This is a genomic window from Pollutimonas nitritireducens (genome assembly GCF_002849615.1).
Lineage (GTDB): Bacteria > Pseudomonadota > Gammaproteobacteria > Burkholderiales > Burkholderiaceae_B > Pollutimonas > Pollutimonas nitritireducens.
In genome coordinates this window covers 56,320-112,603 of record NZ_PDNV01000014.1, presented here as the reverse complement: position 1 = coordinate 112,603, position 56,284 = coordinate 56,320, and the positions used below count along the sequence as shown (strand labels likewise).

58 protein-coding genes, 1 other RNA gene and 2 pseudogenes (2 of these 61 running past the window's edge) are annotated in these 56,284 nt (G+C 57.5%); 29 read left to right on the top strand and 32 right to left on the bottom strand.

Annotated elements, in window-relative coordinates:
• On the top strand, positions 1–622 hold the 3' portion of the coding sequence (gene hppD, locus CR155_RS19115) for a 4-hydroxyphenylpyruvate dioxygenase (protein ID WP_102071629.1). The gene continues 491 nt to the left of window position 1, outside the view; the window shows 622 of its 1,113 coding nt (coding positions 492–1,113); the start codon falls outside the window, past its left edge; it ends in the stop codon at positions 620–622.
• Positions 623–700: 78 nt separating this feature from the next.
• Positions 701–1,666 (top strand): nucleoside recognition domain-containing protein, encoded by a 966-nt coding sequence (locus CR155_RS19110; RefSeq protein ID WP_102071642.1) that lies wholly within the window; start codon positions 701–703, stop codon positions 1,664–1,666.
• A 40-nt stretch (positions 1,667–1,706) separates the two neighbouring features.
• Here CR155_RS19110 and CR155_RS19105 read toward each other — a convergent pair whose 3' ends face one another.
• Complete coding sequence (locus CR155_RS19105) at positions 1,707–2,054, bottom strand: c-type cytochrome (RefSeq protein ID WP_102071628.1); 348 nt, start codon at positions 2,052–2,054, stop codon at positions 1,707–1,709.
• A 102-nt stretch (positions 2,055–2,156) separates the two neighbouring features.
• Between CR155_RS19105 and lgt the strand changes: the two genes are divergently transcribed.
• Entirely contained in the window at positions 2,157–2,954 is a 798-nt protein-coding gene (lgt, locus tag CR155_RS19100; protein WP_102071627.1) for a prolipoprotein diacylglyceryl transferase, read from the top strand.
• On the opposite strand, the gene CR155_RS19095 is transcribed toward lgt, so the two are convergent.
• From CR155_RS19095 to CR155_RS19080, 4 genes are all read right to left on the bottom strand, one after another.
• Entirely contained in the window at positions 2,905–3,639 is a 735-nt protein-coding gene (locus CR155_RS19095; protein ID WP_102071626.1) for an SIMPL domain-containing protein, read from the bottom strand. The genes lgt and CR155_RS19095 overlap by 50 nt on opposite strands.
• Positions 3,640–3,686: 47 nt before the next feature.
• A non-coding RNA gene (ssrS, locus tag CR155_RS19090) (6S RNA) lies at positions 3,687–3,870 on the bottom strand.
• Positions 3,871–3,916: 46 nt separating this feature from the next.
• The gene (locus CR155_RS19085; RefSeq protein ID WP_102071625.1) at positions 3,917–4,231 is read right to left on the bottom strand and encodes a cell division protein ZapA; all 315 of its coding nucleotides are present in this window, start codon (positions 4,229–4,231) and stop codon (positions 3,917–3,919) included.
• A gap of 6 nt (positions 4,232–4,237) precedes the next feature.
• A complete protein-coding gene (locus CR155_RS19080) occupies positions 4,238–4,642 on the bottom strand; it encodes a hypothetical protein (RefSeq protein ID WP_143705219.1) in 405 nt (134 codons plus the stop codon).
• Positions 4,643–4,977: 335 nt separating this feature from the next.
• Here CR155_RS19080 and CR155_RS19075 point away from each other — a divergent pair, with 335 nt between their 5' ends.
• The 3 genes from CR155_RS19075 to CR155_RS19065 all read left to right on the top strand — a co-directional run bounded on the left by CR155_RS19075 (position 4,978) and on the right by CR155_RS19065 (position 8,066).
• Positions 4,978–5,439 (top strand): tripartite tricarboxylate transporter TctB family protein, encoded by a 462-nt coding sequence (locus CR155_RS19075; RefSeq protein WP_102071623.1) that lies wholly within the window; start codon positions 4,978–4,980, stop codon positions 5,437–5,439.
• A gap of 15 nt (positions 5,440–5,454) precedes the next feature.
• Positions 5,455–6,960 carry a tripartite tricarboxylate transporter permease gene (locus tag CR155_RS19070; protein ID WP_102071622.1) on the top strand — a complete coding sequence of 502 codons (1,506 nt, stop codon included), beginning with the start codon at positions 5,455–5,457 and terminating at the stop codon, positions 6,958–6,960.
• A gap of 197 nt (positions 6,961–7,157) precedes the next feature.
• On the top strand, positions 7,158–8,066 hold the full coding sequence (locus CR155_RS19065) for an NAD(P)-dependent oxidoreductase (RefSeq protein WP_102071621.1): 909 nt from the start codon (positions 7,158–7,160) through the stop codon (positions 8,064–8,066).
• A gap of 11 nt (positions 8,067–8,077) precedes the next feature.
• Here CR155_RS19065 and CR155_RS19060 read toward each other — a convergent pair whose 3' ends face one another.
• From CR155_RS19060 to CR155_RS19050, 3 genes are read right to left on the bottom strand one after another with little or no spacing between them, the layout of a single operon-like run.
• Complete coding sequence (locus CR155_RS19060; protein WP_233214421.1) at positions 8,078–9,565, bottom strand: sensor histidine kinase; 1,488 nt, start codon at positions 9,563–9,565, stop codon at positions 8,078–8,080.
• Between the two features lie 9 nt (positions 9,566–9,574).
• Positions 9,575–10,252, bottom strand: a complete 678-nt coding sequence (locus CR155_RS19055) for a response regulator (protein WP_102071620.1) — start codon at positions 10,250–10,252, stop codon at positions 9,575–9,577.
• Positions 10,233–10,799 carry an RNA pyrophosphohydrolase gene (locus CR155_RS19050; protein WP_102071619.1) on the bottom strand — a complete coding sequence of 189 codons (567 nt, stop codon included), beginning with the start codon at positions 10,797–10,799 and terminating at the stop codon, positions 10,233–10,235. The genes CR155_RS19055 and CR155_RS19050 overlap by 20 nt, the downstream gene beginning before the upstream one ends.
• 65 nt (positions 10,800–10,864) lie before the next feature.
• Between CR155_RS19050 and CR155_RS19045 the strand changes: the two genes are divergently transcribed.
• The 11 genes from CR155_RS19045 to CR155_RS18995 all read left to right on the top strand — a co-directional run bounded on the left by CR155_RS19045 (position 10,865) and on the right by CR155_RS18995 (position 20,869).
• Positions 10,865–12,598: a proline--tRNA ligase gene (locus tag CR155_RS19045; RefSeq protein ID WP_102071618.1), complete on the top strand. Its 1,734-nt coding sequence runs from the start codon at positions 10,865–10,867 to the stop codon at positions 12,596–12,598.
• A 57-nt stretch (positions 12,599–12,655) separates the two neighbouring features.
• Positions 12,656–13,105: a tol-pal system-associated acyl-CoA thioesterase gene (gene ybgC, locus CR155_RS19040; RefSeq protein ID WP_439650464.1), complete on the top strand. Its 450-nt coding sequence runs from the start codon at positions 12,656–12,658 to the stop codon at positions 13,103–13,105.
• A gap of 2 nt (positions 13,106–13,107) precedes the next feature.
• On the top strand, positions 13,108–13,782 hold the full coding sequence (gene tolQ / locus CR155_RS19035) for a protein TolQ (RefSeq protein ID WP_102071616.1): 675 nt from the start codon (positions 13,108–13,110) through the stop codon (positions 13,780–13,782).
• The gene (gene tolR, locus CR155_RS19030) at positions 13,782–14,225 is read left to right on the top strand and encodes a protein TolR (protein ID WP_102071615.1); all 444 of its coding nucleotides are present in this window, start codon (positions 13,782–13,784) and stop codon (positions 14,223–14,225) included. Before tolQ ends, tolR begins: the two co-directional genes overlap by 1 nt.
• A gap of 48 nt (positions 14,226–14,273) precedes the next feature.
• Positions 14,274–15,569 carry a cell envelope integrity protein TolA gene (gene tolA, locus CR155_RS19025; protein ID WP_102071614.1) on the top strand — a complete coding sequence of 432 codons (1,296 nt, stop codon included), beginning with the start codon at positions 14,274–14,276 and terminating at the stop codon, positions 15,567–15,569.
• 15 nt (positions 15,570–15,584) lie between these two features.
• Positions 15,585–16,895 (top strand): Tol-Pal system beta propeller repeat protein TolB, encoded by a 1,311-nt coding sequence (gene tolB, locus CR155_RS19020; protein WP_102071613.1) that lies wholly within the window; start codon positions 15,585–15,587, stop codon positions 16,893–16,895.
• A gap of 31 nt (positions 16,896–16,926) precedes the next feature.
• On the top strand, positions 16,927–17,427 hold the full coding sequence (gene pal / locus CR155_RS19015; protein ID WP_102071612.1) for a peptidoglycan-associated lipoprotein Pal: 501 nt from the start codon (positions 16,927–16,929) through the stop codon (positions 17,425–17,427).
• A gap of 73 nt (positions 17,428–17,500) precedes the next feature.
• Complete coding sequence (gene ybgF / locus CR155_RS19010) at positions 17,501–18,193, top strand: tol-pal system protein YbgF (protein WP_102071611.1); 693 nt, start codon at positions 17,501–17,503, stop codon at positions 18,191–18,193.
• Positions 18,193–19,239, top strand: a complete 1,047-nt coding sequence (locus CR155_RS19005) for a FecCD family ABC transporter permease (protein ID WP_102071610.1) — start codon at positions 18,193–18,195, stop codon at positions 19,237–19,239. The genes ybgF and CR155_RS19005 overlap by 1 nt, the downstream gene beginning before the upstream one ends.
• 2 nt (positions 19,240–19,241) lie before the next feature.
• Positions 19,242–20,039: an ABC transporter ATP-binding protein gene (locus CR155_RS19000; protein WP_102071609.1), complete on the top strand. Its 798-nt coding sequence runs from the start codon at positions 19,242–19,244 to the stop codon at positions 20,037–20,039.
• An 8-nt stretch (positions 20,040–20,047) separates the two neighbouring features.
• A complete protein-coding gene (locus CR155_RS18995) occupies positions 20,048–20,869 on the top strand; it encodes an alpha/beta fold hydrolase (protein WP_233214420.1) in 822 nt (273 codons plus the stop codon).
• A 68-nt stretch (positions 20,870–20,937) separates the two neighbouring features.
• Here the strand turns inward: CR155_RS18995 and CR155_RS18990 are convergent, their stop codons facing one another.
• Both CR155_RS18990 and CR155_RS18985 read right to left on the bottom strand, forming a co-directional pair.
• Positions 20,938–21,546 carry a copper chaperone PCu(A)C gene (locus tag CR155_RS18990; protein WP_102071608.1) on the bottom strand — a complete coding sequence of 203 codons (609 nt, stop codon included), beginning with the start codon at positions 21,544–21,546 and terminating at the stop codon, positions 20,938–20,940.
• Between the two features lie 41 nt (positions 21,547–21,587).
• Positions 21,588–21,983 (bottom strand): hypothetical protein, encoded by a 396-nt coding sequence (locus CR155_RS18985; protein WP_102071607.1) that lies wholly within the window; start codon positions 21,981–21,983, stop codon positions 21,588–21,590.
• Between the two features lie 126 nt (positions 21,984–22,109).
• On the opposite strand from CR155_RS18985, the gene CR155_RS18980 reads away from it, so the two are divergent.
• A complete protein-coding gene (locus CR155_RS18980) occupies positions 22,110–22,547 on the top strand; it encodes a PaaI family thioesterase (protein WP_102071639.1) in 438 nt (145 codons plus the stop codon).
• A gap of 112 nt (positions 22,548–22,659) precedes the next feature.
• On the top strand, positions 22,660–23,667 hold the full coding sequence (locus CR155_RS18975; protein ID WP_102071606.1) for an aldo/keto reductase: 1,008 nt from the start codon (positions 22,660–22,662) through the stop codon (positions 23,665–23,667).
• Between the two features lie 33 nt (positions 23,668–23,700).
• Here the strand turns inward: CR155_RS18975 and CR155_RS18970 are convergent, their stop codons facing one another.
• Genes CR155_RS18970 through CR155_RS18950 form a run of 5 tightly spaced genes read right to left on the bottom strand, consistent with a single transcriptional unit; the run spans position 23,701 to position 28,517 of the window.
• Positions 23,701–24,792: a BMP family ABC transporter substrate-binding protein gene (locus CR155_RS18970; protein ID WP_102071605.1), complete on the bottom strand. Its 1,092-nt coding sequence runs from the start codon at positions 24,790–24,792 to the stop codon at positions 23,701–23,703.
• 8 nt (positions 24,793–24,800) lie between these two features.
• The gene (locus CR155_RS18965; RefSeq protein WP_102071604.1) at positions 24,801–25,718 is read right to left on the bottom strand and encodes an ABC transporter permease; all 918 of its coding nucleotides are present in this window, start codon (positions 25,716–25,718) and stop codon (positions 24,801–24,803) included.
• On the bottom strand, positions 25,718–26,779 hold the full coding sequence (locus tag CR155_RS18960) for an ABC transporter permease (protein WP_102071603.1): 1,062 nt from the start codon (positions 26,777–26,779) through the stop codon (positions 25,718–25,720). Before CR155_RS18960 ends, CR155_RS18965 begins: the two co-directional genes overlap by 1 nt.
• Positions 26,773–28,320, bottom strand: coding sequence for an ABC transporter ATP-binding protein (locus tag CR155_RS18955; RefSeq protein ID WP_102071602.1), 1,548 nt, complete (start codon positions 28,318–28,320; stop codon positions 26,773–26,775). Before CR155_RS18955 ends, CR155_RS18960 begins: the two co-directional genes overlap by 7 nt.
• Before the next feature lie 5 nt (positions 28,321–28,325).
• Positions 28,326–28,517, bottom strand: a complete 192-nt coding sequence (locus tag CR155_RS18950; RefSeq protein WP_102071601.1) for a YqaE/Pmp3 family membrane protein — start codon at positions 28,515–28,517, stop codon at positions 28,326–28,328.
• A 76-nt stretch (positions 28,518–28,593) separates the two neighbouring features.
• Between CR155_RS18950 and CR155_RS18945 the strand changes: the two genes are divergently transcribed.
• Entirely contained in the window at positions 28,594–29,085 is a 492-nt protein-coding gene (locus CR155_RS18945; RefSeq protein WP_102071600.1) for an MgtC/SapB family protein, read from the top strand.
• Positions 29,086–29,106: 21 nt separating this feature from the next.
• Here the strand turns inward: CR155_RS18945 and CR155_RS18940 are convergent, their stop codons facing one another.
• Both CR155_RS18940 and scpC read right to left on the bottom strand, forming a co-directional pair.
• On the bottom strand, positions 29,107–31,170 hold the full coding sequence (locus CR155_RS18940) for an AsmA family protein (protein WP_102071599.1): 2,064 nt from the start codon (positions 31,168–31,170) through the stop codon (positions 29,107–29,109).
• Between the two features lie 135 nt (positions 31,171–31,305).
• Entirely contained in the window at positions 31,306–32,796 is a 1,491-nt protein-coding gene (scpC, locus tag CR155_RS18935; protein WP_102071638.1) for a succinyl-CoA:acetate CoA-transferase ScpC, read from the bottom strand.
• Positions 32,797–32,909: 113 nt separating this feature from the next.
• On the opposite strand from scpC, the gene CR155_RS18930 reads away from it, so the two are divergent.
• Entirely contained in the window at positions 32,910–33,854 is a 945-nt protein-coding gene (locus CR155_RS18930) for a LysR family transcriptional regulator (protein WP_102071598.1), read from the top strand.
• Here the strand turns inward: CR155_RS18930 and ahpF are convergent.
• The 4 genes from ahpF to CR155_RS18910 all read right to left on the bottom strand — a co-directional run bounded on the left by ahpF (position 33,826) and on the right by CR155_RS18910 (position 38,511).
• Positions 33,826–35,424, bottom strand: coding sequence for an alkyl hydroperoxide reductase subunit F (ahpF, locus tag CR155_RS18925; RefSeq protein WP_102071597.1), 1,599 nt, complete (start codon positions 35,422–35,424; stop codon positions 33,826–33,828). The genes CR155_RS18930 and ahpF overlap by 29 nt on opposite strands.
• 109 nt (positions 35,425–35,533) lie before the next feature.
• Complete coding sequence (ahpC, locus tag CR155_RS18920) at positions 35,534–36,097, bottom strand: alkyl hydroperoxide reductase subunit C (RefSeq protein WP_102071596.1); 564 nt, start codon at positions 36,095–36,097, stop codon at positions 35,534–35,536.
• A gap of 174 nt (positions 36,098–36,271) precedes the next feature.
• Positions 36,272–37,042, bottom strand: a complete 771-nt coding sequence (locus CR155_RS18915) for a TorF family putative porin (RefSeq protein ID WP_102071637.1) — start codon at positions 37,040–37,042, stop codon at positions 36,272–36,274.
• Between the two features lie 317 nt (positions 37,043–37,359).
• A complete protein-coding gene (locus CR155_RS18910; RefSeq protein WP_102071595.1) occupies positions 37,360–38,511 on the bottom strand; it encodes an extracellular catalytic domain type 1 short-chain-length polyhydroxyalkanoate depolymerase in 1,152 nt (383 codons plus the stop codon).
• A 108-nt stretch (positions 38,512–38,619) separates the two neighbouring features.
• Here CR155_RS18910 and CR155_RS18905 point away from each other — a divergent pair, with 108 nt between their 5' ends.
• Positions 38,620–39,069, top strand: a complete 450-nt coding sequence (locus tag CR155_RS18905) for a DUF2214 family protein (protein ID WP_102071636.1) — start codon at positions 38,620–38,622, stop codon at positions 39,067–39,069.
• A gap of 18 nt (positions 39,070–39,087) precedes the next feature.
• Here CR155_RS18905 and curA read toward each other — a convergent pair whose 3' ends face one another.
• Together curA and CR155_RS18895 are read right to left on the bottom strand one after the other, a co-directional pair.
• Complete coding sequence (curA, locus tag CR155_RS18900) at positions 39,088–40,125, bottom strand: NADPH-dependent curcumin/dihydrocurcumin reductase (protein ID WP_102071594.1); 1,038 nt, start codon at positions 40,123–40,125, stop codon at positions 39,088–39,090.
• Between the two features lie 30 nt (positions 40,126–40,155).
• The gene (locus CR155_RS18895) at positions 40,156–41,538 is read right to left on the bottom strand and encodes a CynX/NimT family MFS transporter (RefSeq protein WP_233214419.1); all 1,383 of its coding nucleotides are present in this window, start codon (positions 41,536–41,538) and stop codon (positions 40,156–40,158) included.
• A gap of 19 nt (positions 41,539–41,557) precedes the next feature.
• On the opposite strand from CR155_RS18895, the gene purT reads away from it, so the two are divergent.
• Positions 41,558–42,763, top strand: coding sequence for a formate-dependent phosphoribosylglycinamide formyltransferase (gene purT, locus CR155_RS18890; protein ID WP_102071593.1), 1,206 nt, complete (start codon positions 41,558–41,560; stop codon positions 42,761–42,763).
• A gap of 44 nt (positions 42,764–42,807) precedes the next feature.
• On the opposite strand, the gene queD is transcribed toward purT, so the two are convergent.
• From queD to CR155_RS18870, 4 genes are all read right to left on the bottom strand, one after another.
• Positions 42,808–43,266, bottom strand: coding sequence for a 6-carboxytetrahydropterin synthase QueD (gene queD / locus CR155_RS18885; RefSeq protein ID WP_102071592.1), 459 nt, complete (start codon positions 43,264–43,266; stop codon positions 42,808–42,810).
• Entirely contained in the window at positions 43,259–43,969 is a 711-nt protein-coding gene (gene queC / locus CR155_RS18880; protein ID WP_102071591.1) for a 7-cyano-7-deazaguanine synthase QueC, read from the bottom strand. The genes queD and queC overlap by 8 nt, the downstream gene beginning before the upstream one ends.
• 1 nt (position 43,970) lies before the next feature.
• Positions 43,971–44,603, bottom strand: a complete 633-nt coding sequence (queE, locus tag CR155_RS18875) for a 7-carboxy-7-deazaguanine synthase (protein ID WP_102071590.1) — start codon at positions 44,601–44,603, stop codon at positions 43,971–43,973.
• 124 nt (positions 44,604–44,727) lie between these two features.
• Complete coding sequence (locus CR155_RS18870) at positions 44,728–45,630, bottom strand: ChaN family lipoprotein (RefSeq protein ID WP_102071589.1); 903 nt, start codon at positions 45,628–45,630, stop codon at positions 44,728–44,730.
• Positions 45,631–45,762: 132 nt separating this feature from the next.
• Between CR155_RS18870 and CR155_RS18865 the strand changes: the two genes are divergently transcribed.
• Positions 45,763–46,719, top strand: a complete 957-nt coding sequence (locus CR155_RS18865) for a DMT family transporter (protein WP_199171827.1) — start codon at positions 45,763–45,765, stop codon at positions 46,717–46,719.
• On the opposite strand, the pseudogene CR155_RS21180 reads toward CR155_RS18865, so the two are convergent.
• The 3 genes and pseudogenes from CR155_RS21180 to CR155_RS18855 form a co-directional block, all read right to left on the bottom strand.
• Positions 46,707–46,796 (bottom strand): annotated as a pseudogene (locus CR155_RS21180) (RidA family protein); the annotation flags it as partial. The gene CR155_RS18865 and the pseudogene CR155_RS21180 overlap by 13 nt on opposite strands.
• Before the next feature lie 26 nt (positions 46,797–46,822).
• Positions 46,823–46,999, bottom strand: a pseudogene (locus CR155_RS18860) (VOC family protein); the annotation flags it as partial.
• A 109-nt stretch (positions 47,000–47,108) separates the two neighbouring features.
• A complete protein-coding gene (locus tag CR155_RS18855; protein ID WP_102071588.1) occupies positions 47,109–49,274 on the bottom strand; it encodes a TonB-dependent receptor in 2,166 nt (721 codons plus the stop codon).
• A gap of 256 nt (positions 49,275–49,530) precedes the next feature.
• On the opposite strand from CR155_RS18855, the gene CR155_RS18850 reads away from it, so the two are divergent.
• Positions 49,531–50,862 (top strand): PepSY-associated TM helix domain-containing protein, encoded by a 1,332-nt coding sequence (locus CR155_RS18850; RefSeq protein ID WP_102071587.1) that lies wholly within the window; start codon positions 49,531–49,533, stop codon positions 50,860–50,862.
• Positions 50,863–50,873: 11 nt separating this feature from the next.
• Here the strand turns inward: CR155_RS18850 and CR155_RS18845 are convergent, their stop codons facing one another.
• Complete coding sequence (locus tag CR155_RS18845) at positions 50,874–52,082, bottom strand: MFS transporter (protein ID WP_102071586.1); 1,209 nt, start codon at positions 52,080–52,082, stop codon at positions 50,874–50,876.
• Between the two features lie 256 nt (positions 52,083–52,338).
• Between CR155_RS18845 and catA the strand changes: the two genes are divergently transcribed.
• Both catA and CR155_RS18835 read left to right on the top strand, forming a co-directional pair.
• Positions 52,339–53,250, top strand: coding sequence for a catechol 1,2-dioxygenase (gene catA / locus CR155_RS18840; protein ID WP_102071585.1), 912 nt, complete (start codon positions 52,339–52,341; stop codon positions 53,248–53,250).
• Positions 53,251–53,283: 33 nt separating this feature from the next.
• A complete protein-coding gene (locus CR155_RS18835; protein WP_102071584.1) occupies positions 53,284–53,676 on the top strand; it encodes a YkvA family protein in 393 nt (130 codons plus the stop codon).
• Between the two features lie 76 nt (positions 53,677–53,752).
• Here CR155_RS18835 and CR155_RS18830 read toward each other — a convergent pair whose 3' ends face one another.
• The gene (locus CR155_RS18830; RefSeq protein WP_102071633.1) at positions 53,753–54,454 is read right to left on the bottom strand and encodes a FadR/GntR family transcriptional regulator; all 702 of its coding nucleotides are present in this window, start codon (positions 54,452–54,454) and stop codon (positions 53,753–53,755) included.
• 140 nt (positions 54,455–54,594) lie between these two features.
• Here CR155_RS18830 and CR155_RS18825 point away from each other — a divergent pair, with 140 nt between their 5' ends.
• Positions 54,595–55,464: a fumarylacetoacetate hydrolase family protein gene (locus tag CR155_RS18825; RefSeq protein ID WP_102071632.1), complete on the top strand. Its 870-nt coding sequence runs from the start codon at positions 54,595–54,597 to the stop codon at positions 55,462–55,464.
• 43 nt (positions 55,465–55,507) lie between these two features.
• Positions 55,508–56,284 carry the 5' portion of a tripartite tricarboxylate transporter substrate binding protein gene (locus CR155_RS18820; RefSeq protein ID WP_102071583.1) on the top strand. 219 nt of this gene lie beyond the right edge of the window, so only the first 777 of its 996 coding nucleotides appear in the window; it begins with the start codon at positions 55,508–55,510; its stop codon lies off the right edge, out of view.

Below are 56,284 nucleotides of genomic sequence, written 5' to 3'. Positions count from 1 at the left end.
CCTCAATCACGCGGGCGCCGGCCTCACGATCGTGGATCATCTGACCCACAATGTGCACAAAGGTCGAATGGACGAGTGGGCCGAGTTCTATGAGCGGCTGTTCAACTTCCGCGAAGTTCGTTACTTTGACATTGAAGGCAAGGTGACAGGCGTGAAGTCCAAGGCCATGACCTCACCTTGCGGAAACATCCGCATTCCGATCAATGAAGAAGGCACCGAGGAAAAAGGCCAGATTCAGGAGTATCTGGATCTCTACCGTGGCGAGGGTATACAGCACATCGCCCTGGCGACTGACAATATCTATGCCACAGTAGAACAATTGCGAAATGCCGGCCTCCAGTTCCTGGATACGCCAGACACGTATTACGAGCTGCTCGACCGTCGCCTGCCCAGCCACGGCGAGGATGTCGCTCGCCTGCAGGCGAACAAGATCCTCCTGGACGGTGCTGCAGAGGGCGGGCTATTGCTGCAAATATTTACTGAAAATCAAATCGGCCCCATCTTTTTTGAAATCATCCAGCGCAAGGGCAATGAAGGTTTTGGCGAGGGCAACTTCAAGGCACTGTTCGAATCGATCGAACTTGACCAAATGCGCAGAGGCGTGCTGAAAAACATCGAATAAAATCGGGTTTGGGGAAAGGGGTAACCCCCTTGCCTGAAAACCGATAAAATCGCTGCACTCAATATGCTGGGAAGCGTGATGCTCTCGTATCCAAAGACCATGCTGTGGCGCAGCTGGCACATGTTTATTGCTGTCAGCAAAGTGATGCTTCCCGTCATGGTGATCGTGCAGATCGCGCAGAACTTCGGCCTGGTGGATCTCGCGGGACGCCTCATTGCACCGGCCATGTCCCTCTTGAACCTTCCCCCCGAAGCCGGCATCATCTGGGCCACTACGCTGCTGATCGGAATATACGGCGGTATCGCCTCGCTGAGCGGCCTGGCAGGCACTATAGATATGACGGCCGGACAGCTCAGCGCCCTGTGCGCCATGATGCTCTTCGCGCATGGTCTACCCGTAGAGCAGGCCATTGTTAGGCGGGCAGGAGCGGGATTCTGGCTCACCGGCGCGCTGCGCGTCGGGACCGCTCTGGTCTACGGTGCCGCTGTGGCATGGGCGTGTCATTTCACTGGATACCTGTCCGACCCTGTCTCGTTCGAATGGCTCAGAGGGTCGGATGCCGCGGTCGTCACCGCATCGAACGGCTACCTGGAGTGGATACGAGCCACCGCATTCTCACTGGCCCTGACCTTCGTAATCATTGTGGTCCTCGTCGTCATACTGGACGTGCTGGAGCAGCTGGGCATTACGCGGCGTATCACGGCCGCCATCATGCCCTTGCTTCGCGTTTCCGGTCTGAACGCGCAGGTCGCGCCGGTCACCACCGTTGGGGTGTTGCTTGGGCTCACCTACGGCGGCGCCCTAATCATCGAAGAAGCGGAAAAGCAAGACTTCTCACCGCGAACACGGCTGCTGGCCTTGTCGTGGCTATCGCTGTCTCATTCCCTGATTGAAGACACCCTCCTGCTAATGGCTTTGGGTGCAGACCTATGGGTAATACTCGTCGGCCGCGTCCTGGTGACCCTGGCCATTGTGGCGGTATTGGCGAGATTGACAACCAAAGACAACCGTAGCGCTGTCCACGTAAGCGTCCAGCGCCCCTGACTTACTCATGTCGCTATGACATCAACTATGACTCCGAACGCTACTTGATTTCTGGCAAACCCTGGTCGGCCAGCGACAGTATCCACGCAGCAATCAACCGGGCATCCCCCGGGCTTACATGCGGCTGGGCAGGCATGGGTACGGCGCCCCACCGACCGCGCCCGCCATGCCGTATGGCTTGGGCCAGGTATTCCAACGCGCCTTCCTGATAGGCGAATCGCTGTGCAACCAGTGAAAATGAAGGGCCAACTCTTTTCTTGTCGACCTGATGGCATGCCAGGCAATTGTTGGATTTGGCCAGATCAATGCCGGTGGTCTGAGCAGCCACATTTGAGCTCGAACCGAAGCTGGCACAGCACAATAAAGCGATGAGTGAACGTGAATACATAAACAACCTGACTACGTTATAAGGAGATGCCGGATTCGAACCAGGCCAGCTCGGCCTGGTTCGCGGTATTATCGGCCATATTTCAACAAGACAATCAAAGCCATGCTTCACTATCCGCAAATTGATCCCATTGCCCTGCAAATCGGGCCGGTGGCCATACATTGGTATGGTCTCATGTATCTCGTAGGCTTTGCATTGGTATGGGTGCTGGGGCGATGGCGTATAAACAGGGGATATACCGACCTTAGCCTGCGCGACCTTGAAGACGTCATCTTCTATTGCGTACTCGGTGTAGTCATCGGCGGCCGCCTGGGCTATGTCTTGTTCTACAAGCCCGCCGAGTATCTGGCCCACCCGCTTGAAATCTTTTATTTATGGCAAGGTGGCATGTCGTTCCATGGCGGGCTGGTGGGCGTTATCATCGTATTGCTACTCTTCGCGCGCAAGCGAAACAAATCACTGTTGGAAGTCGGAGATTTTGTTGCGCCACTGATCCCATTGGGCTTGGCGGCCGGGCGCTTGGGCAATTTCATCAATGGCGAGCTATGGGGTCGACCGACTACATTGCCGTGGGGCATGGTGTTCCCTCATACCGGTGACGGCATTGCACGGCATCCTTCGCAGTTATACGAAATGGGCCTGGAAGGATTCGCCTTATTTGCGCTGGTCTGGCTGTTCGCCCGCAAGAAACGGCCTGTTGGCCAGGTGAGTGCCGTATTTCTCATGGGCTACGGCACTTTCAGATTCCTGGCCGAATTTACGCGAGAGCCCGACAACTACTTGGGCCTGTTGGCGGGCGGCCTGTCGATGGGCCAGCTATTGTCGCTGCCCATGGTCCTGGCCGGTGCCATTATTTTTGCATGGTCTGTAAAAAAATCGAGCCGTGAATTGACACGGTGACAGTCTCCGTGCCGCCTTCCAGAGGAACGCTGGATTTGTCCGCGGCCATCCCGACCATGCGCTGAGCCGATTGATATTGGGCTCCCGCAGCGCTCAGGTCGATGTTGCGTATGGAATAGCTGGCAAAGCCAAGCGCGTCAGTCAATGCCTGAGCCCGTTGACCAAAAGCCTTGACTGCTTGCGCCAGCAAGGCTTCCTCCTGTTTCGCCCGCACTTTTGGCGACACCGAGAAGTCCAGATTGGCAATGGGCATGCGATCGCTTAGTTGTGCGGCCAGTTCGGATGCCGCTGCAAAATCAGTAGATTTAAGAAAAATTTCGCCGCGTCCGCGCCAATTGGATATTTTTCCCTTCTCATCATTCATGGGCCAAACATGGTAGTTGCCGCTGGTAACCTCCACCTTGGCGTCCCCCTTGGCGTCGGTCATTACGCTTTGCAGTGTCTTGCTGAGCGCTTTGGCGACGGCCGACTGCGTAGTGTCGCTGACTTCGGATGCAAGTGTGATTCTCACGGTGTCCTGCGCGATCTGCTCGGAGGCTTCAGCGCGTAGACTTGCTTGCGGCCACTTCCCGCCTTTGGTTTCTTCGCCCTCTTGCTGCGCCAGCACAGGCAGCGTCGTGGTGCTTGCACTAACGCACAACGCCAGTCCACATAGCCATTTCCAGTTCTGCCTTGATCGATACATAGTGTCATCCCATAAAAGAAAAGCTCGTCCGAAGACGAGCTTTGAAAAATTGCCCCGCCTGTGCCGTCTAGGCCGGCATCCTGGAACCGAGGGTTCAAGGTGGTCGCCTTCAGTCAAGCTTCGGGTTCGCCATAAATGGAGAGCACGCCCACTTGTCAATCCAGCAACCTGTATGCCAAAAGCATTGGTTCAAGGAATGTATGGCCAAGGTCACGAGCACGGCAGGGACTAACTGGTGGATATTGAATTGCAATATCCGAAAACTGTGATGTTGCTTCTACCTTTGAGCTTGATTTGCTGGCCCGACGACTTGGTCGAGCATGTTGTTCATGTCGTCAATTTTACGCTTGAAATCGCCCAGTGCAAGATTGCTTAACGGACCGTCGGGTGCGCGCATGGCTAAAAGTTCGACCGCGATCTGAATTGCAGCCATGACGGCAATGCGTTCATTGCTAGCAACCTTGCCCGAACCTTTTACACCAAGCATGCGTTGATCAACGTGACGCACCGCTGCCAGGAGGGCGTCTTTTTCGGCGGGCATGCAGGCTAAAGAGTAATCCCGGCCAAGAATGGATACGTCTATGCGTTCCATAATACTCTACTCCTGCGGTGCGCCGGGCAGGCGCATTAAAATTAAATCGATATGTTCGCGGGCCTTGTCGGCAACGAGGCACAAACGCGAGGTATCGGACTGGCTGGCGGCAAGCTTATGCTTGAGTGCTTCGCACTCGGTCTTGAACTGAGTAACCTCTATTTGCAGCGTGGCCTGCGCGGTATCGGCAGCGGAACGAAGCGTGTTCATCTCGGCTTCGTGCACACTGACGCGCTGCGCCATGGACGCGTATTCGGCTTCGCGCCGCAATAGTTGGTCGCGCAAGGCGGAGCGCTCGTCCTCGAGATTTTTAAGGCGAGCCTGCAAGGCAGCACGTTCGCTTTGAAGCTGACGAGCGAACTGTACCATTTGCCCGATACGGGCAGCGAGAGAATCTAGATCTTGCAACATGGGCGTTATCGTAAACCATCCCAGACCGATGTGGATAGGGAAAAATAAAAACCAATCATAACCTTTCACCCCTCTTTCCAAAACCTTTCAGTTTTCTTTCATGACGCGCTTGAAACTGCCGGATAAGGGGCGCGAAGGCAGAAAAACGCGCTTTTCTGGGGTAAACCCTAGACCAACTAAACCCCATCTGGCTTCTCAGCCCTCCCCCTCTCTATTACCATTCCTCACCTTTCGATATCCAGGGCTGTCTGAATGTTCTCGCGAAGCGCAGAAACTCGTGCAGATACACCTGGGAATATCTTGTCCCACCTCGCTGTCAGGGAGTTTTCGTCAACATGCAGCTCAGAAATAAACAGGACTTCTGGTCCGGTGTTATGTTCGTCACCATAGGCGTCGGCTTTGCTTTAGTCGCGACCAATTATTCCATGGGCACCGCTGCCCGTATGGGCCCCGGGTATTTTCCATTCTGGCTGGGCGTATGCCTGGCCGTGTTGGGCGCAACCGTCACGCTCGGTTCACTATCCAGCAAAGCAGAAGAAACCGAAGTCGAAAAATTCGACTGGAAAATCGTTTTCGTCGTGATCGGTTCGGTCGCGCTGTGCGGCAGCGTGCTGGACTTTCTGGGTGTCTATATCTCGGTTTTCCTGCTGGTGTTTCTCAGCAGCATGGCAAGCCACATCTTTAACTGGAAGGTCGCCGCGATCAACGCGATATTCATCGTCCTGTTCGTATGGCTGGCATTCATCAAGGGTCTTGGTTTGATCTTCCCCTTGTGGCCCAGCTTTCTCGGCAACTAAACGGAAATCTGAAAAATGGAACTCATTGAACATTTATCGTTGGGCTTTTCCGTCGCGCTCTCGTTCGAGAACCTGGCGTACTGCCTGCTGGGCTGCCTGTTGGGTACATTGATCGGCGTATTGCCGGGCATCGGCCCGGTACCGACCATCGCGATGCTGCTGCCCATCACCTATGTCCTGCCGCCCGTGGCCGGCCTGATCATGCTGGCCGGTATTTATTACGGCGCCGCCTATGGCGGATCAACCACAGCAATTTTGGTCGCGCTGCCGGGAGAAACGGCCGCAGTGGTAACCGTGCTGGATGGCCACCAGATGGCGCGCAACGGGCGTGCCGGAGCGGCCCTGGCCATTGCCGCATTGGGCTCTTTCTTTGCCGGGTGCGTGGCGACACTCATGATTGCGGCCTTCGCGCCGCCCCTGGCTGAAGTCGCGTTCAAGTTCGGTCCGGCCGAATACTTCTCACTGATGGTATTGGGCCTGATCGGTGCAGTCGTGCTGGCGTCGGGTTCGCTGCCCAAGGCCATCTGCATGATATTGCTGGGCCTGTTGCTGGGTATGGTCGGCACCGACGTGAACTCGGGCGTTGCCCGCTACGACTTCGGCATCCCTGAACTGCAGGATGGCATCGACTTTGCCGTGGTCGCCATGGGTGTGTTCGGTTTCTCCGAAATCATGAACAACCTCGAGCTCAAGGACCAGCGGGTAGACCTGACCGGTAAAGTCGGCAGCCTTTATCCCAACAAGCAGGAGTTCAAGGAGTCCTGGCCCGCTGCCGTTCGCGGTACGGCCGTCGGTTGCGCACTGGGCATCCTGCCCGGCGGCGGCGCGGTGCTTTCGTCCTTTGCCTCCTACACCCTGGAAAAGAAGATCTCGAAGAATCCCGAGCGCTTCGGCAAAGGGCATCCGGCCGGTCTGGCCGGCCCGGAATCGGCCAATAACGCCGGCTCGCAAGCCTCCTTCATTCCGTTGCTGACCCTGGGCATTCCAGGTAATGCGGTCACGGCGCTGATGATCGGTGCAATGACCATCCACAACATCCAGCCCGGTCCTCAGGTCATGACCAGCCATCCAGACCTGTTCTGGGGTTTGATCGTGTCGATGTGGATAGGCAACCTGATGCTGGTGATTCTGAACCTGCCCCTGGTCGGGTTGTGGGTCAAGTTGCTCAACGTACCGTACCGCATCCTGTTCCCGGCGATTCTGGTGTTCTGCACGATCGGTGTGTATTCGTTGAACTACAACGTCTTCGACATCTGGATGACTGCGGCCTTCGGCTTCATTGGCTACGTCTGGAGCAAGCTCAAATGCGAGGGCGCGCCTTTGCTGCTGGGGCTGGTGCTGGGACCCATGATGGAGGAGAACTTCCGGCGGGCATTGCTGCTGGCCCGGGGCGACTACACCACCTTCGTGACCCGCCCATTATCGATGTCCTTGCTGGCCGCCGCCGCTGTCCTGGTGGTGCTGGTGGCCCTTCCTTCCATACGGAAAAAGCGGGAACAGGCATTCGTCGAAGAAGGCTAAGTCCTCGATCTCGATAGCCGAAGTGAGCGGTCCTCTAGGCCGAGTCCTGTAACGTACAGGACTCGGCCTTTCATTTTTTCCTGACATGAAGGCAACAGGCCAATGTCGCGTGCCATTTCTTGAATCCTCTCCTCGCCTTATGAGGTAATCTTACGGATAGAACAACACAGAACTTTCACTACACGGAGAACAACGTTATGTCGTCTATCAAAGCCAGGTCTTACGATTCCGTCCCTCAGACCCAGGTGGCCTACCTGGGTCTGGGCGTAATGGGCTATCCCATGGCGGGGCATCTGGCAGCGTCGGGCCATCAGGTCACGGTCTATAACCGAACATTCGAAAAAGCAGAAGCATGGGCCCGGGAGTTCGGGGGCAAGGCCGCCCGGACGCCGAAAGACGCCGTGCAGGGCGCGAACGTGGTGTTCTGCTGCGTTGGCAACGACGACGACCTTCGCAGCGTCGTATTGGGTGAGAACGGCGCACTGGCCGGCATGGCGCCAGGCAGCATCTTCGTCGATCACACCACCGCTTCTGCCGAGGTCGCACGCGAACTGTATGAAGTGGCCAGGCAGCAGGGCATCGGCTTTGTCGATGCACCGGTCTCGGGCGGCCAGGCCGGCGCCATCAACGGAGCACTGACCGTCATGTGCGGCGGCGACCAGGCGCATTTCGAGACAGTAAAACCGTTGATCAATGCATGCGCGCAGGCCGTCACCTTGCTGGGAGAAACCGGGGCAGGCCAACTATGCAAAATGGTCAACCAGATCTGCATCGCGGGTCTGGTCCAGGGTCTTTCTGAAGGCATTGCGTTCGGCCAAGCAGCCAAGCTGGACATGAAGCAAGTGCTGGCCGTCATCAGCAAAGGTGCGGCACAAAGCTGGCAAATGGAAAATCGCGGCTCGACCATGGTCGATGACAAGTTCGACTTTGGCTTTGCCGTCGACTGGATGCGCAAAGATCTGGGGCTGGTGCTTGACGAGGCCAAGCGCAATGGCGCACGCGTACCCGTAACGGCCCTGGTCGATCAATTTTACGCAGACGTGCAGCACATGGGCGGAAACCGCTGGGATACCTCAAGCCTGATCAAGCGCCTGCAAAACAAATAGGGAACACAGATTCAAGCCGAATGTTTCGGCAGCATCAGTACTGCGCACAAGCCGACGCCTCCGTCAGCGGTGGCGTCGCCGTCTTTCAGTAGAATGGTGCCGCGATTGCGCTGCGCATAGGCAAGTGCAATTGCAAGCCCAAGCCCGGAGCCGCTACCGCGGTTCGCCTTGCGCGCAGTGCCGCCGCGATCAAAACGGATGAACACGCTTTCGCGCAATGATGGATCCAGGCCGACGCCATTGTCGCAGACGCTGACCCATGCATCGTTTCCGTCGATACCGGCTGAAACCGTTATGGTGCTGCCATCGCCGGCATGGTTGATGGCGTTGTGCACAAGGTTGGAGATCGACTCGTGAATCTCGGCGTCGCTACCCAGTACCCATACGTGAGCCCCATCCTGCTCATGATCCGTCTCTCCGCCGGCAACCCACCCAAGATCCTGATGCTTTTCCCGCGCCAGCGGCAAATATAGAAGCACCACTTCGCGAGCGAGAGCGTTCAGATCCACTTTCGCATGAGGTGACGCAACATTGCGGCTGGCGTGCGCCAGTGACAAGAGCTGCTCGGTCAAACGCGAGGTCTGGCCAAGTTGGCGAATAATCGCGGCCAACGTCTCGCGCATGCGGTCGATGTCCGGCTCGCGTTTGGCGTATTGCGCCTGCGTGCGCATGATCGCCAACGGGGTGCGCAACTGATGCGACGCATCCGCCAGAAACCTGGCCTGTCGATCCAGCACCTGCCGATACAGGTCGATATGATGATTCACTGCCTTGACCAGCGGCACCACCTCCGGCGGTACATGGCTGTCGTCCAGAGGCATGAGATTGTCGACATCGCGTGACTTGATTTCGCGGCGCAACTCGTTGAGCGGCCGCAATGCCCACAACACGCTCAGCCACACCAATAATATCGCCAGGAACAGCATGCGACCATCGCGAAACAGCCCCTCGCGCCAAGCTTGCTGCTGAGTACGCAGTCGCATGTCCATACTTTCGCCCACCAATATCACCACCTGCCGATGAAGGCCGTCGTAATGCAGGTCACGCCAAAGCGCCACCATGCGAACCTCATCGTTGCGGTACATCGTGTTATAGAAAACCGGCATCCCTTCGTTATCGGCCAGGTTTTCAGGTCTAGGCAACCCCTGCATGCCCAACAATGTGCGTCCGCCGATTTGCTTGCCCGATGAGCCTGCCAGGCTCAATACCCGGGGCAGGACCTCTTCCACGTGGAAATACTTGCGATTCCCCGCGCGAGACTCCAACATCACCTGGGCATAGAAAGGGGGGTCGATGCGCAGGGATCCGTCCGCGTTGAATTCGACACTGTTCTCGAGTATCTTTGCTGGTTCGAGTAGTGCGCTGTCATACACGTCCTGGGTGACGATATTCAGGGCTTGATAATCGCTGCGGCTATCGACGAGCAATAAGGTAACCACGCCCGGAATAAGAAGAACCAGCAGCCAGAACCGAATACCGCCGCGCCAAATAGATTTCAAAATGAGGCCTCAGGCATCATCAAGGATTTCCTCGAGCATATAGCCGAGACCGCGTACGGTAACGATGTGAACATCGCTACCGGCAAGCTTCTTGCGAAGACGGTGCAGGACGACCTCGATGGCGTCTGTACTGGATTCGCTGTCGTGCTCGAACACCCGACTGAACAACTGATTTTTTTCGACTGGCATGCCGCTACGTGTAATAAGAACGGCCAGCGCCGCGTGCTCACGCGGCGTCAGATGCAGAATGGTTCCATCCAGCGAAAACGCCCTGCTCTCACTGTCGTACAGTAGCGAACCGCAAGCCATTCGAGGCGCCTTGCGTCCGCGACTACGCCTGACCAGCGCGGCAAGCCGGGCTTCGAGTTCTTCCAGCGCAAAAGGCTTGGTCAGGAAATCGTCGGCGCCCAGGTTCAGGCCGCGCACGCGATCCTGCAATGCGCCTTGAGCAGTAAGTATCAGTACGGGCGTGACATCGCCGCGATTTCGCATTTCACGAAGCAACACCAAGCCGTGCTTATCGGGCAAGCGGAGATCCATGACAACGGCATCATAGCCTGCGCTTTCCAACATCTGCTCTGCCGTTTGCGCATCCGGTGCGTGCTCTGGTAAAAAACCGCTTTGAGCCAATGCCCGCTCCAACCACGCCGCCATTTCCCGCTCATCTTCAACCAACAATATGCGCATGACCCTCGTTTTCCGATGACGGCAAAGCGCGATGATCCTGGATACGTTGACGCAAGTAACGGGTTTCTTGCCCCCGCTTGAACAGGATCAGGGCCAGCTCGTTAAGTGCCTGTGTATAGACGTCGCGCTTGAACTCGATGACGGCATCGAGCGGAACCCAATATTGGCTCCAGCGCCAGGCGTCGAATTCCGGATTACGCGTCGCGCGCAAACATACGTCGCTGTCCCGGCCAACCATTCTCAACAGAAACCAGATCTGTTTTTGACCTTTATAGTGGCTACGCGAATCCCGCCGAACGAAACTGTTCGGGACGTTGTAACGCAGCCAATCACGTGTCCGACCTAATATGCGAACGTGCTCGGGTCGCAAACCCACCTCTTCGTGGAGTTCGCGGAACATGGCCTGCACGGGACTTTCCCCGAATTTGATGCCACCCTGCGGGAATTGCCATGCATGCTCCCGAATACGTTTACCCCAGAAAACCTCGTTTTTCTGATTTACGAGGATAATGCCGACATTAGGACGGTAGCCTTCACGGTCTAACATGGGCCACCCCAAAGCTAATTCAATACAATTACCATTGATTATACGTATCTGTCGAGATCACCACCATGCATGCAAGCAAGTATCACATTAATACACTGAAAGAAGCACCTGCCGAAGCCGAGATCAAGAGCCATCAACTCATGACGAGGGCCGGCATGATACGCAAGGCGGCCGGGGGCATCTACACCTATATGCCCATGGGCCTCAAGGTACTGCGTAAAATCGAAGCGATCGTTCGCGACGAGATGAACAAGGCGCAAGCCATCGAATTACTGATGCCAGTCGTGCAGCCGGCAGAACTCTGGGTCGAGTCCGGTCGCTGGGAACAGTACGGCGCCGAACTCCTGCGGATCAAGGACAGACATAATCGCGACTTCGTATTGCAACCTACGTCTGAAGAGGTCATCACGGATATTGCGCGCAATGAAATCCATAGCTGGCGCCAATTGCCACTGAATTTCTACCATATACAAACCAAGTTCCGCGATGAGCGGCGCCCACGCTTCGGCCTGATGCGGGGACGCGAATTCACGATGAAAGATGCGTACTCGTTCGATAGGGACGAGGCGTCCGCCCAGGCCAGTTACGACACCATGTTCGACGCCTACATGCGTATCTTCGCGCGCCTGGGACTGGAGTTTCGCGCCGTTGCCGCGGACACGGGTTCTATCGGGGGATCACGCAGCCATGAATTCCAGGTCATCGCCGACACGGGCGAGGATCTCATTGTGTACAACCCGGCATCCCCTTATGCCGCCAATCTGGAATTGGCCGAGGCACCATGCCTCCTGGCCGAAAGAGGATCCGCCACCGAACCCCTTACGAAAACCGCGACACCTGACGCACCGAAGTGCGAAATCGTTGCTGAGCAGTTGAAACGGCCGCTGACCGATACGGTGAAATCGATCGTCCTTGCCACGGGGTTCGAGGGCAAGCCAGAAGAAACCCGAATCTGGCTTTTGCTCTTGCGCGGTGATCACGAGCTGAATGAGGTCAAGACGGGCAAGCTGGCCGGCTTCGAAAATGGCTATCGATTTGCCACCGAAGACGAAATCCTCGCAACTTTCGGCTGCGTACCCGGCTACCTGGGACCCATCAACCCCGTCAAGCCTATTACTGTCATTGCCGACCGTACCGTCGCACACATGAGCAACTTCATTTGCGGCGCCAACGAACTGGGCTTCCACTACACCGGCGCCAATTGGGGCCGCGACTTGCCTGAACCCCAGGTCTGCGATCTGCGCAATGTAGTCTCGGGAGATCCCGATCCACAAGGCGGACACTTGGCGTTGCAACGCGGTATCGAAGTCGGGCATGTGTTCTTCCTGGGTGATAAATACTCCAAAGCTCTCGGAGCCACCTTCCTGGAAAAAGACGGCAAGCCCGCCATGCTGCAAATGGGCTGCTATGGAATAGGCATCAGCCGCATTGCGGCCGCTGCCATCGAACAAAACCACGATGACAGGGGAATCATCTGGCCGCTGGCCATCGCGCCTTTCGACGTGGTCATATGTCCGATGGGCCTGCAAAAAAGTGAAACAGTGCGCAACGCATCGGAATTGCTCTATCAACAGTTGCGGGCTGAAGGCATTGACGTCATACTCGATGACCGCGATACACGCCCGGGAATCATGTTTGCAGATTGGGAGCTCATCGGAGTTCCATTGCGCATCACCATAGGCGACCGCGGGCTTAACGAAAATATCGTCGAGATCCAGGCCCGGCGCGACGAATCTGCTGCCAAGGTACCGGTCGAGCAGGCCCTGGACTTCATACTCGAGCGGATCAAAACGCTTTAAGCCGGCGTACGCCGCGCGTGCATCCAAGTCACCTGGCATTTCCGGCGACAGCCGGGAATGTCACACCACCTCACTAAACACATGGCAACTGAAACACCCGCCGCATTTTCCACATTCGATATTCGCGTATATTACGAGGACACCGACGCCGGCGGTGTTATGTATTACGCCAATTACCTGAAATTTTTTGAACGAGCCCGAACAGAATGGCTACGATGCCTGGGTGTGAACCAATCGGAACTGGCCTCCAAAGAACATCGGATATTCGTTGTCAAGAAGGTTGAAATACAATATCGCAAGCCGGCAAGACTCGACGACCTGCTTGTCGTACACAGTCAAATCATCCGCCTCGGGCGAGCCTCGATCATCTTTGGCCAATCGGCCTTGCGGGATGGAGAACTGCTGTGTGAAAGCGGGACCCAAGTCGGTTGCGTCGACGCGAATACTTTCCGTCCGGCCGGGCTTACTCATGAACTTAGAAACCTACTGGAAAAGGCTCAGAACTAACCATGCAAGCTTCTAGCGAGCTATCGCTGCTTACTTTATTGCTGGATGCCAGCATCCCCGTTCAACTGGTCATGCTTGTACTACTTGGCATTTCCGTTCTATCCTGGACTTACATTTTCAGCAAGCGCTCCGCGCTCAAACGCGCCAATGAGCAGACGCGGCGTTTCGAAGACGACTTCTGGGCAGGCGGCGACCTGTCCGTTCTTCAACAGGCGGTGGCGACACGGCGTGCTGAACATGGCGCCCTGGCCCGTATTTTCGATGCCGGAATGACCGAGTTCGTTAAAGCGCGGCGCAACAGTGCCGGCGGCGAAGCCATGCTCGACGGTCCACGCCGAGCCATGCGAGCCACCTATCAGCGTGAAATGGATAGCCTGGAATCACACTTGAACTTCCTTGCGTCCGCCGGTTCAGTAAGCCCTTATATCGGCTTGCTGGGTACTGTCTGGGGCATCATGCATGCCTTTATCGGATTGTCTTCCATGCAGCAAGCCACTTTGTCGGCCGTCGCGCCCGGCATCGCCGAAGCATTGATCGCCACGGCAATTGGTCTCTTCGCAGCGATTCCGGCTGTCGTTGCCTACAATCGGTACACCAATGAAATCGACCGTTTGTCCATACGCTTCGATAGCTTTATTGACGAGTTCCTGAACATCCTGCAACGGCAGGTGCGCTAATGCCGTCCGCCCGCGGCAGCAGCCGCTCCCGCCGTCTCAAGAACGAAATCAATGTAGTGCCGTACATCGACGTGATGCTGGTGCTGCTGGTCATCTTCATGGTCACGGCGCCCATGATCACGCCAGGACTGATAGAACTCCCGTCCGTAGGAAGCGCGGCACAGGTTCCGGTCAAGCCAGTGGAAGTCGAGATCAGCGAAGACGGCACGATCGCGTTGCGTGTACGCGATGCAGGTGCCAACTTCGAAAAGATCAACAGCCAGAACCTGGTTTCAGAAGTGAAATCCAGAATTTCCGCCGACACTCCAGTGGTTATTGCTGCTGACGGACGAGTTCCGTACGATACGGTCATGAAGGTCATGGACCAACTACGAACCAGTGGCGTGACCCGATTAGGGCTGCTCGTGGACCAGAAATCCAGTTCGGAACCGATAACGAATTAGGTGTTACCGCCGCCTCGCTGCAGGCGGACGACGACCTCAAGCAACTTGATGAAGCAAACACGAAACAACACCGGCAAGGCCCCTGAACGCACCCCCGAGCAGCGCGACGAACGGCGGGCGCTTACCTATGCGGTCGCCATACATGTCCTGTTGATACTGTTCATGTTGTACGGCTTCATAGCGACGCCTTCCACACCCAACCCCGTCCAGGTGGAGCTCTGGACTGATGGCACAACGCCTACGGCAGGCGAGCCCGAAGCTGAGCCTGAAGCCGCCGATGAAGCGCAAGATGAACCACAGCCGCAGCCCGAGCCCGAGCCAGAGCCCGCCCCAAAGCCGGAGCCGGAGCCGGAGCCTGAGCCCGATGTGGAACCACCACCTCCTCCACCGCCGCCGCCCCCTCCGCCACCAGCGCCCCCGGTCGTCGAGCCCGAGCCCACGGTAGACCCTGAAATCGCCATCGAAGAGGCACGCAAGAAACGCGAGCAGGAAGAAAAGGTCGAGAAAGCAGCTCAGCTGGCCGCTGAAAAAGCAGCGGCCGAAAAGAAAGCGGCTGCTGATAAAGCCGCGGCAGAGAAGGCGGCAGCTGCCAAAGCCGCGGAAGAAAAAGCACGGGCAGAGAAGCAAGCCAGGGAAGCAGCGGCCGAGAAAGCGAAGGCTGAAAAGGCTGCCGCAGAGCAACAAGCCCGGGAACTCGCTGCAGAAAAGGCTGCAGCGGAGCAGGTTGCAAAAGAACAGGCGGCCAAAAAGGCCGCGGCTGAAAAAGCTGCAGCCGCAAAGGCCGCTGCAGAAAAAGCGGCAGCGGAAAAAGCCAAGGCAGAAAAACAGGCAGAGGCAGAGAAGCAAGCCGCCGAGCAAAAGGCCGCAGCCGAAAAGAAAGCCGCGGCCGAAAAGAAAGCGGCCGCCGAAAAGAAGGCGAAGGAAGACGCGGCCAAGAAGGCCGCCGCCGACAAGGCAGCGGCCAGCAAGCGTGACGCCCTCAGGGCAGCCATGCGTGGCGACGCGCTGGGTGCCGCCGGCATACCGGGCGGAACGGCTGACCGGAATCAGGCAGGCGGCGCAGGCGGCGATAGCGGTTACGCATCAAAAGTCCGCTCCTGCATACGGCCACGGGTAATTTTCAATGTCCCGCCGCGTCAGGGTCGTTCAAACCCGACAGTACAATACCGGGTAGACCTGAGCTCAAATGGTATCGTTGATAACGTGCAAATCAAGGGCTCCTCTGGCGACTCCCGCTTCGATGCGGCGGTCAAGAAGGGGATAGAAGCATGTTCGCCTTTCCCTAAACCGCCTAGCGGCAAATACCCGTCCTATATCGACGGCGATTACCGAATGTACGACTAACAGGAGATCATAAATATGACAGCCGCCACTCCAGCAAGAATCGCTGCGCCCAGTTGCTGGCGCGTATGGACTTTCGGAGCACTCGTGCTGGCGGTCGGCCTTGTGGCTGCCCGTCCGTCACACGCTCAGCTACGCGTCGATATATCCGGCGTGGGTGCCACACAGTACCCGATTGCAACTGCCGACTTTGCGGGCGATGCCCAGGGCCAGGCCGTGGCCGAAATCATCCGGGCCGATCTGACCCGCTCAGGCCAGTTCCGACTGGTGAATGCCACCGGTGCCAACCTCAATGCCGAAAGCCCGATTGCCTACGACGAATGGCGAAATCGTGGTGCCGACTATCTGGCGTATGGCTCAATTTCCCAAACAGGGGGCCAATACAGCATCAACTACCGCCTGGTCGACTCGGTCCGCAAGACGCAACTGGATGGCGTCGCCTTCGCCGGCAGCGAGAAAGAGTTGCGTCGCATTTCTCATCAAATTGCCGACCGCATCTACGAAAAAATTACCGGGGTGCGCGGCGTTTTCTCCACCCGCATTGCCTATGTGTTGCAAACTGGCAACAACTATGAGTTACAAATTGCAGATGCCGACGGGCAAAATCCCCAGGTAATGCTGCGTTCCAAACAGTCGATTATCTCGCCCGCATGGTCGCCTGACGGCAAGCGTCTGGCCTACGTAAGCTTCGAGGCCAACAAGCCGGTCGTCTACGTTCAGACGCTGGCGACCGGTCAACGCGTACCTATTGCCAACTTCAAAGGTAACAACAGCGCCCCCGCCTGGTCACCTAACGGTCAGCAATTGGCCATCGTCCTATCCCGTGACAGCATCTCCCAGATATACACCATCAATGCAGACGGATCGGGCCTGCGCCGAGTGATGCGGTCGCCTTTGATCGACACAGAACCCACTTATACACCCGATGGCGGATCACTGATATTCACCAGCGACCGTGGCGGCAATCCTCACATATACAAGGTTCCGGTTTCGGGTGGCGATGCGCAGCGGATTACCTTTTCGGGCAGTTACAATATCTCACCGGCACTGTCGCCAGACGCAAACAACCTGGTGTACGTTACACGAAGAGATGGTGCTTTCCGGATTGCAATCCAAAATATGGGGTCGGGATCTGAGCAATTATTAACCGCCGGCCCCGATGACGAGTCACCAAGTTTTGCACCGAATGGAATGCAAATCCTATATAGTTCTGTACAAGGTGGCCGCAGCGTTCTGGCCGTTATTTCGGTCGATGGCCGCGTTCGCCAAACGCTTTCGGCACTTAACGGCAAGGTACGTGAACCAACCTGGGGACCATTTACTAATTAATCAGTGTGACTCTTTTTCAAAGGAACTTTAAATGAGCTCGCGCATCGCAAGACGCCTCTCAATCGCCGCTGTTGTTGCTACCTTGGCAGCATGTAGCTCTGTACCCCTGGACCAGTCCGCAAGCGGCACTGGCACGGGTGGCGCAGATTCGGCCAGCTCGGGGCAAATCATGGACCCGTTTAATCCGCAAAGCCCGCTCGCCCAACAGCGTTCGGTCTATTTCGATTTCAACAGCTACACAGTCCCTGACCAATACCGCAGCGTGGTCGAAATGCACTCGTCGTACCTGACCAGCCACGGTCAACAGAAAATCCGCATCGAAGGCAACGCCGATGCACGTGGTGGATCTGAGTACAACCTGGCACTTGGCCAGCGCCGCTCCGATGCGGTTGCGCGTATGATGACCCTGCTGGGCGTCAACAGCAATCAAATCGAAGCGATCAGTTTCGGCAAGGAAAAGCCCAAAGCATTGGGCAATACCGAAGCCGACTTCGCTGAGAACCGTCGTGCAGATATTGTGTACCAACAGTAATATCTGAACACTGTGACTGTTAACGCCGTGGCGGCATTCCGCCGCGGCGTTTTTTATTTCAACGGAACCCGAAATGAGCGTTTATTCCCTGCCCCTGCGTAATGCCGTGCTGACCGCGACACTATCGTTTTCCGCCCTGTTTGCATCGCCCGCCCTGGCTTTCTCCGACGATGAAGCGCGTCGTGCCATTCTGGAGCTGCGCGGACAAATCAAGCAGCTGACCGAGCAGAATCAACAAGCCCGCATCCAGCTTGCCGACCAAATGGAAACCATCCGGCAGGAAATGGCCGCCATGCGTGGCCAGATGGAAACACTGAACTGGAAGCAAGAGCTCGAGAAGCGCTCCAGCGAAGATCAATCAGGCGGCACCAGCTCTACGCAGGCATCCGACCCGCAAGAACAGGCTGCCTACGATGCCTCCATGGGGTTGTTTCGTAGCGGCAAATATAAAGAGGCGGCAAGCTCTCTGGCGACATTCATACAGACCTATCCTGAAAGTGCTCTCGTGCCAGAAGCCCGTTTCTATCGCGGCAGCAGCATGTACGCCAGCAAGGATTTCAAGGGGTCGATCCAGGGCTTGCAAGGCATGATTAAATCTTCTCCCGACGACCCTCGTGCACCAGATGCCCTGCTTGTCATTGCCGCTAGCCAGATCGAACTTAATGACCTGGCAGGTGCCAAGGCCAGCCTGCAAAGAATCGTGAAAGATTACCCACAGGCCTCTGCCGCTGAAACGGCTAAGAGCCGACTCAAACTGCTGCAATAATGCCCGCCAGTGCCTCGGCCGGCAATCTGGCCTACCAGCGCACATGGCATAGCAGGAAGCGCCTGCTGGCGCTGCTGCTGGTCGCCATCCTCGCGTTGGCGTGCATCGACTTGCTGGTGGGGCCCTCCGATCTGGCGTGGACCTCATTGCTGAAGACACTGCTTGGCTCCGGCTCTGCCGATCCGACACTCGACATCATCGTGTGGCAGATCCGGATGCCTCAGACCCTGATGGCATTGATGGTAGGCGCTGCGCTGGGTCTGGCTGGCGCGGAAATGCAAACGGTACTGAACAACCCTCTGGCCAGTCCCTTTACGCTGGGAGTATCGTCCGCCGCAGCACTGGGTGCCGCCCTGACGTTGGTATTTGACTGGCGACTTCCGATGGTTCAGCAGCAGTACGTTTTGGTGCTGAATGCTTTTATCCTGGCCCTTTCCTGCTCCCTTCTACTTGATGCCGTGGCGCGCCGCGCACGCATAGGGACCGCCGGCATCGTGCTGTTTGGCATCGCCCTGGTCTTCAGCTTCAACGCCCTGCTTTCGCTCGTACAACTGACGGCCACTGCCGCAGCCTTGCAAGATCTCGTGTTCTGGATGATGGGCAGTCTGGAACGCAGCAATTGGCCCAAGGTGCTTATGATGGCCGGTGTGCTGGTAGCGGTGCTACCCTTCTCCCTGCGTAGGGTCTGGCAGCTTACAGCACTGCGCTTTGGTGATGACCGCGCCGCCAGCCTGGGCGTGGATGCGCAAGGGGTACGGCGTGGCGCGCTGCTACGTATCAGCCTGCTGGCTTCGCTAGCCGTTGCGCTGGTGGGCGTGATCGGCTTCATTGGCCTGGTGGCTCCTCACATTGCCAGACGCCTCTGGGGCGAGGACCATCGGTGGTACCTGCCCGCTAGCGCCTGCATCGGCAGCGCCATCCTCATCGGCGCCTCCGTGGCGGCAAAATTGATCAGTACCCATACTGTCATTCCTGTCGGCATAGTCACCACCCTGGTCGGCATCCCTTTCTTTATCATTGCCCTGATGCGGCGGATTGTTCACTAGGCATGGTTCCAATTTTCCCCCCGGTCGAGTTGCGTATTGCCGACCTGTCCTGCACGCTGGGCAGCAACCGGGTCTTGCACAAACTGACCTTGCCTTCACTGCAGGGCAGCCAGCTCGTGGCATTGCTGGGTCGAAATGGCAGTGGTAAATCGACGCTGTTGCGCAGCATTGCCGGTCTTGCTCCAGCTCACGCGGAAACCGTGGCGCTCAATGATCTGGACCTCTTGCCGCTTGCACCGCAAGTACGCGCGGAGAAAGTCCGCTACCTTCCACAAAGCCTGCCTGAGTTCGTCCACCTTACAGTGATCGAAGCCATTCTGGTCGCGCTCAAAGCTCGCGGTCCGATAGGCACTCCGATCGCCATGCAAAAGGTCGAGGCCATCCTGGAAGATCTCGATATCAGCCGCCTCGGTTCCTGTTACCTCGATGAGCTATCAGGAGGGCAGAGGCAACTGGTTGGGCTGGCGCAAGCGTTGGTCCATGAGCCCACGGTGCTCTTACTGGACGAGCCCCTAGCCTCGCTCGACTTGAATTACCAGCATCATGTCATGCAAATGCTGGTCGAACTCGCGAGAACCCGCGGACTGCTGATTGTGATTGTGCTGCATGACCTGAATATCGCCTTGCGCTATGCGAACCTGGCGCTCCTCCTGCATAAGGGTGCATTGCTGGCCAGCGGCGAGCCCCTCGCTGTGATAACGCCAGCCCATCTCGCCGAAGCCTTCCTGATCCAGGCGCGGGTAGAGCGCTGCAGCCTGGGACATGCCAATGTATTTGTCGACGACCTTATCCACCTCTGAATCTTTTCATGATGCCTAGTCAGTCCCTGCCCGAATTCACCACCCATCTGGATGATTCGTCTGTCCACTACACCGAAGCCGGGACGGGGGACGTCGTATTGCTTATCCATGGTTCGCTGTGCGACTACCGCTACTGGCGTTGGCAGATTCCCACACTGAGCCCATCGTACCGCGTCGTGGCACCCAGCCTGCGAGGGTTTTGGCCGGAAGCCTTCCAACGCGAAGACGCCAGATTCAGCATCGAGCAGCACGCGGAGGATATGCTGGCGTTCGCCCGACACATTGGCCAGGAACAGCCCGTTCATATACTTGGGCACTCGCGCGGTGCCCATGTCGCACTCGAAATGGCATGCGCAGGCCCGGAACTTGTCCGCAGCCTTACCCTTGCGGATCCCGGCTTTCGCATCGGCGGCGAACCGAGCAGCCCATCAGTGCATACTAGGGTGGCCGCCCTGTTGGATCGCGGCGAGATCGAACAAGGCCTGTCCGAATTCGTAGACACCGTCAATGGGCCTGGCACTTGGCGTCAGATGGTCGGCTGGTTCAAGACCATGGTCAAGGACAATGCCTATACCCTGCTGTCGCAAATACGTGAGGTGGATTTGAGCATCGATCTGGCTCGGGCTCGCCAATTGCGCCATCCCATATTGTTGGTAGGCGGCGCCAACAGTCCGGCCCGATACGGCAGCCGGCTCGACGCCCTGGAAAAGGCGCTCGACTGCGTGTCGCGCGTCACGATCCCCCATGCGTCGCACGGAATGAACCTGGCCAATCCAAAGGCATTCAATCAAGCACTGGTCGACTTCTTTGGCACGATGACGTCGCCATAAGCAAACGACCGCGGCAAGCGCGGTCGATTCTTTTCGTGGCTGGACGCCGGCGGGCCTCATCCAGGCATTCAATGCGACATTGGCGTCCTGGTGTTTGCAGGCTTTATCTCGCATTCGGCAGATGCCTTCTCGCCATTGTCGAATAGGAAATCCATGACGATCTTGCTGCCGATCGGATGTGCCTTTACGGGATCTTCCAGCATCGCATGATAAGCGCCCGGTTTGAATTCCAGCTGGCCTCCGGCCGGAATCGGCACGCCATGCGTGGCCGACATGCGACTCATGCCGTCTTTGTGCGTGGTTTGATGCAACATGACCATGCCGTAACCGGTTGAAGACGCCGCTATCAGCTGAACTGGCTTGCTACCGGAATGGGAAACCACAAAATAACCGCCCGACGGCGCCGGCGCAGGCATGGATCGTATCCAGCATCCAGATACCGTCAATGTGGTGGACATTGGCGCGCCGGCCATCCGGGACGCGGCGGCGCCCGACGCAGCGGCGCCCACCTTGTGGCCGTGCGCGGGTTGGGCGTGTGATCCCGCACCATGGTCGTGGCCGGCGTGCGCAACCAAGAGTGGCTGGAACGGCACGCTGTGCACTTCGTTGGCCTGCGCACTGAGGCCCAGTCCAAGGCTGCAAAGCCCAAGAAAACCGGAGAAAATTTGTTTGTTCATGATGTACTACCCCTGTGATTCATTGGAAAACGGCTAGCTGATTACCGTGCCGCAAGGGGTGGGCCGCGGGCGCCCAAAGGAGGACCCTGCCATGGCTGCGTAAAAGCCGGCGCCATCGCGCGCCAGAGAGCCTGGTGAACGTCCGTCAGCACGGCAGCAAGAGCTAAGCCCGCAAACACAGGCAATACAGGCTGGACAACCACCGCGCCAAACGCGCAGTCGAGCGCCCGGGGTTCTGCGGAAATGGGAGTGTCGTGAAGCGCCAAGACTTTTAGTGTGCCCGCGGACAGGCCATGAATGCACATGGTCATGCCGAGATCGCCAGGTGCGGCGGAGGCGGGCATGTAGCCCGCCGCAATCATGGCGCGCAACATGAACGCCAGCAGCAGCACACCGGTGAGAATGCGCCAGCGTATGTGCCTGGTAGGATGCCGCAAATGCCTGTACATGGTCGGAAAGTGTACTACGCGGCCAGCGTGCGACGGTTGATTGCGCGCAATGATACCTGTTGTGGCACACTTGCTTCACCAGCCATCGACATTGTCTTCAAACTCCGCCTATCCATGACACCCATCTCGCCTGACCAACCTGCCAAGATCTCAGTTGCGGATTTCAATCAGTTACTGCAGGAACAACACCCTTTCGCGGCCATACTCGATATCGAAGTCATGAGTATCGGATGCGGCATAGCCACCCTGCACTTGCCGGAACGAGGCTCGCACCAACGCCTGGGCGGCATCATCGCCGGCCCCATGTTGATGGGCCTGGCAGACCTGGCCTTATATGCCGCGATCGTCGGGGCGACAGGAAATCCGCAAGCCGTCACCGCCAGCCTCAGCATCAACTTCCTGCGCGGGGCGCCGCCGGGCGGCATACTGGCACACGCCCACATCCGCAAAATCGGACGCCTTGCGTCTGGCGACGTACTGTTGGTTCCAATCGCTGGGGGAGATGCCGTGGCACAGGTGATCAGTACGTGGTCTTTGCCTCGGAGTCCTTGACTGCATGAGCAATGCTGTTCAAGTGCTTGACCAGTAGATCAGCGGCGGGCGGCAAAAGCGACTCGCGCCGCGTTATCATTATTCGCAGACCAACAAACAAGAAAGGAAGGCCATGCAATATCGACGTCTCGGCAATAGCAATTTGAAGGTCTCGGCGCTCTGCCTGGGGACCATGATGTTTGGTGACCAGACTGATTTCGACGAGGCGCAGCGCATTGTTGCCTCGGCGCACGATCACGGCATAAACTTCATTGACACCGCCGACGTTTATAGCAAGGGCGGCTCTGAAGAAATGGTGGGCAAGCTATTGGGGACCGGACGCCACGATTGGATCCTGGCCACCAAGCTGGGCAACTCCATGAGCCGGCAACCCAACCAATCGCATTATTCGCGGCACTGGATGATGCGGGAAGTGGACAATAGCCTGCAACGTCTGGGCACCGACTACATCGATATCCTGTACATGCACCGCGATTTTCATGATGAGAATCTGGACGAGGCAGTACGCACCATGGGCGACCTCATACAAGCAGGAAAAATACGCGCATTCGGTGTGTCGAATTTCAGGGGCTGGCGTATTGCCGAGATGCTGCGCCTATGCGAAAAGGCCAATGTTCCGCAACCCGCAGTTTGTCAACCTTACTACAACCTGCTCAATCGCGGCCCTGAAACCGAAATCCTGCCGGCTTGCGGCCATTATGGATTGGGCGTTGTGCCCTACAGCCCCATCGCCCGGGGTGTGCTTACCGGGAAATATCAACCGGGCCAGACCCCCGCGGAAGGGAGCCGCGCAGGACGTGGCGACCGGCGCATACTCGAAACGGAATTTCGCGAGGAATCACTGCTCATTGCCCAGAAATTGCAAGAGCACTGCCAGGCGCGGGGAATCAAGCTGGGCCAGTTCGCGACGGCATGGGTACTGGCGAACCGGCATATCAGCGCCGTGATCGCGGGGCCGCGTACGCTGACCCAAATGGAAGACTACTACCCCGCTATCGATGTCACGATCACCGACGAGGAAGAGGCGCTGGTCGACGGCCTGGTCGCACCGGGGCATGCATCCACCCCGGGCTATAACGACCCCAGTTATCCATTCTTTGGCAGGATCAGGCCGACGTAATTACGCTGTACACCGGTCCGCTCTGGCGCACAATTATTTCGTTGGCAGTTGCCCGACCACGCCTTCGACGTAATAGTTCATCTTGTTCAAACCGGCGTCATCCATGGCGCCGTTCTCAAGTTGGACCTTACCTTGGTTGTCTCTGAGCGGACCTGCAAACGGAGACAGGCTGCCGGCTACGATTTCGGCCTGCTTATCGGCAACCAGTTTCTTCACGTCGTCAGGCACGGCCGGGCCGAATGCCTCGAGGGCAACCATGCCCTCCTTCATGCCGCCCCATGTAGAATCGGATTTCCAGGTGCCATTCAATACGTCCTGGGCTTCCTTGGTAAAATAATTGCCCCAATGGTGAGTCACCGCGGCAAGCTGCGCTTTCGGGCCAAACTGCTTCATGTCGGAATGATAGGCAATGGCATATTTACCTTTCTCTTCGGCGGCCTGGACAGTAGCGGTGGAATCGGTATGGTGCGTGACGATATCGGCACCCTGGCCTATGAGCGCCAGCGCGGCATCACGCTCCTTGCCGGGGTCGAACCAGCTGTTCACCCAGATGACCCGCACTTCGGCATCGGGGTTGACGCTGCGCATACCACGGGTGAATGCATTGATGCCTTGCAGTACTTCGGGAATGGCAAAGGCACCCACATAACCCGCAACATTCGATGTTGTCATCTTCCCGGCAATAATGCCCGACAAGTAACGGGCTTCATAAAAGCGTGCGTTCGTCGTTGCGACGTTGGCCGCTGTCTTATACCCGGTGGAGTGGACGAACTTCACGTCGGGAAACTGTCTGGCCACCTTCAGCGTGGGATTCATGAAACCAAAGGAAGTCGAAAAAATGAGCTTGTTGCCCTGCTGCGCAAGATCGCGAATGACGCGTTCCGCGTCGGCACCTTCCGGTACGTCTTCGACGTATTGCGTCTGCACCTTGCCGCCCAGGCTCTGTTCCATTTCCTTGCGGCCCAGGTCCTGCTGCCACGTCCATCCGGCTTCACCGATTGGGCTGACGTAGACGAAACCCACTTTCAGCGGTTCTTTATCCGCCCCATGGGCGGCCGGAATGGCGACCATGGCAGGCAGGATCGCCATTGCGTACATGGTTTTGCGAATGAATTCTACAGACATAAATATCCTCAGGAGTTCGGGTTGAAATTCTTGCCCAGCGACGCAGGCATATTGAGCCTTATCCAGCTGGCATTCCGGGAAATCAGGACCAATACGAGTATCGTTGCCAGGTATGGCAACATGGACAGCAACTGGGAAGCAATAGGCACCCCGAGCGCCTGCATATGGTAGGAAAGTATTGTGATCCCGCCAAATAGATAGGCGCCCGCCAGCACACGAACCGGACGCCAGGTGGCAAAAGTCGTCAGCGCCAGAGCGATCCAGCCACGACCGGCGACCATGCCTTCAACCCACATGGGCGTATACACCAGCGACATGAAAGCGCCCGCCAGTCCGCAGCAGGCACCGCCAAACAACAAGGCGCTTAGACGGATGTGGCGCACGTTGTAGCCTAATGAATGGGCGGATGTGGGCGATTCGCCAACCGCGCGCAGGACAAGGCCAGCCCGTGTGCGATGAAGCACCCACATTATCGCAATGCACAGACCCCACGACAGGTAAACCATGGGATGGTGCTGAAATATGGCTTCGCCCAGAAAAGGAATGTCCTGGAAGTAAGGAATACCGAAACGACCCGCTTGCAATGTCTTGCCGACGTACCCGATACCCAGGTACGCCGACGCTCCCGCACCGAATAGCGACAAGGCCAGGCCAGTGGCAACCTGATTTGCGCCCAGCCATACAGTAAGCCAGGCAAAGAAGCCAGCCAGCACCATGCCTGCCGCCGCTCCGGCCAGGAACCCCAGGCCCACGCTCCCTGTGTCGACAGCAGTCGCGAAGCCCATGACGGCAGCCATCAGCATCATGCCTTCGGAACCCAGGTTGATGACCCCGGATTTCTCGTTGACCAGCAGACCAAGTGCCGCCAGCATCAAGGGGGTACCGGCAATGATGGCTGAAGCAATGAGCGGCGCCAATGCATCCATTATTTTCTCCAGCGTAATTTATTCTGAATCAACACATCGCAGATCAGCAGCGAGAACAGCAGTATTCCCTGGAAAATTCCAGTGATGGCGCTGGGCATTCCCAGTCGGCTCTGGGACAGCTCGCCGCCTATGTACAGCAAGGCCATGATGAAACTGGAGAAAATCACACCGATAGGATGGAGGCGCCCCACGAAGGCCACGATAATGGCGGCGAACCCGTAGCCGGGGGAAATCGACGGAGTAAGCTGGCCCACCGGCCCCATGATCTCGCAGGCTCCGGCCAGCCCCGCCAGTCCACCAGAAACCAGCATGCCTGTCCATAAAGACCGGCGTGAGGAAAAGCCCGCGTAACGGGCCGCCAGCGGGGCGAGGCCGCCTACGCGCAATTTGAATCCCGAGAAACTCCGGGCCAGATAGAGCCAGCCAAGCAATGCCGCGAGCACCGCAAGCACGATGCCGATATGCAGGCGTGTGCCCGGCAGCACAATGGGTAGCAAAAAACCTTCGGAAAAAAGGCGGGACTGGGGAAAACCGAATCCGTCGGGGTCCATCAACACGCCGTGCACCAGATAACTGAGCAGCAATTCGGCCACATATACCAGCATCAAGGAAACAAGGATTTCGTTGGCATTGAACTGGTCGCGTAACCACGCGGTAATGGAGGCCCAGAGCATCCCGCCGGCCACGCCCGCCAGCAAGGCGATCGATATAAGCCAGAAACCGCCGTTGCCGCCGTCATCGAAGTACAGGACAACCGCGCCTGCGGCGATGGCGCCTGTGACCAGCTGGCCTTCGGCGCCAATATTGAAGACGTTGGCGCGAAAACAGATAGCCAAACCTACCGAAATAAGCAGCAATGGGGCGACCTTGATGCCCACTTCAGACCATCCGTGGAGATCGTTGATCGGTTCCCAAAAGAACACAGCCAGGCTGGCGAAAGGGTCCTTGCCCACCGCAAGAAAGAGCAAAACGCCGCAAGCCATCGTCAGCACCACGGCCAGCACAGGTGAAATCCACGCCATCAATAAAGACGGCTTTGCACGCGGCTCAAGCCTTAACATGCCGGCGCCTCCATGGTGGCAGCCACACCTGCGACGAGATCCGCGGAACCCCACAAGCCGCTCATCCATTGCCCGATGAGATCCTGCGAGGCTTGTGATGTTTTTATGGATGGCGACATTCGCCCTTTCGCCAACACGACCAGTCGGTCTGAAATTTCGAACAATTCGTCGAGCTCTTCCGAAATGACCAGCAAGGCGCAACCCGCATCGCGCAAGGCGATCAGCTCGGACCTTATCTGGGCAGCCGCACCCACATCCACACCCCAGGTCGGCTGTGCGACGAGCAATACGCTGGGATTGCGCGTGACTTCACGGCCAACGATGTACTTTTGGAGATTCCCACCTGATAGGCTCGCCGCCATGGCGTGCACTCCGGGCGCCTTGACCTTGAAACGCTGAATGATATCGGCGGCCAGCAACTGGATTGCGCGCCGGTTTACCAGGCCATGGCTGACCGTCGCGCGGGTCTGATGGGACAACAACATATTGTGGGCAAGAGATAGTTCGGGCACGGCGCCACGGCCCAGCCGCTCTTCCGGCACAACACCGATACCGTGGGCCCTGCGCCACGCCGTGGACTTGTCACCAATAGGCCTGCCCTCGAAAACCAGCGCGGTCCGGGAAGGCCGGGTGTCCTCGCCTGATAACACGGCCAGAAGTTCCTGCTGGCCATTGCCCGAGACCCCCGCCACGCCGAGGATCTCACCTGCCCTCACCTCGAAATCGATATCGTTCAACTCTGTGGCGAACGGATGGGCCTTGGGCAAGGAAAGTCGCTGGACCGTCAAACGTGCCTCGCCGGGCGGACGCTCGTGGTGCGTGATGGCAAGCGGTTCGCAGCCTATCATCAGGCGCGACAGACTGGCATCGGTTTCGTTGCGGGGATCGGAAACGCCGGTGACCTTGCCGCCGCGCATGACCGTACACGTATGGCAAAGCGCACGTATTTCATCCAGCTTGTGACTGATATACAGAATGCTGCAACCTTCGTCCGCGAGCTTGCGCAAGGTTTCGAACAACCTGTCCACCGCCTGCGGTGTAAGAACCGACGTGGGTTCGTCAAGTATGAGCAACTGAGGCCGACCCAGCAAGGCGCGCACGATTTCGACGCGCTGGCACTCGCCGACCGACAATGTGTGAACATGTCGCTGTGGCTCGAGGTCGAGCCCATACTGGCGCGCAGTATCGGCAATGCGTGTTTCGAGGTCTGCCAGGCGAGTATTGGAAGGCAGGCCCAAGGCTATGTTTTCCGCCACGGTCAGCGTATCAAAGAGCGAAAAATGCTGGAAAACCATGCCTATTCCCAGATCCCGCGCCGCGGCAGGGCTGGCAATACGCGTTTCCTGGTCATTCCAGAACAGTTGGCCCGCGTCCGGCTTCGTGACGCCATAGATGATCTTCATCAGGGTGGACTTGCCCGCACCGTTCTCTCCCAGCACGGCGTGGATCTCACCGGGCAGGACAGTGAGGTCGACCTTGTCGTTGGCAACGACCGCAGGGTACTGCTTGGTGATCTGTTTCAGCGCAAGGCGGGTAGTCATAGGTGCTAGCGTTGCTGCAACGCCTTTTCGATTTTCTTGTCAGTCTTGTACTGGCTCAGCGCATATACTGCCCAGATCGTGGCCGGCAACCATCCAACCAGAGTGATTTGCAATATCAGGCACACAATTCCGGCAATGGGCCGCCCAATGGTGAAGAATGTAAGCCAGGGCAATAACAGAGCAATGATCAGTCGCATTATTCAACACCCCATTTCCGTTGGAAGTTTACAGAGCCTGCTATTCTAACCGCTGCTTAAATTGAGGTTATCAACGATGACTGATATTGCATCCAGCATCTGGAACACGATCGTTCATGAGTTTTCCGATATTCCCGACGTGGAACAGGCAACACGCATTCTGCTGCGCCTGTCGATGGCGATCGCCTTGGGGGCCGCCATCGGCTACGAGCGTGAGCTGCGCGGCAAAGATGCCGGACTTCGCACCCATATGCTGGTGTCGCTGGGCGCGGCGATTTTTATCCTGGCACCGCTACAAATTGGCATGCCCATCGAGGACGCCAGCCGTGTGCTCCAGGGCATCATTGCAGGCATTGGCTTCCTGGGTGCCGGCGCGATCATCAAGCTTAGCAATGATGAAGAAATCAAAGGCTTGACGACGGCAGCCAGCGTATGGGTAGCCGCGGCCATAGGCATTGCCGCAGGAATGGGCCTGGAAGCCACCGCAGTGGTGAGCACCGCGGCGGTCCTGTTCATTCTGGTGGTGGTCAGGCGAGTGGAAACAAAAATCGACCCGAATCCCAAGTAGCCGGCTGCGCAACCCACCTTCTCACGGACGCGCTTGCGATGACGGCCAGTTGTCCCGGGGATTCTCTGCCTCCTGTTTTTCCGCAGGCTTGTCGGAGCTGGGTTTCTTTTCGGACTTGCCGAGTACAGGTTCGCAATCGTTTGATTCGTTGGTTCCAGTATTGAGCAGTGGCAACAAGGCGGCAAACGGAGTGGCCACGACGCCCAATGCTATGGCCGCACCGGCACGGGCTGCCAGCGGACCCATCTGCACCCCGACGTCCGGATTCTTGAACGTCCCTTTCGCATACAGAGGCGAGCGCAGGGTAAAAACGCGCAGCGTCTTGTTTTCCGGTCGCACATCAAGGTCGATCGCTTCGGTACGCAGGTTGATGTCGCCCGTTATGTCCACGGTCGTGTCCTCGGTTTCCAGCTTGAAGACACGGATCTGCATCAAACCGTCGCGAACCACAAAGTTGCTGGCGACACAGTTCAGCATTACTTGCTCGTCGCCGAATAGTTTAAGCATGAGCATGTTCGCAACGTTCAGGCCAGCGGCCTCCATCAGGAAGCTACTGACCGTGCCGCGACTGACCAAAGCCTTGATTTCGCCATTGGCATGGCCCAGAAGCTCGGCAATCGAACCGCCCTGGCCCTTTAGCGTGGCATCGCCATGCAACTCGCCAAAACTGGCATCCATGCTTTCGGCGCCCGGAAAAAGCTGTTTAAGCTTCAAGTGACGTGCGGCCGTCTCCATTTCCGCCTGAATTTTTTCTCCACGGCCATCCAGTGTGATCGTATTGCCGAGCGTGCCACCGGCGAAACCGAAATTCAACGGTGTGAAGGACAGGACGCGGTCTTGCAGTTTGATATGCGCGTCGATGTCGTCGAGAGGCAGATTCTTGTCGCGCAGTATCTTGACTCCCTTGAACTTGACATCGGCGTCCATGGTTCCCCACGCCTTGGTGCCAATGGGATCGACTGGCAAGACCTTGCCCGGCGGCTGCTTGACCTTGTCTTTTTCGCCTTTCCCTTTGACATTGCTGGTATTCGCGCCGATGAGAGGTCCTAGATCCTTGAACCGCAAGAGCTTGGACTCGACATGGCCGGTAAGGAGCGAGCGCGGCTTGCGCTGCTGGTATTCCAGGGTCCCCTGGAGGTCACTTTCGCCCACGACGCCTTTGAAATTCTCATACCTCCATTTGTCGTCATCCCCCTCCAGCATCCCGATGAGTCGACCTTCCGTGCTGTACGGCGGAGTGCTTGGCAATGTGACGCCAATGAGAGGATGCAGATCGGCCATACTATTGCCGGCAAGACTAAGCTTGACATCGAGTGCCGCCAGCTGTTGAGGTTTGGTCACGGAACCCTCGATTCCTATGGTGGTTTCGCCTACGCTGACCTTGCCCTGAAGCGGGAACGGATCACTGCCCGCTCGCAATGACAGGATATCGCCTGCCTGCCCTTCGCCGCTGATATCAGCGTCGTTATAGCTGCCGCTGGCCTTGAACCCGATGCCATAGCCGCCCTTGCTTGTTTCCTGCAGGGACTCGAGCTCCGCGTTCATGTTCAGCTTGCTGGCTACATCCACGACATGGACCCTCGCCTGTGCGACCTGTATCTGTTGAACGTCGAATTCCCATCTCGACGGTTTCTGGTCGTTCGGATTTTTCCTGGTGAACGTCCAGTTATTGACCCCTTGTTCATCGCGGTTCAGCGCCACGTTGGCTTGTTCGATCTTGAGGCGGGGGAGCTCGATGGTGTTATCGAGCAGGGCTAATGGATTGATCACGAAGGTCAGGTTCTTTACCTCGGCCATGTTGCCTTCGAGCATGCTTCCTTCCGGGTTTCCCACCGTGACCTGCTGGGCCGTGATCTCGGGCCAAGGCACCCAACCCCGCCACCCGCTTTGCTCTTGCATGCGCAGCCACTTGACCGACAGATCCCCTTCTATAGCCACCGGTCGATCGACGAGCGCGCTGACTTGCTTGTTGATCCAGGGCCGGGCGTGGTTCCAGTTGAACGTGGCCGCTACCAGCACCGACAGGGCGACGACTGCCAAAAGAACGGAGCATCCCCACAAAATAAATTTCAAATAGCGTGGCATGTCCGCTCCTGGATTGACCGCCCCCATGGTGAGGCGACCGGTACATCATTTTAGGTGGATCGCTGTCCGGCCCTTGGAACGAAACGATACCGTGCAGGACGAAATACCGCAACTAGACCTGAGGTCCGGAATACGTCACGCAAGCATGCTGCGTGCCCGGCGGAAACGCTCGTGCCATGAGAATGCCAGTTCCAGCATGTGGGGAGTCTGGCCGCCGCGCTTGCAGGCCTGCCTGAAATAATGGCGCAGTTCCTCCCGATAGTGGGGGTGGGCACAACGTTCGATGATCAGTTCAGCGCGTTCACGTGGGGCCAATCCCCGCAAATCGGCCAATCCCCACTCGGTCGCGACCACGTCGACGTCGTGCTCGGTATGATCAACGTGAGGCACCATGGGGACAACGCTGGAGATTGCGCCGGCCTTGGCCACCGACTTGCTGACGAATATTGACAAATGGGCGTTTCGGGCAAAATCGCCTGAGCCCCCTATGCCATTCATCATATGCGTGCCGCCGACGTGAGTGGAATTCACATTACCGTAGATATCGAACTCCAGGGCCGTGTTGATGGCAATAATGCCCAGCCTGCGCAGAACCTCGGGATGGTTGCTGATTTCCTGCGGTCGCAGCACAAGCCGGGACCGGTAGCGTTCGACCTCCTGTAGAAACGTCTCATGCCTTGCTTCGGACAGCGTAATGGACGAGGCCGAAGCAAAATCCAGCTGTCCGGAATCGAGCAATTCGAAGGCGCTGTCCTGCAGCACTTCCGAGTACATTGTCAGGCCGGCGAAAGGCGAATCGAGCAGACCGTGCAATACTGCGTTCGCAATCGTTCCGATGCCGGCCTGTAATGGCAGCAGTGCAGGCGTCAACCGCCCGGCCTTGACTTCACCCGATAGAAATTCGATAACGTGGCCGGCTATCGCCTGGGTTTCATCGTCCGGCGGCAAGATGGCGGAAGGACTATCCGCGCTGTCGGTCACGACAATTGCGGCAATTCGTGCCGGGTCGACGCGGATCGCCGCCCCACCGATACGGTCGTCCACATTGAGCATAGGTATCGGCGTTCGACCGGGCCGGGCAGCGGGAACGTAGATATCGTGCAGGCCTTCCAGCGACAAGGGCATACGGAGGTTGAGTTCGATGATGACCTGGGCTGCCTGTTCCACAAAACTGGCGGAGTTGCCGACAGACGTGCTGGGTACGATGCCGCCATCTTCTGTGATGGCCACCGCTTCGATGACGGCGATGTCGATGGGAGCAAGGTTATGTCCCCGAAGCTGCTCGACCGTCTCGGACAAATGCTGGTCGATGAACATCACCTCGCCATCATTGATTTTCTTACGCAGACTCGCATCGGCCTGGAACGGCATGCGGCGAGCCAGCAATCCGGCCTGTGCCATCAGTCCGTCGCTGTCGTTACCCAGCGACGCGCCCGTGATAAGGGTAAGTTTCAGGTCTTCCTGGCGCGCCCGCTCGGCCAAGGCAGCCGGCAAGGCCTTGCAATCACCGGCCTTTGTGAACCCGCTCATCCCGACGCTCATCCCGTCCCTGAATAGCCGGGCCGCCTCTTCAGCTGTCATGATTTTCTGTCTTAATTCAGGCTGACGAATTCGATCCTCGTACATCTCCATGCACTCCGCTTCATTATTGATGAGATGAGCATAGCATTCCAATCATGAATTAAAATAACCGTTAAAAGTCGTTTTATTCATAGTTCGCGCAATGGAGACCCCTTACGGTGGATATCAGATCCCTACGCTATTTCGTCGAAACCACCCGGCTGAACAGTTTTACGCACGCGGCTGCAAGCCTGCAGGTGACCCAGTCCACGATCAGCAAAATGATACGGCAGCTCGAAGACGAAATCGGCGAACCCTTATTGTTGCGCGAATCGCGCCAATTTACCCTTACCGATACAGGGCGCGTCGTCTACGAGCGTGCCAAGGACGTCCTGGGCGCCATGCGACAATTGACCACTGAAGTACGCGAAACACAAGCCCTGAGCCGTGGCACCTTGCACGTGGGCGTGCCGCCCATGATCAATCTGCTATTCACTCAGGTATTGAAGACCTTCCGTACCAAGTATCCGGATATTGTGCTTGCATTGCACGAAAACACTGGCCAGGAAATTGAACGACAGGTGGCCGCCGGCACACTTGAAATTGGCATGAGCATCCTGCCGACCAATCCCGACCTGGGTCTCAGGGCGGTAGAGGTTGCAAGCCATGCAGTTTGGGCAGTCGGAGAACATGGCGCTTTCAAGCAAAAAAATACAATCCGCCTGGACGCCTTGGCGGATATGCCTCTGGTCTTGTTGAAGGATGATTTTGCTCTGACCCGCCGACTGCGTCATGAGTTCCGCCAGGTGGGTTTCGAGCCGAAAATTGCAGCGCAAAGCAGTCAATGGGATTGGACCTTGGCCATGGCACGGGCCGGCATGGGCGTCGCGCTGCTGCCGGAACCCTTCATCTCAAACCTCAACCAGGACAACCTTGCCGTCGCACGGATTGCGGAACCCGATATTCCATGGCAGGTGGCCCATATCTGGAATGGCCGCTACCTATCGCACGCGGCCCGGGCATGGATCGATATCTGCGAACAGGTATTGGGCGGCCACTGGCTGGACACCTCGGACCAGTGGCCTTCTGAAGGCACTACGCCGCGGCTGTCTCGAGCGCCGTAGCGGGCACGGCATCTTCTTCAGCCAGCGGGCTGCGTATCAAATGATCAAAGGCACTGAGAGCCGCCTTTGCGCCGTCGCCAGCCGCGATCACAATCTGCTTGTAAGGCACTGTCGTGACATCACCGGCCGCGAACACACCTGGCAAGGACGTCTGGCCCCTGGCGTCCACCTCGATCTCGCCATGGCGTGACAATGCCAGCGTACCTTCGAGCCACTCGGTATTGGGCACCAGACCAATCTGGATGAACACCCCTTCCAGCTCGACGCGATGCAACTCGTCGGTTTTTCGGTCTTTATATGCCAAAGCGCTGACCCTTTCGCCATCGCCGTGTATCTCGGTGGTGAGCGCGCTGGTAATGACGGTAACATTCGGCAGACTGCGCAATTTGCGCTGCAGAACGGCATCCGCACGCAAAGCGTCACCGAATTCAATAAGAGTCACGTGCTTGACCAGCCCGGCCAGGTCTATGGCCGCTTCCACTCCAGAGTTGCCGCCGCCGATGACCGCGACGCGCTTGCCCTTGAACAGCGGACCGTCGCAGTGCGGACAATAGGCGACGCCGTTGTTACGGTACTCGCGCTCGCCTGGAACGTTGATTTCGCGCCAGCGGGCACCCGTGGATACTATGACGGTCTTGCTTTTGAGCACACCGCCGTTGGCCAGTTCGATTTGGATAAGCTTTCCGGGCACCAGGCTGGTGGCCTCTTGTAGATTCATAATATCCACATCGTAAGCTCTTACGTGCTCTTCCAGTGCCGCTGCAAACTTCGGCCCATCCGTTTCTTTAACCGAAATGAAATTTTCTATGGCCATGGTGTCCAACACCTGTCCCCCGAAGCGTTGTGCCACGATACCGGTGCGTATACCTTTGCGCGCGGCATAGACCGCCGCTGCCGCGCCGGCCGGGCCACCGCCAACAATCAATACATCGTAGGCGTCCTTGGCGCTGAGCTCCTCGGCCTTGCGGCTGGATGCGCTGGTGTCCAACCGGGACAGGATCTCTTCGACACTCGAGCGGCCCTGGCCGAACACTTCACCGTTCAGGTACATGGTCGGTACCGACATGATCTGGCGGGCGTCCACTTCGTCTTGATACAAGGCGCCGTCGATGGCGACATGCTGGATGCGCGGATTGATGATCGACATCACATTCAGCGCCTGAACAACATCAGGGCAATTCTGGCATGACAGAGAGAAATAGGTCTCGAACTTGTAGTCGCCGTCAAGATTACGTATTTGTTCGATCACAGCTTCATCGAGCTTGATCGGATGGCCGCCGACCTGGAGCAAGGCCAGGACCAGCGATGTGAATTCGTGCCCCATGGGTATACCGGCAAAACGCACACTGATGTCAGTGCCGCTGCGATTGATACTGAAGGAGGGCTTGCGTTCATTGCTGTCGTTACGCTCGGTCAACGTGATGCGATCCGACATCAGCTCGATTTCCTGTAGCAGATCGCGCAGTTCGACAGATTTGGCGCTGTCGTCGAGGCAGGCCACGATCTCGATAGGCAGCGAGACCATTTCCATATAGGATTTCAACTGATTCTTGATATTTGCATCTAACATAACGTATCGACCTTCTTGATAAGAGGAATTCAGGGTGTCGCATCATGGCTCGTAGCCGTGATGCGACGGGAAAAGTAAACTTACCCGCTTATCGCAAGCGAGTTACGCTTTAGATCTTGCCTACGAGGTCCAGCGAAGGAGTCAGCGTTTTACCGCCTTCTTCCCATTTGGCGGGGCAGACTTCACCAGGGTGGGCAGCGATGTACTGGGCAGCCTTTACCTTGCGCAGCAGTTCGGAAGCAACGCGGCCAATGCCGTTGTCATGCACTTCCATTACTTTGATTTCGCCTTCGGGATTCACGACGAAAGTACCGCGCAATGCAATGCCTTCCTGTTCGATAAGAACTTCGAAGTTGCGCGCCAATACGTGAGTCGGATCGGCAATCATGGGATATTGCACTTTGCCAATAGCGTCGGAGGTGTCGTGCCAGGCCTTGTGCGAGAAGTGCGTGTCGGTCGATACGCTATAGATTTCAACGCCAAGCTTCTGGAATTCAGCATATTGCTCGGCGAGATCTTCGAGTTCGGTTGGGCACACGAACGTGAAATCGGCAGGATAGAAAACGAATACCGACCACTTGCCTGCAACCGACTCATCGCTTACGTCGACAAATTTTCCGTTATGGTATGCAGTGGCTTTGAAGGGCTTGATTTGCGTATTGATCAGGGACATTGTGTTTTTCCTTTAAGTGGTTGAAAAACTGAACACGACCTCAGTATAGGCCATAACTATCATTTGCCATAATTGATAGTTTTTATACTGGTCATTGCTTTTGCCTATAGCCTGAACCAATTGCCGCTTCCTGCGATCCGTCCCGACGCCGCCGGACGAATCGGACCAACCCGTCTAGAACGCCTTCGACAATGTCAGCAGCGCGGTGGCGCGCCCTGTGTACTTTCCTTTGGTATTGACATAGATATCACGGTCGGCATTCGTGTCTATATAGCTGAGGGCAGTCGAAAACCCATTGCCCCAATCCCTGGACAGGCTCAGCGACCAGTCCGTATAGGAGCCATCGTCCAAGTTGCGAACCTTCTGGTATCCCACGTGCGCCATCAGTGCCAGCCCCCAATATCCCGTATCGAACTTGGCCGACAAATCGTAATACTGGCTGTTCTTGCTGTCAGGCACGCCAAACAGGTTCGTCAGCGAATGGGAATACCTGGCCGTTATGGGGCCGTAACCCAGACCAACGTAGAGTTCTGTCGTGTTGGGATTGGCGTAACCGTCTGGATAGCTGCCTGGATAATGATAGTGCAGCGCACCCACGTCGTAGTTCAAATCGGGCCCAAGTGTTCCCCTATAGCCACCGTAGACATCCATTTCAACCGCCGCCGACACATCGGGGTGGGAGTCGTCCAGCCAGCTGATGCTGGAATTCCAGTTCCCCAAGTACAAGCCACTGGAATGCCCCAAGTCGAATCCACCTTGAATAGCGGGCTTGTTATTGGTCTGCATGATGCCGCGATAGCGGTACTGGCTGACCAATGATACGTTCGCACTCAAGGTGAAATCGGATTCCGGCATCGAGGCCACGTCCTGGCCATAAGCGGGAAGCAAGGCGCTGGCGGCGAGTATCAGCGCCATGGCTGCAGTAGCGTTCACGCACGCTCTCATGGCAACCTCCGCAAAAATACCGACGCCGGCAACACTGCCGTACAAGACAGATGTGAGTGGGAATGCCTAATCATGGGCCTGCTCCTGGGGGCTGATTTACTCGCGGAATAATGATGAGCCACGGGTTGATGCCGCGAGCGAATATCATCAAACGAATATCACTCATCGATGTGGATATACGCAACTCGTGTGCCAGCTTTCAGCCAAAAACTTTCGCGCAAAAAGGGGCCAGCGGGCACTTCCGCTGTTTTCGGGTGCGCCACCAGTGCCCTGCAATGATGCATCCTGCGCGCAGTCCACAATTGACAGCAGGCGCATTATTCATCACCGCGGTGCATGTCGAAAAACTGCCACATAAGGAGAGAAGCCCTGGGTCCTTCCCTGGCGTTGAATCTGTGCTTGGAATCGCCACCACTCCAGGCATGGCCAACGTCCTTAATCAGGCATAGACGGACTATTGGCTTGCGATTCCGTAAATAGTCCCACCGCTGGTATTCCCGATGTGTACCCTTTGCCAGCACGGCTACCTTCCCCGTGGGCTGTGCCAGCGTGTGCACCTGTGTCGCGTTGGCCGGATACCTTGCTGCAACCGTGCCGGGATCCCGCAGCGTCCAATTCGTGTGTACGAACTGTTGCGTTAGTTGCCTTGCGTTGCGTGGCGACACCACGCCATCGCTTTGCCCATGCAGGATCAGGGCGGGCATCCCAGGAAAGCGAACTGCATGGTCAATCAGTGACTCGACCAAACCGCTGGGTTCATGCGATGTCCCGTGTCGCATTGTTCTCATTCCCCCGGACGGATTGCGCGCGTCACCCAATACGGCGCCCGAATGCATTGCCACCGCGGCAAACAAGGTAGGATGACGCAACGCGGTCAATCCGGCCATCCCTGCGCCGGCCGACATACCCGCAACATACACTTTTGCGCGATCCAGCTTATACCGCAAGACGATGGTGCTGGTGAGGTCCGCAATCGCGTCTGCTTCGGCCCATCCATGGCCGTCATCCGGCTGAAACCATCGCCAGCAGCGAAGCGCCTGAACGCGTCTCGTCTGCTGGGGATATATCACGACAAAGCCTTTGCTGTCGGCCAGGTGATTCATGCGCGAACCCGAGGCCATTTCATATGCCGTTTGCTGGCATCCGTGCAGCATTACAAGCAAAGGCATTCCCGCGACGGTACGGCCTGGCGGCGTATACATACCATAGGCAAGGCGCCCCAGCAGTTCCGTCCTGGAAGGCGCCGTCTTGTGGATAAGACTCTGCCAAGTCCCCTGCCCGGAAAGTTCCTTCGCCGGTATCGGCTTGACGGCGGGCCGCGGGACGGAAACTTTCTTGCTTGCTTTCCTGGCTGTCTTCTTGCGGGCCCGTTTCAATGGCGGCGCGTTTACCATCTTGAGTGCCTGGCGTTGCAGGCGGGTCATGCGCTTGATCGTGGAAAAAACCAGACTGCTCAGCTTTCTAGCCATACGCCTCCGATAGCTGCATGTCGGGCCTGCATCAGGCACGACAGGTCGACACAATGGAAAAGACTGAGTTATCGTAGCCGAATGGCCATCAATGCGTCGGGTTACCAAATGAGTTCACTATTCGCGTTCCTTCACCATATTGCTGCTTTTGTGTTGATTTCCGCCCTGGCCATCGAATTAGTGCTGCTTCGCGAGACACTATCGCTTACCATTGCACGCAAGTTGCGCGCAGCAGACATGGTCTACGGCATTGCCGCTGGTGTCGTACTTGTGGTTGGGCTGATCCGGGTTTTCTACCTTGAGAAAGGCCCTTCCTATTATTTCAGCAACGTACCGTTCATGATCAAGCTTACGTTGTTCATCATGATCGCACTCTTGTCCATTTACCCCACCCGCGAATTTCTATCATGGAGGCGATTCCTTGGTAAGGGCCGCGCTCCGGTCATGAGTGCTGGCACAGTGCAAAGACTGAAAATGATTGTCCATCTCGAGCTTTTTGCGGCGGCGACCCTGATCTTGTGCGCTGTGCTGATGGCCCGCGGCGTGGGTAGCGTCTAGTCTGGAGAGCTTGAAGAATCAGTCGTCCGGACCCACGCGTACCACGAGCTTGCCGAAATTCTTGCCCTGGAGCAGCCCAATGAACGCCTGCGGGGCATTCTCCAGGCCCTCGACCCTATCTTCCCGATATTTGATCTGGCCGGCATCAAGCCAGGCCTTCATGTCGCGGGCGAATTCATCATAATGCGAGGCGTAGTCCTCGAATATGATGAATCCCCGGATCGTCAGCCGCTTGGTCAGCACGGTGCGCATCAACAAGGCCAGGCGGTCGGGGCCTGGCGCCTGCGACGTTGCGTTATAGGCGGAAATCAGTCCGCATACCGGAATGCGCGCCGACGTATTCAGCAGGGGCAGAACGGCGTCGAACACTTTCCCGCCGACGTTTTCATAATAGATGTCTATGCCATCAGGACATGCCTGGGCAAGCTGCCCGGCGAAATCATCGGCCTTGTGGTCCAGGCACGCGTCGAAACCCAGCACATCGACGGCATGGCGACATTTTTCCGGGCCGCCTGCCACGCCGATGACACGGCAGGATTTCATCTTCGCGATTTGGCCTACCGTTGCACCAACCGGGCCCGTACAGGCCGCGACGACCAACGTCTCGCCTGCCTTGGGACGCCCAATATCGAGCAAACCCATGTAAGCCGTGAACCCCGGCATGCCCAGGATCCCCAGCACATAGGACGGGTGTGAAACGTCGGGCCCGAGCGAAACAAGCCCTTCACCGCCGGATACCGAATAATCCTGCCATCCACACTGACCCAGCACCCAGTCCCCCTCGACGAAATCAGCATGGCGCGACGCGACCACCCTGCTGACAGTGCCAGCACCCATGACAGCGTCGATTTCCACCGGTGCTGCGTAGGAGGGGGCATCGCTCATGCGACCCCGCATATAGGGATCCAGCGACAGGTAAACAGTGCGCAGCAATACCTCGCCGGCGCCGGGCTGCGGAACGGGCGCCTGTTCAAGACGGAAGTTCTGAGGCGTTGGCGCGCCATGCGGACGGGATGCCAGGACGATACGGCGATTGACTGAGCTTGATTGCGTCATATTCGTGGTCCTTTGAAAATAGAAAAAATATCAAGGCGACGGCTGCCGTCCGGGAGGTCCCGGCTTCACGTGGATGGCGCGCCCGGCACCCCAGCCATTGATCGCGGCGCCCACTCCCAACAAGGCAAATAGCCAGCCCGTTGCGGCATAGCCGCCGGTGGCGCTGTACACCACACCTACCAGCAAGGGTCCGAAAGCGGCCAGCAGATAGCCGAAACCTTGTGCCATCCCGGACAACTGCGCAGCAATGTGAGGATCAGGCGATCGTAATACGATAACAGTCATGGCCATGGCAAACAGGCCGCCTTGGCCTATTCCCTGCAGAACCGCCCATATCCACACCGCAGATAAGGGTCCGAACAACATCCCGACCAGCGCTGCCGCGGCAAGAAGGGCAAGCCCCGCATTGATCATGCGCTGATCCTTGCATCGCACCGCCACGGCGGGAATCAACAAACAAGTGATCACCTGCGTCATGATGGAGACCGACACCACGATACCCGCTGTCACGCCGTCCAGCCCGCGATCCCGCAATATGGGCGCCATCCATCCCATGACGCAGTAAGCCAACGCGGATTGCAGACCCATGAAAAAGGTCACTTGCCACGCAAGCAGGTCACGCCCCAATCCTCCGGGCCGACCACCTGCCCGACCGGGACCATATTGACTGCTCATTGCCCGCGGCGCCCATATAAAGGCCACCGCGGCAGCAGGCACGGCCCAGACAACGAGGCCGGCCGACCAGGAATTGTCGAACCAATGCACGATGGGCAGCGTGAACGCGGCGGCGGAAGCCGCGCCGCCGCAAAGTGCCATCGTGTAAAGTCCCGTCATGAGTGCCGCCTGCTTGGGAAAATCGCGTTTGACCACGCTGGGCAGCAGGACGTTGCCGGTGGCAATCGCCGCACCCGCCATTGCTGACCCGATGAACAGACCATACATACCGCCCAACCCGCGCAGCGCTGTTCCCAGTGCCAACAATACCAGCACAATAAGCAAGGTGCGCTCCGGCCCCACGAGTCGCGAGATGCGCGGCGCGAGGGGAGCAAACAGACCCAGGCACAACACAGGCAACGTGGTCAGATAACCCGCGCCGGAAGCCGAGAGCCCGGTTTGCCGAACGACTTCAGGGAGCAGGACGGAGAGGCTGGCAAACAGGGGCCGAAGATTGAACGCAATCAACATCAAGCTGAGGCCCAGCAGGAATTGCCCCGCACGGTTCCGGTGCTTCCCCGGATGGAATCCGCGTTCGGCGCTTTTTTGAGTTGTGGTCATGACTTCTTGATGATTATTTTTGGCCGGCCGACGATAGCCGTGTCGCTCATCATAGCGTGCGCCGACAACATTGAAACCGGCAGCGGCAGCCACGGGAGGTCGTTGCGCATGTCGACCACGTACAATTTCAATTTTCATCCCGCCTCGAGAGCCTACTATGCGTGCTATTGGAACCCCTTTGTCTGCCTCAGCCACTAAAGTCATGTTGCTCGGTTCAGGCGAGCTTGGCAAAGAGGTCTTGATCGCACTGCAGCGGCTGGGCGTTGAAACCATAGCCGTGGACCGTTACGCCAATGCGCCAGGACAGCAGGTGGCCCACCATGCACGAACCATAACCATGAGCGATCCCGAACAACTGAAGACGCTGATCATGGCCGAGAAACCAGACTTCGTCGTACCCGAGATCGAGGCCATCGCCACATCGGTTCTGGAAGAGCTCGAGGCCACTGGCCAGTTTTGTGTGATCCCGACCGCGCGCGCGGCACGACTCACGATGGACCGCGAAGGCATCCGTCGACTGGCCGCCGAAACACTGGGGGTGCCCACCAGTCCTTACTGCTTCTGCGATTCGCTGGAGGAATTGCAGTCTGCGATCGACAACGGCATAGGCTATCCATGCGTGGTCAAACCGGTAATGAGCAGTTCCGGCAAAGGCCAAAGCAAAATCGACGGACCGCAAGACCTTGAGCAGGCATGGGACTATGCCATGGTCGGCGGCCGCGTAAGTCACGGGCGCGTCATTGTGGAAGGATTCATCGATTTCGACTATGAGATCACACTCCTCACTGTTCGTGCTGTGGGGGCGGATGGTAATGTCGAAACGCATTTCTGCGAGCCTATCGGTCACGCGCAGGTTGCTGGCGACTATGTGGAAAGCTGGCAACCGCATCCCATGCATCCCACTGCGCTCAAGAAGGCGCAAGACGTGGCGCGCGTCGTGACAGACGACCTCGGCGGGCAAGGGGTATTCGGCGTGGAGCTCTTCGTCCGCGGCGACGAGGTGTGGTTCAGCGAAGTCAGCCCCCGTCCCCACGACACGGGCATGGTCACCATGATCACCCAATGGCAAAATGAGTTCGAGCTGCATGCCCGCGCAATTCTTGGACTACCGGTAAGCACGGCATTGAAGAGTCCTGGCGCCAGTGCCGTGATCTATGGCGGTATCGACGCCGAAGGCGTGGCATTCCACGGCGTGGACGATGCGCTGCGTGTGCCGCAAACTGAAGTGCGATTATTTGGAAAGCCGGAGAGCTTCAAAAAGCGGCGCATGGGCGTGGCCCTGGCTTACGATGCCGACGTGGACGTGGCACGCGAACGCGCGAAAGAAGCGGCACAACACGTACAGCCGCGGCAAGGCACCTGAATCTGACCGGCGGCCGGCGTACCGGCGGCCGGCGTACCGGCGGTTCAGAGCCGGGCCGTTGTCGCCACGACGTCGACCCAACAGTTGGGGGTTTCATAGAGCCGTACGCGGCTCAACCGCAGTGTGCCTTCGAATCGATCCGCATAGTGTGGGGCGAGCGTATCAAAGGCCAGGTGCGCCAGGTTTTCGGCCGTCGGTATGCTGTCCAGAACCACGGTCTTGTGGTCTTCCAGCGTAGCCAGAAATTCCACCACCGCTGTATCGCCCCGGAACACCAGAAAGGCATGGTCCCACTTGTCGACGATGTGCTCCCTGGCTATTGATTTCACTTCCGAGAAATCCATCACCATGCCATTGCTGGATGCTCCAGGCACCGTGACAATATCGCCGTCGAGCGTGACTTCCATGACATAGCGGTGACCGTGCAAATTCTTGCATTGACTACGGTGGTCGGGGATGCGGTGGCCCGCATCGAACTCCAGCTTTCTGGTGATACTAGTCATCACGCGCCTCTGCACTTGCAATAAATTGCCGGTAGCCTCGGGCGCGCAACTCGCATGCGGGACAACTTCCGCAACCGTAGCCCCAGTCGTGCCTGATAGACCGGTCGCCCAGATAACAGCTATGGGTATGTTCCTGTGTCAAGGCGATCAGTTTCCGACCGCCCGTCGCCTCCGCAAATTTCCACGTTTCTGCCTTGTCCAGCCACATGAGCGGCGTCTCAATGCGGAAGTGCTGGTCCATGCCCAGGTTCAAAGCCAGCTGCAGCGCCTGCATGGTGTTGTCACGGCAGTCGGGATAACCGGAATAATCCGTCTCGCACATGCCGCCGACGAGAGTGCCGATGCTTCGGCGGTAGGCCAAGGCCGCGGCATAGGTGAGGAAAAGCAGATTCCGGCCCGGTACGAAGGTGTTGGGCAAACCGTTATCGGCAAACTCGATTTCTTTTTCCGCAGTCAGGGCGCAGTCGGAAAGTTGACCGAGCAGGCTCAAGTCCAGCACATGATCGTCGCCCAGGCGCTCAGACCACTCGGGAAACTGACTTTTCAATTCACGAAGAACGTCCTGGCGACATTCCATTTCAACAATATGGCGCTGTCCATATTCGAAGCCTATGGTCTCGACGTGTGTGTAGCGGGCCAGGGCCCACGCCAGGCATGCGGTCGAATCCTGGCCACCGGAGAAGAGTACGAGTGCGCGCGACATACTAGCGAATTCCGATCAATTTATGGGTTTGAATGCTAAGTCGCCAGCGCGGATGAGCCAGGCAATACTCAATGGCTGCCTGCGTATTGGCGACCTGGTCAGGCCCGTCCATGGGTTGCAGCCAGAACTCGTCGAATGGCAAGTCTTCCAGGTGCGCGGGGTCGATGCCGGGCTGCGGAAAAACCAGCTTGAGCTCCTGTCCTTGTCTCACGATCCAGTCCGTCCCCACCTTGGGGCTGGTACAGAGCCAGTCGATACCGGCCGGAGGGTTCACCGTTCCGTTGGTTTCCACCGCGATCTCGAAGCCACGAGCGTGGATGGCGTCGATCAAGGGTGCATCGAGCTGGAGCAATGGCTCGCCGCCGGTAAACACCACGAAGCGAAACCGTTGCTGTTCACCCCATACCGACTCGATACGATCGGCCAGAAGATCGGCGGTCTTGTATTTGCCGCCCAGTGTTCCGTCGGTTCCTATAAAGTCCGTATCGCAAAACTGACATTGAGCGGTACTGCGATCCTGCTCGCGTCCAGACCAGAGATTGCAGCCCGAAAATCGACAAAATACAGCAGGCCGGCCAGCCTGCCCCCCTTCGCCTTGCAGGGTCAGGAATATTTCTTTTACTGAATAAGTCACACGTGCTTTACTTTGCTTCTAACAGGGCGATATGGGAGGTTGCTGCGCCGGCTCACGAATGACGGGCCTTTGGGCAGGGTTACATAAAGGCCATTGTATTTCATTGCCCGCGAACCATTTTTGCCTAGTTCTTGAACCTTTCTTGCAAGGTCTCGCAGGGGTCGGAACGAGGCATTGCCGACACCACGATGTTCCGGTCGAACAGTTCCGGCGCAGCCGCGGCTTCCGTGAAACCCACGGCCAGCACGGCATAACCGGTCAACCACCTGGCAACGCCCTTGTCACGGCGAACGTGCCCATTGCCCGCCAGCAGCACAACCGGCATGGGCGCTGCTGCACCGCCCGACCAGGCCGTCCGCCGCATCAACAAGGCCATCATGGCATCCCGCGCGATCTGCGCCGTAGCCATGCCCTCGTGCAGAGACGCGGGAAGCATGCCGCAATGACCATCAATAACCTCCCTGATCTGATCCTGCAACAAGTTCGGATCAGGACCGTCCTCCAGACCAAGCTCCTTCAGCTCCTCCGGAGTGAATACGGTCCCTAGACCAGAATTCATCACACGTCCGGCATCCGATCGCGACAGATTGGCGGCGAGGAGCGGCAGACGATAGCGCAGGGCCAGCTCGATGACTGGTTGATAAAAGAGCCAGTCCCAGCGCCCTTGATCGGGTGACACCGCTGCGATGACGCATTGAGCGTCGACACATGATTCCAAGGCGGCGTTAAGCGATGCCTGAAACTCGCGGTCAAACTGTTCCATGGCTATTGCCGGACGCCAACCGGATTCGATCGCTTCAGTCAACGCGTCGCGACGCAATTGGTGACCCTCGGCATTATCGTGAACCTCGCCAAGCAAACTGATCGGATAGCGTGACAGCTCTTGCGCCAGCGCGGCAACATCGTTGATAGCGCGAGGCTTGGATGCGCATGCAGCCAGGATCACTGCCAACGCTCCAATCAGGAGATAGCGCCAGACGCCGTGTCGTTGAACATTGAACGGGTGCGACGCGGGCTTTTCAAGCATCAGACATCACCTCGGTAAGTCGACATTCATTGCATTATGACGTAGACCACGCCATCCGCACACCAGTGGAAAGAGCAACTTTGCCGCCTTGGGAGTAATGTATGCCATCCCGCAAACAATAGGAATTCCGAGATGCCGTTCGGCCAACGCCCCAGCCTCAACGACGACCAAGCCACCGGCCCCACTGAAGCCGCAAACCCGGACCATGGTTTGGTTGCCCGCGTGTCCCTGCTTACCGGCCTGGCCATGCTGGCGTTTGCCGGTAATTCGATACTCTGTCGGCTGGCCCTCAAAGACGGCCGCATCGATCCATTCGGTTTCACCGTGCTACGAATGGTCAGCGGCGCAATAGTGCTTTACCTACTGCTGCAGCGGCGTTCGGATCCGGATAACGCGCGAACGATCGAAGCTCCACCCGTCCCGGTCCCATCGGCCGGAAGCTGGGCCGGGGCTGCATCACTGTATCTGTATGCCATCACCTTCTCGCTCGCGTACGTGAATGTCGAAGCAGGCGTAGGGGCATTGATTCTTTTCGGAGCCGTGCAAATCACCATGCTGTTGTACGGGATACTCAAGGGCGAGCGGATTGCGCCACTCTCCATAATGGGCCTGTTCGTCAGCATTGCAGGACTCGTCTACCTTTTGCTGCCCGGCAGCAGCGCGCCGCCTTTGGGCAGTGCATTGCTCATGACTGTGGCGGGTGCATCCTGGGGATGGTATAGCGTGCTTGGCAAAGCTGTCGCCAATCCGCTCGCCACGACGGCGGGCAATTTTGCCAGGGCTATACCCCTGGCCCTGCTGACGGCCCTGCCGTTTCTGGATTCCCTGGAGTGGGACGGCTATGGGGTGCTGTACGCCGTACTGTCCGGCGCAATCGCATCAGGCATGGGGTACGCCATCTGGTATGACGTCATCAAGAAGCTTACCGTGTTGAAGGCCAGTTCCGTACAACTATGCGTACCCATCCTCACAGCGCTGATAGGTGTGGGACTTCTCGGAGAGCCGCTCACCTTACGGCTTGTGTTGGCATGCATCGCGGTGCTCGGCGGTATTGTGCTGGTATTGATCGGCAAGCAACGGAAGCCATAGAGCCATGTCACTCCGACGACGGTCAATGTCGGATGGAGCGCGTTACGCCAAAACTCTTGCACCACCTTCCAGATTGTTACTGGTGCCCCTGAGCTCAGCGCACAACGCCCATCACGGTGAACTCAACCGTCAAGACATCACCCTCTTTCCCCGCTGGATAGTCCCCGGGCGCATGGTGGACCGCATGCACCGCGCTGTCCGGGAACGTCTCGGCGTAGAACGTCGCGGCGTCCAACGCAGCGCCGTCGTACCAGAGACAAATGGTGTTCTTGTTGACCATACTCGTTCTCCTTGCAAATGGTGGCGAAGAAGTCGGACTGCACGTCGCCCTGAAAGTTCCGATTTTTACATCCGCTTTAATCCTCGATAACGACCCGCAGGTACCCACACTAAAAATCGACTGATGCCGACAACATGACAGTGCGACCGGCGGCATTCGTCGCAAACGAACCATTGGCCAGCCAATACTTCTTGTCCGTCAGGTTATCGATGTTGGCACGCAGCACCACCGCTTTGCCTGCCACCTTGGTCCGATAGCGGGCGCCCACATCAAATGTCGTGACTGCCGGCAGGCTAAGCGTATTGTCCGCGCTGACATAGGACGACGATGTGTATGCCGCACGTCCAGTGAGGCTCAGGCCGTCCACCCAGGGCGTATCCCAGTCGAGACCGAGATTGACGGTGTGGCTTGGCACCCCTGGCGCCTTATTCCCCTCATTGATGCCGTTTTGCGTCGTGGTCAGCTTGCCCTGCGTGTAAGCCGCAGAGGCCATGATGCGCAGGCCAGGTTGCAACTCGCCATAGGCGGACAACTCGACCCCCCGATTACGCTGCTCGCCGAAGTAGCCGTAGACGTTCGACTCGTCGGCCTGGGCTGCCGGCCGTGCCAATTGGTAAATCGCCATGGTGGTCGTCACGCGACCCCAGTCCACTTTGACACCAGCTTCGTATTGCTTCGATTTGTATGGGTTCAGTACTTCGCCGGCGTTCGCGTACGTAGCCCCGACCACCGTGCCGCGCGTCAGTCCCTCTGTGAAGTTGCTGTATATCGACACGTTCTCCAGAGGCTTGACCACGATCCCGGCGACAGGAGAAACGGCATCGGCCTTGTAAGTGCCCGATCTTGCCCCGGTTGCCGTGTTGTAGCTGTCCACAGCCACTGTCTGCCTGCGCGCGCCGACGGTAAGCAGCACGCGGTCTTGAGCAAAGGACAGCGTATCTGCAATGGCAATACTGTCCAGTGTGGTCTCGGACGCGCGCTGCATGTGATTGCGCAAGGACGCATTCGCAGGTAGCGGTGCAGGGTCGTAAAGATTCGAGGCGACCGCCGTCGAGCCCGGCGAGTAGGCATTGCCCGTCTCCTGGCTCATGCGTGTCACGGCGACGGCCACTGAATGGCCGATGCCGCCTGTATCAAAGCGGGCCGTCAGCCCGACATCGCCGCTAAGCGTTTTCGAGTAGGAATCGTAAAAGGAGTTCATGACGCCGAAATTGCCCTCGGCGTCGACGCCTTGACGCGCCAGCGTGACCGGGTTGACGGAGATGGGAAATACCTGTCGCACGACGTTATCCCGGTAGCCCAAAGCCACATGGCCCGTCAGATTGTCGGTAAGGTCGTACTCGAGTCGCGAAGCGATCGTTTTGTCGCGTTGCGTCAACGTGGTATCGGGATAAAAGGTGATGCGGCCATCAGGCGCTGCCGGAATCTCGGTAATGTCTGGCCGGAATCCGATCTGAGCGCGGAAATCGTCCACCTTGTCCTCCTGGTAAATGGTATCCAGGGACCACCGCAGACGATCCCCCTGGTAGTCCAGAGCAAGCGCGCCCAGGCCCAGATTCTGTTCGCCGTCATAGTTGGAGGCTTCGCCGCCGCGCACCACGCCATTGAAGCGCACGCCCCAGGCATTATTCTCGCCGAAGCGCCGGCCCATATCCAGATGGGTGCCCAGATTGGCTTTGCTGGTGTAAGTGGTGGTCAGTCGCGTCAGTGGGTCATCGTGGGCACGCTTGGTCACGACGTTGACGCTGCCCCCTATGCTTCCCGTGGGTGGAATGCCGCGCATAAGTGTGCCTGGCCCCTTGAGCAATTCGACTCGCTCCACCAGTTCCATCGGCACGCGATTGGCTGACAACAAGCCATAGAGACCGTTGAGGCCCACGTCACCCGTTCCGACGCTGAAGCCGCGGATCTGGAAGTCTTCGCCAAAACCGCCGGTTGAGGTCGTCGTACGCACTGAGGCGTCATTGGTGATGACATCGGCCAGCGTGCGGGCCTGGATGTCCTCCATCATTTGCGCCGTGTAATTGACGGTGCTGAAAGGGGTGTCCATGACGTCTTCCGACCCTAACAAACCAAGACCGCCGCCCCGCGCCACCTGCCCGCCCGCATAGGCCGGCTGTACCTGAACAGCACCCTGGCTGCCTTGGACGGTCACCGCGGGCAACACAGTGGCGGGTGCCGCCGACTGCGCGAACGCCCCGCCAGACGCAAACAATAGGCCGGCTGCTGTCAGCGGACGTGCCAGGGACGGGCGGAACTGGGGAAGATAGGACATGGGAATCACTCATTTGGGAAAGAAATCAGGGGGAGAAAACCTGCGTGCACGCTCTCAGATCTATGTATAATTTTGCAAGAGCGGTGATAGCAATCGTTCTCAATACCATTATCAATCAATTAAAGCCGGATTTTTCCCGGCCATTTTTATATACGGAAATTCCCATGGTCGGTTGTTCTCCTTTTTATGTCGGTGCGCGCGCCGGCCATGCTGCCCGGGACATAGTCATGCTATCGACACCGGCTGGATCTTAACGATGTTGTCTCCCGTCGCCTTGCGCAAATGGTCCTTCGTCCATAAATGGACCAGCCTGGTCAGCACCATTTTCCTGCTGATGCTGTGCCTTACCGGCCTGCCTTTAATCTTCGAGCATGAAATCGAACACTGGCTGACCGAGGGCGAACAGCACACCACGGCCGCCAGCGGCCTGCCCATGGCCAATCTTGATGACGTCATCCTGGCGGCTAAGGAACAGGCGCCAAACAAGGCAGTCATGTTCGTCGGCGATATCACTGATGACGGGTTCTGGTATGTAAACCTTGCCGATACGGTTGCCGGTAGCGGCGATCGGACCACCGTCACTGTCGACTATTACACGGGCCAGGTACTTGATCCGTCGGCACACCGCAGCGGCGTCATGGCATTCATGCTGCGGCTGCACACCGATCTGTTTTTGGACCTGCCCGGCAAGCTGTTTCTGGGACTGATGGCTTTCCTCTTGCTGGCAGCGATCATATCCGGGGTTGTGTTGTATGCGCCCTTCATGCGGCGGCTGCATTTCGGCGAGGTCCGCCGTGATCGCAACGCTCGCCTGAAATGGCTCGATCTGCACAATCTGCTTGGCATAGTCACGTTAGTATGGGCCGGCACCGTCGGCGCCACCGGAATGATCACGACCTGGGCTGAACTGATAGTCGGTGCATGGCGAGCCGACCAGATGGCCGAGATGGTCGCGCCGTATGCCGGCCATCCGCCGGTGACACAACCAGGGTCGCTCCAACAGGCGGTGCGTGCCGCCCAGCAGCTCGAACCGAACATGCAGCTGGGCTTTGTCGCGTACCCGGGTTCCAACATGGCAAGTCCGCACCACTATGCGGTGTTCATGCGCGGAACCGAGCCGCTCACATCGCGCCTGTTGAAACCCGTATTGGTCGACGCCCAAACGCTGCAAGTGACGGATAACCGCCCCCTTCCGTGGTACATGATCACGTTGCTCCTGTCGGAGCCCCTGCACTTCGGTGACTATGGTGGACTGCCCATGAAGATACTTTGGGCTGTGCTGGACATCGTCATCATCATCGTACTGGGCAGCGGCCTGTACCTCTGGCTCGCTCGCAGCCGAAAAGCACCCGCCGGGCCAGGACGGGCCTCGGCCAACGCGCGCACGAAGCCCATGCTGGCCGGCAACGACCACCAGCGCAGGCAAGGCAACATGCGGCAAACATGGCAAGTGCCAGTCATCGTGGCATTGATCACAACGATGGGTCTGATCGCCGCACTGGTGGGCGACGGCTGGCACGATGCCGTGTCGTGGGCAGCGCTCGCGATGCCATTGGGATTGATAGCATGGAAGTCGAGCTGCCGCTGATCCCGGCGGCCTTACTCACGTTCGCGCGGCAGGAAGATAAGTACCAACAAGGTGCAGGCGCCGGCGAATCCGAAGGCATAATCGTAGCGGCCACTGAACGCCACAAAGGCTGCAAAAGCCGTCGGAACCAGCATATTGACCACATTCACAAGAATGCTGGACCCTGCCGAGGTTTCGGAAATCAGATCGGGCGGTGAGCGACGCGCCACCTCGGCAATTTGCACTCCGTTCCAACTGGCTGCCGAGCATCCGGCGACGAAGGCCAGCACGATAATGGTCCATATCGGCCATTCGGGATTGCTCAATCCCAACAGCACCGTTGTGGTTGCCGACAGGATTGCCGCTACCGACAACGATGCCGTCGCCGAACCCATGTGGTCAGAAAGCCATCCCAATGCAATGCGGCCGATCACGCCCCCGGCTTGCATGACGGCGAATACGACCCCGGCGAGCCCAAGCGAGAATCCCAGCGCGTCGATCAGATAAATGACCGTGAACGTGAACCAACAGGTTTGGGAAATCGCAAACAGGCTTCCGACGATGGACATCTTCAATAGACCAGGATTGTCCAGAAGAGATTGCAAAGGTACCCGCAATTGATGCAGCGACTGCAGATTCGGCATGGAGAAACGCCAGCGCTCTGACGAAGGTGTTTCATCCAGTCGAGCGCTAATGCGCCAGGTCGCCAAGGTTGGCACCAAGACCAGCAACGCACATACTAAAAGCGCAATGCGCCACCCCGCAGGAACAACCATGGCCGGAATGATCAGTCCGGCTATCACTCCCCCCAGAGGGACCCCGGCCTGCTTGATCGAAAAAATGAGATTGCGTTTCCCCGGGGGCGAGTATCTTTGCAGAACCTCACTGCCAGCCGGATTTGCCGCACCATTGCTAAGCCCCATCACGAAGCATGCAGCCAGCGCGATGCCCAGGCTGGAATTCAGGAAGAACGCCATGCTGGCGGAACCGAGAACCAAACTCAACTGCAGGGTGCGCATCCCGCCTACTTGCTTGAGCAAGGCGGAGCCTCCAACCAGGATGGCCAGCCCGCCGAGCGAATTGGCTGCCGTGAGATATCCAATGGAACTGCCGCCCCACCCGAACTCTTCAGACACTGCCGGAGCGATGATCGGAATGAACCGTGCCAGGAATGATGATGTGGTTTGCAGAACGAAAATGGCCACTATGGGTTCCAGCCAGCCAGGCACTGCCTTTATCATGGAGAGTCTCTGAAGTCTTTATTTGGGGGTATCGCAGCGCAGACGGCCGGACTCTACTCTAACTTAAAATCAGTTACTCATTGACAGCTGCTTTACGCAAACCAACCAATACCTTGAAGGTATGCGGGGAGCCTTCAATAGTATTAGACCCCGCGATTGGCGACTTTTATACTTGGTGTCACAAGCAAGCCGTTACAGCCACACCGTGGTGCCAACTGCGCACGCTGGCACAGGCTATCAAAAAGGAACCGTACCCATGAGCAAGCAACTGATCGACGAGTTAATCACAAAAATCGAAGGCACCGAGGGCCCGGTTACCGACGAGCGTATCAAGGCCATCGCCAATCGCATCGTTAAAGATTTGTTTTATACGATTGAAGAATTTGACATTACACCCAGTGAATTCTGGACTGCGCTGAACTTCCTGGGCACCAGCTCGAAAGAGTTCGGACTTATCGCCGCAGGACTGGGCTTCGAACGCTTGCTGGACATTCGCATGGACGAGGCCGAGGCCAAAGCCGGGCTTAATCCGAATGTCACACCACGCACAATTGAAGGCCCGCTGTATGTCGCAGGCGCACCGGTATCTGTTGGGTTTGCCCGCTTGTGCGGCGAGCAAGAAATAGGCGACCCTTTGGTCATGGAAGGTCAGGTATTTGACGAGGACGGCGTTACACCGTTAAAAAATGCCCTGGTCGAAGTCTGGCACGCCAATCACCTCGGCAATTATTCATACTTTGATCCGTCGCAGGAAGCGTTCAACCTGCGACGGGGCATCCGGACTGACGAAAATGGGCGCTACCGTTTCCAAAGCGTGGTACCTGTCGGTTATAGCGTTCCGCCCAACGGGGCCACCGATACCATACTGAAAAAAATGGGACGCCATGGCAATCGCCCTGCCCATATCCACTTTTTTGTCACGGCCGACGGACACCGCAAACTTACAACGCAGATCAACATCGATGGCGACCCCTACCTCTGGGACGATTTCGCCTTCGCCACGCGGGAAGGCTTAGTGCCGGTCCTGACCAAGGTGAGCGACCCTGCCGAAATTACCAAATACGGGCTGAATGGCGAGTTTTCGCACATTGTCTTCAACTTTACGCTGCACGCAGAAAAAGCCAATGTGCCGGGTACAGACGTAACGCGGACACGCGCCGCCGCATAAGGGCCCGCCCTGCGACAGTCCATCCCGAATCCGATGAGTATCAGCGACAATGTAAAAGCCTGGGCCAGTCGAATCAAGCGCGACGGCGTGACGCTTTGGTTCGCAGGCAAACATCCTCGAACCCCCTGGTATGCGAAGGCACTGGGGGTGTTCGTGGTGGCATATGCGCTGAGTCCGATCGACCTGATCCCCGACTTCATACCGATACTCGGTTACGTCGATGACGTATTGCTGCTTCCCGGCCTGATCTGGTTAGCCATCCGGCTCCTGCCTTCGGACCTACTGATGGAATGCCGCGCCCAGGCAGACGAGTGGATACAAGCGAAAGGTACGAAGCCGACAAGCCGGATGGGGGCAATCCTGGTCGTCGTGCTCTGGTTGGCCATAGGCACAATGGCATGGTTTTGGGTTAAATCGGGTCCATAGGGGACATCGACACAACGCGGGACACTACCTGAAAACGCGGCGGATTCTTTGTGGTCGCTCAGCGCTTCAGGGGAGTTCAACCGCCAAACAAATTCCGCTGGATTAGTTGCAAGTGCCCGAACAGTAAGTTTTTGGCAAGGCGGGCATCTCGGTCTTTGAGCGCGTCAACTATCGCCCGATGCTGCAATTCGTATTGCTGTCTGGTTTCCGCAGTCAATGAAATGCGTTTCAAACGCCCCCACTCGCCTTGCTCCCGGACTTTATTCGTCAGGTCCATCAACTGCACAAAAAAGGAATTATGTGTGGCAAATGCGAACGCCTTGTGCAGCTCCTCGTCCCAATGTTCGAATTCATCGATACTCGTGGCGGCCTCGGACTGGTCCAGGCACTGAAACATATGCTTGAAGTCGGCGCTGGTCGCATTCTGCACGATCAATCCCGGCATTAAAGGCTCAATGAGCAGTCGAGCCACCATCAGCTCGGCAGGGCTGGTGGGCGTGGCCGCTATGATTTCTTGCGATCTAGACAAATTTTCAGCCTTGGGCAGCACAAAAGTGCCGCTGCCCACGCGTTGGCTAATAAAGCCTTGATCACAAAACTGGGCTAAAACCCGTCGTACTGATCCGCGCGATACGCCGAAAAGCTCGCCAAGCTCCCGCTCTGGTGGCAGTCTCATGCCCTTCCTCAGTTTCCCCCTAGTCATTTCAGCCATTAAATGATCGGCGAGCCTTCTCGCGCCCTGAGTTCGAACTTCCAGTAAAGTCGATGTATCCCCCACGCTTGCCCCTTTTGACAATCTGTCGCCTGTTTAATTATACCAATTGGGTAAGAATTCGATATAAAAGCCCAAATGTGGACCAATTTGATATCGGGAGTATGGTAGATTTGCGTTTTGGTATTTATTCTGACGAGTACAAAATGAAATTTGCAACGCTAAGCTACCAGGAAAAGAAACAAGTTTGTGTTATCGATTCGACGAAAAATCGGTTTTGGCCGGTTACGGATCTGATCGATACGTTCGACGGTGACATGAACCAATTGGTACAAGATTATGACCAACTCAAGGGCAAACTCGTTATTGTTTCCGGTGGCCAGGACTTAAGCGAGGCAAAGGCATTGGCGCCTATCGAGCGGCCGCGCCGTAATATTTTTTGTGTAGGCCGAAATTATCACGCCCATGCAAACGAACTTGCCGCATCAGTGTTCAAGGACAATGATAAAAACCCGCAAAGCTGGCCTATCGTGTTCACCAAGGTGCCTGAGTGCGTCATTGGTCATTTGGACACTGTCGCATTGCCGGGTGAAGTATCACAGCAGATTGACTACGAAGCGGAGCTTGCCATCGTGATCGGCAAAGGCGGTAAAAACATTTCGCGAGACGATGCCATGAGCCACGTTTTCGGCTACACCATTGTCAATGATGTCACCGCACGCGATGTACAGATTCGGCACCAGCAGTGGGACCTGGGCAAGTCTTTTGATACCTTCTGCCCCATGGGACCCTGGATCGTTACAGCCGATGAACTGGATGGCAGCAAGACCCGTGTGAGATGCTGGGTCAATGGCGAACTTCGCCAGGACGGAGCAACGCCGGATCTAATTTTCGACTTGCCCACGCTGATCGAGACGTGCTCGCGCGGTATCACGCTTTATCCCGGCGATATCATCGCCACAGGCACTCCTGCGGGTGTGGGCATGGGTATGAAGCCTGCGCAATATCTTAAATCCGGCGACGTCGTTCGTATCGAAATTGATGGAATTGGCGTTCTCGAAAACACCTTCAAGTGATCCTTTCCCCGCCTTGTTAATTCTTATAAAAAAGAGACAAATCATGCGTATCAAGTTTACAAAGTGGTCTGGCACCACAACAACACTCAAGCTGCTGGGCGCGGCGGCGACGTTGAGCTTTTCTGGCTATGCCTTGGCGCAGTATCCTGAGCGTCCCATTACCATGATCGTGCCGTTCCCGCCTGGCGGCGTGGCCGACACTGTTGCACGGCCCTTGGCCGACGCGCTGTCCAAAGACCTGGGTCAAACCGTAGTGATCGAAAATCGAGCCGGTGCAGGCGGCGCCATTGGCATCGGCTCTGCAGCCAATGCCAAGCCCGATGGCTACACGATCTTGTTAAGCCTGTCGTCCATCTCCATTCTGCCCGAGGCCGACAAAATTCTTGAGCGCAAACCCGCCTTTCGACTCGATCAGTTCAAGCCAATCGCCCGCATTACAGCTGATCCCACGGTGTTGGTCGTCAAGGCCGACGCTCCGTGGAAGACCGTTCAGGAATTTATCGAAGCCGCCAGGAAAAATCCTGGGGACATCACCTACGGTAGTTCCGGCATTTATGGCACGATGCATGTGCCGATGGAAATGCTCGCACAAGCGGCCGACGTAAAATTGACGCATATCCCGTACACCGGGGCAGGCCCGGCCGTTGCATCACTGCTCGGCGGCCATGTTCAGGCACTGGCGACAGGGCCAGCCAGCGCCATCCAGCAGATCAAGGCGGGTAAATTGCGCGCGCTGGCTCATTGGGGCGACAAACCTCTTGCGTCCCTGCCCGACGTACCCAGCCTAAGCTCTTCCGGCTACAACGCCCAGTTCATACAA

Bases quoted from the DNA above. Each gene is read 5' to 3' on its own strand.
- CR155_RS19065 (WP_102071621.1), top strand. From the start codon at position 7,158: ATGTCGTCTATCAAAGCCAGGTCTTACGATTCCGTCCCTCAGACCCAG.
- CR155_RS19005 (WP_102071610.1), top strand. From the start codon at position 18,193: ATGCCCGCCAGTGCCTCGGCCGGCAATCTGGCCTACCAGCGCACATGG.
- CR155_RS19000 (WP_102071609.1), top strand. From the start codon at position 19,242: ATGGTTCCAATTTTCCCCCCGGTCGAGTTGCGTATTGCCGACCTGTCC.
- CR155_RS18855 (WP_102071588.1), bottom strand. From the start codon at position 49,274: ATGTCCTATCTTCCCCAGTTCCGCCCGTCCCTGGCACGTCCGCTGACA.
- CR155_RS19045 (WP_102071618.1), top strand. From the start codon at position 10,865: ATGCATGCAAGCAAGTATCACATTAATACACTGAAAGAAGCACCTGCC.
- lgt (WP_102071627.1), top strand. From the start codon at position 2,157: ATGCTTCACTATCCGCAAATTGATCCCATTGCCCTGCAAATCGGGCCG.
- CR155_RS18895 (WP_233214419.1), bottom strand. From the start codon at position 41,538: ATGAAAATTGAAATTGTACGTGGTCGACATGCGCAACGACCTCCCGTG.
- CR155_RS19070 (WP_102071622.1), top strand. From the start codon at position 5,455: ATGGAACTCATTGAACATTTATCGTTGGGCTTTTCCGTCGCGCTCTCG.
- CR155_RS18965 (WP_102071604.1), bottom strand. From the start codon at position 25,718: ATGGATGCATTGGCGCCGCTCATTGCTTCAGCCATCATTGCCGGTACC.
- tolQ (WP_102071616.1), top strand. From the start codon at position 13,108: ATGCAAGCTTCTAGCGAGCTATCGCTGCTTACTTTATTGCTGGATGCC.
- CR155_RS18845 (WP_102071586.1), bottom strand. From the start codon at position 52,082: ATGATAAAGGCAGTGCCTGGCTGGCTGGAACCCATAGTGGCCATTTTC.
- ahpC (WP_102071596.1), bottom strand. From the start codon at position 36,097: ATGTCCCTGATCAATACGCAAATCAAGCCCTTCAAAGCCACTGCATAC.
- CR155_RS18940 (WP_102071599.1), bottom strand. From the start codon at position 31,170: ATGCCACGCTATTTGAAATTTATTTTGTGGGGATGCTCCGTTCTTTTG.
- CR155_RS18955 (WP_102071602.1), bottom strand. From the start codon at position 28,320: ATGACTACCCGCCTTGCGCTGAAACAGATCACCAAGCAGTACCCTGCG.
- ybgC (WP_439650464.1), top strand. From the start codon at position 12,656: ATGTCACACCACCTCACTAAACACATGGCAACTGAAACACCCGCCGCA.
- queD (WP_102071592.1), bottom strand. From the start codon at position 43,266: ATGACTAGTATCACCAGAAAGCTGGAGTTCGATGCGGGCCACCGCATC.
- CR155_RS18980 (WP_102071639.1), top strand. From the start codon at position 22,110: ATGACACCCATCTCGCCTGACCAACCTGCCAAGATCTCAGTTGCGGAT.
- CR155_RS18910 (WP_102071595.1), bottom strand. From the start codon at position 38,511: ATGGCTAGAAAGCTGAGCAGTCTGGTTTTTTCCACGATCAAGCGCATG.
- CR155_RS18990 (WP_102071608.1), bottom strand. From the start codon at position 21,546: ATGAACAAACAAATTTTCTCCGGTTTTCTTGGGCTTTGCAGCCTTGGA.
- CR155_RS18850 (WP_102071587.1), top strand. From the start codon at position 49,531: ATGTTGTCTCCCGTCGCCTTGCGCAAATGGTCCTTCGTCCATAAATGG.
- CR155_RS18995 (WP_233214420.1), top strand. From the start codon at position 20,048: ATGATGCCTAGTCAGTCCCTGCCCGAATTCACCACCCATCTGGATGAT.
- CR155_RS19055 (WP_102071620.1), bottom strand. From the start codon at position 10,252: ATGCGCATATTGTTGGTTGAAGATGAGCGGGAAATGGCGGCGTGGTTG.
- purT (WP_102071593.1), top strand. From the start codon at position 41,558: ATGCGTGCTATTGGAACCCCTTTGTCTGCCTCAGCCACTAAAGTCATG.
- tolA (WP_102071614.1), top strand. From the start codon at position 14,274: ATGAAGCAAACACGAAACAACACCGGCAAGGCCCCTGAACGCACCCCC.
- tolR (WP_102071615.1), top strand. From the start codon at position 13,782: ATGCCGTCCGCCCGCGGCAGCAGCCGCTCCCGCCGTCTCAAGAACGAA.
- scpC (WP_102071638.1), bottom strand. From the start codon at position 32,796: ATGTACGAGGATCGAATTCGTCAGCCTGAATTAAGACAGAAAATCATG.
- CR155_RS18905 (WP_102071636.1), top strand. From the start codon at position 38,620: ATGAGTTCACTATTCGCGTTCCTTCACCATATTGCTGCTTTTGTGTTG.
- CR155_RS18950 (WP_102071601.1), bottom strand. From the start codon at position 28,517: ATGCGACTGATCATTGCTCTGTTATTGCCCTGGCTTACATTCTTCACC.
- CR155_RS19110 (WP_102071642.1), top strand. From the start codon at position 701: ATGCTCTCGTATCCAAAGACCATGCTGTGGCGCAGCTGGCACATGTTT.
- CR155_RS19085 (WP_102071625.1), bottom strand. From the start codon at position 4,231: ATGGAACGCATAGACGTATCCATTCTTGGCCGGGATTACTCTTTAGCC.
- catA (WP_102071585.1), top strand. From the start codon at position 52,339: ATGAGCAAGCAACTGATCGACGAGTTAATCACAAAAATCGAAGGCACC.
- CR155_RS18975 (WP_102071606.1), top strand. From the start codon at position 22,660: ATGCAATATCGACGTCTCGGCAATAGCAATTTGAAGGTCTCGGCGCTC.
- tolB (WP_102071613.1), top strand. From the start codon at position 15,585: ATGACAGCCGCCACTCCAGCAAGAATCGCTGCGCCCAGTTGCTGGCGC.
- curA (WP_102071594.1), bottom strand. From the start codon at position 40,125: ATGACGCAATCAAGCTCAGTCAATCGCCGTATCGTCCTGGCATCCCGT.
- CR155_RS19080 (WP_143705219.1), bottom strand. From the start codon at position 4,642: ATGTTGCAAGATCTAGATTCTCTCGCTGCCCGTATCGGGCAAATGGTA.
- CR155_RS18945 (WP_102071600.1), top strand. From the start codon at position 28,594: ATGACTGATATTGCATCCAGCATCTGGAACACGATCGTTCATGAGTTT.
- CR155_RS18915 (WP_102071637.1), bottom strand. From the start codon at position 37,042: ATGAGAGCGTGCGTGAACGCTACTGCAGCCATGGCGCTGATACTCGCC.
- CR155_RS18970 (WP_102071605.1), bottom strand. From the start codon at position 24,792: ATGTCTGTAGAATTCATTCGCAAAACCATGTACGCAATGGCGATCCTG.
- pal (WP_102071612.1), top strand. From the start codon at position 16,927: ATGAGCTCGCGCATCGCAAGACGCCTCTCAATCGCCGCTGTTGTTGCT.
- CR155_RS18835 (WP_102071584.1), top strand. From the start codon at position 53,284: ATGAGTATCAGCGACAATGTAAAAGCCTGGGCCAGTCGAATCAAGCGC.
- ahpF (WP_102071597.1), bottom strand. From the start codon at position 35,424: ATGTTAGATGCAAATATCAAGAATCAGTTGAAATCCTATATGGAAATG.
- CR155_RS18870 (WP_102071589.1), bottom strand. From the start codon at position 45,630: ATGCTTGAAAAGCCCGCGTCGCACCCGTTCAATGTTCAACGACACGGC.
- queC (WP_102071591.1), bottom strand. From the start codon at position 43,969: ATGTCGCGCGCACTCGTACTCTTCTCCGGTGGCCAGGATTCGACCGCA.
- CR155_RS18865 (WP_199171827.1), top strand. From the start codon at position 45,763: ATGCCGTTCGGCCAACGCCCCAGCCTCAACGACGACCAAGCCACCGGC.
- ybgF (WP_102071611.1), top strand. From the start codon at position 17,501: ATGAGCGTTTATTCCCTGCCCCTGCGTAATGCCGTGCTGACCGCGACA.
- CR155_RS18960 (WP_102071603.1), bottom strand. From the start codon at position 26,779: ATGTTAAGGCTTGAGCCGCGTGCAAAGCCGTCTTTATTGATGGCGTGG.
- CR155_RS19075 (WP_102071623.1), top strand. From the start codon at position 4,978: ATGCAGCTCAGAAATAAACAGGACTTCTGGTCCGGTGTTATGTTCGTC.
- CR155_RS19105 (WP_102071628.1), bottom strand. From the start codon at position 2,054: ATGTATTCACGTTCACTCATCGCTTTATTGTGCTGTGCCAGCTTCGGT.
- CR155_RS19095 (WP_102071626.1), bottom strand. From the start codon at position 3,639: ATGTATCGATCAAGGCAGAACTGGAAATGGCTATGTGGACTGGCGTTG.
- CR155_RS18825 (WP_102071632.1), top strand. From the start codon at position 54,595: ATGAAATTTGCAACGCTAAGCTACCAGGAAAAGAAACAAGTTTGTGTT.
- CR155_RS19050 (WP_102071619.1), bottom strand. From the start codon at position 10,799: ATGTTAGACCGTGAAGGCTACCGTCCTAATGTCGGCATTATCCTCGTA.